This is a genomic window from Pseudorhodobacter sp. MZDSW-24AT (genome assembly GCF_002794355.1).
GTDB lineage: Bacteria > Pseudomonadota > Alphaproteobacteria > Rhodobacterales > Rhodobacteraceae > Pseudotabrizicola.
Genome location: NZ_PGOI01000003.1, coordinates 171,885 through 226,782, shown reverse-complemented (window position 1 = coordinate 226,782; position 54,898 = coordinate 171,885). Strand labels below are relative to the sequence as shown.

Here is a 54,898-nt window from a genome sequence, read left to right as displayed (position 1 = left end):
AGAGCCGCTGGTGCGCAAGGGCATCATGACCTTCTTCCGTGCCATGCAACGCCACCTGAACTCGGGCGCGCTGAAAGAACTCACGCTGACGACCAACGGCAGTCAATTGGGCAAGTATGCTTCTGAGCTGGCCGAATGCGGCGTGCGGCGCATCAACGTCTCGCTGGATACGCTCGATCCACAGAAGTTTGCCGATATCACCCGATGGGGCCGCTTGCCGCAGGTGCTCGAAGGCATCGCGGCGGCAAAGGCGGCAGGTCTGCGTGTCAAGATCAACGCCGTTGCGCTCAGGGGTTTCAACGAAGCCGAGCAATTCAGTCTGACAGAGTGGTGCGCCCGGCACGACCACGATCTGACTTGGATCGAGGTGATGCCGATGGGCGATCTCGGCAATGAGGATCGGCTGGATCAGTATTGGAGCCTGAAAGATCTGCGCGCGCGGTATGCCGAACGATTTACCCTCACCGATCTGGCAGAACGATCAGGAGGTCCCGCGCGCTATGTGCGCATCGAGGAAACCGGGCAAAAGATCGGCTTCATCACGCCTCTGACCCATAACTTTTGCGAAAGCTGCAATCGGGTCCGCCTGACCTGCACGGGTGAACTTTATATGTGCCTTGGTCAGGAAGACATGGCAGACCTGCGCGCGCCTTTGCGGGCAGAGGCTTCGGATACTGCGCTTGAACAAGCAATCCGCAACGCCATTGCCCGAAAACCGAAAGGGCATGATTTCGATTACAGCCGCAGCGGTGTTGTTGGCCAGATGACACGCCACATGAGCCACACAGGCGGCTGAAGCGGCAAGGCGTGACCGCTGGTCGCACGGGGTTTTCCGGCACCATCTGCGTCCCACATAAGGGACAACAGAAAGGTGTATGATGGACACGTTTTTACTCTCCCGTATCCAGTTTGCCGCGAATATCAGTTTTCACATCCTGTTCCCGACGATCACCATCGCGCTTGGATGGGTTCTTTTGTTTTTCCGCTACCGCTTTGCGCGCACGGGCCTGCAAAAGTGGATGGATGCCTACATGTTCTGGGTCAAGGTCTTCGCCCTGAGCTTTGCGCTTGGCGTGGTGTCCGGGATCACCATGTCGTTCCAGTTTGGCACCAATTGGCCCGGATTCATGGAGTCGGTCGGCAATGTGGCCGGCCCGCTCTTGGCATATGAGGTGATGACTGCGTTCTTCCTCGAAGCAGTCTTCCTTGGCATCATGCTCTTCGGTGCACGGCGGGTGCCGCCATGGCTGCATATTCTGGCCACGTTCCTTGTCGCCTTTGGCACCACGATGAGCGCCTTCTGGATCTTGGTGCTGAACTCATGGATGCACACACCGCAAGGCTATGAGCTGCGAGACGGCATCGTTCATGCAACCGATTGGTTTGCGATTATCTTCAACCCGTCTCTGCCCTATCGACTGGGTCACATGCTGCTGGCTTCGGGTCTGACGGTGGCTTTCCTGATCGCCGGTATCGCCGCCTTTCGTCGCCTCAGCGGGGATCGGACCGAGTCGGTGAGCACCCAGCTGCGCTTTGGCTTGATCTTGGGCGCGGTCCTGATCCCGATGCAGATTGTCATGGGCGATTTGCATGGCCTGAACACGCTGGAGCACCAGCCGGCGAAAGTCGCCGCGATGGAAGGAAACTGGGAAACCGGTCCGAATGTGCCCCTCTTGCTCTTTGCAATCCCCGATGAGGCCGCGCGCACCAACCATGCCGAAATTGCGATCCCCAATGGAGCCAGCCTGATCCTCAAACATTCTGCCGATGGCGTGGTGCCGGGCCTGAATGATTTCGTGGCCGAAGACGGCACTGCTCTCCACCCACCTGTGGCACCCGTTTTCTGGGGCTTCCGCGTGATGGTTGGGACCGGGATGGCGATGCTGGCCCTGTCTTGGCTGGGCGTTCTGTTGATCTGGCGCCGTGGGGCAGATGCCCTGCCCCGTCCCTATCTGATGGCGACAGTGGGCATGGCCTTCTCGGGCTGGGTGGCGACCTTGGCCGGTTGGTATGTCACAGAGATCGGGCGCCAGCCTTGGCTGGTGACGGGTGTCTTGACGACCGAAGCCGCCGTTGGCGACGTGGCGGCCCCCATGGTGATGGCAACCCTGATGGCCTATCTTGCCATCTATCTGGCGCTGATGATCGCCTATATCGGGGTCATATTCCATCTGGCCCGGCGCGCGGCCGAGGGCAAGCGCCCCACCCGCGAAGAACCGCGCGACGCGCCCATCACTGTTCCGGCGGAGTAAAGTCATGACACTTGATGCCACAACCCTGCCGGTGATCTTTGCTGCCCTCATGGGCCTGTCGATCCTGCTCTACGTGATCTTGGATGGCTTTGATCTGGGCGTCGGCTTGCTCTTCCCCTTTGCGGCCCCGGCGGAGCGCGATCGGATGATCGCCTCCATCGGACCGTTCTGGGATGCCAATGAAACTTGGCTGGTGCTCGCCATCGGGATCCTTCTGGTGGCGTTCCCGACAGCGCATGGCACGATCCTGACCGCGCTGTATCTGCCCGTGGCCATCATGTTGATTGGCTTGATCCTGCGCGGGGTCGCTTTTGAGTTTCGCGCCAAAGCGCCGCTGGCGCACAAGCTCGCTTGGGATCGCGCATTCTTTGCGGGCAGTCTGATGACGTCGGCCTCGCAAGGCTTCATGCTGGGGATGTATGTGATGGGCTTGGAATGGACGCTGTTCCACGTCGCCTTCGCCCTGCTCACCGCGGGCGCGCTGACCGTGGCTTACAGTTTCATCGGAGCCGCTTGGACCATTCTGAAAACCGATGAAGCCTTGCAGCTCAAGGCTGTGGCTTGGGCCCGCGGCGGGATCTGGGGCATGGCGCTTGGCCTTGGCGCTGTGTCGCTGGCCACGCCTTTCGTCAGCTCAAGGATTTTCGAGCGCTGGTTCAGCTTTCCCGAAGTGGTCCTGCTGGCCCCCTTGCCGCTGATGTCTGTCGCGCTGATCGTGCTTCTTTGGCTCTCGTTACGGCATCTGCCCACGCGGGGCGACCACTTCGCATGGTTCCCTTTTGCCGCAGCCACCACGCTGATGGTGCTTGGTTTCTTTGGGATGGGCTACAGCTTCTACCCCTACATCGTGCCCGAGCAGATCACGATTTATGAAGCGGCCTCAAGCCCGGAAAGCCTGAAGATCATCCTGGTGGGCGCCGTCTTCGTGCTGCCCATGATCATCGGCTACACGGTCCTGTCCTATACAGTGTTCCGCGGCAAGGCGACGGGGCTGAGTTACGACTAAGCTGGAACAAAGACTTGCCGACCGCGATCAGAAACTCGACTCGGTCTGGTCAACAAGAAGAAAGGGGAGCGGATTCCGCTCCCCTTTCTTTGCCCCTAAAGGATCGTTTGACCTATCAGCGCACATCCTGCTGAAAGATCAGGCGGCTGGCATCCGCGCTTCCACCATTCCGGCATACCAGCTAGAGCCGAAAGGAATGGCGTTGTCATCAAAGTTGTAAGCCGGGTGATGCACCATGGCCGTGTCACCGTTTCCAAGAAAAATGTAAGCCCCCGGCCGACTGTTGAGCATGAAGCTGAAGTCCTCGGCGCCCATCAACGGCGCGGTGTTCTCATCGACTTGACCAGAGACTGCTTTGGCGACATCTACAGCATGGCGTGTGTTGACTTCGGCATTTACCGTGACGGGATATCCCCGCTGATAATCCACCTTTGCCTGCGCCCCCAAGGCTGTCGCCGTGCCCGTCACGATCTCAGTAATCCGGCGTTCGACATAATCCTGAACGCCCGGGTCCATGGTGCGCACGGTGCCTTTCAGCTTCACCACCTGCGGGATCACGTTATGCGCGGTCGAGTCGGTTTGCACCGTGCACACGCTGACCACCACCTGCTTCATCGGATCTACATTGCGCGAGGCGATGGTTTGCAGGGCGACAATGATATGGGCGGCAACAACCGTGGTGTCGATGCAATCATGCGGCTTGGCGGCATGACCGCCCTTGCCTGTGACGGTGAGTTCAAACTGGTCGGCAGCGGCCATGATTGCACCTGTCCGAATGGCAAAGGTGCCAACCGGAATGCCGGGCATGTTGTGCATGCCATAGACCTCTTGCACCCCAAAGCGCTCCATCATGCCATCTTCCACCATTTCGCGCCCCCCCCCACCGCCCTCTTCGGCGGGTTGGAAGATGACCACAGCTTTGCCGTCAAAGTTTCGCGTCTCTGCCAAGTATTTGGCAGCGCCCAGCAGCATGGCGGTATGACCGTCATGGCCGCAAGCATGCATCACTCCGGGTGTGGTCGAGGCGTAGTCAACGCCCGTCTGCTCAGTGATCGGCAGGGCGTCCATATCGGCGCGCAGGCCAATGACACGCCCAGCCGTGTCGGTCTTGCCATGGATCACGCCAACGACCCCGGTGCGACCAATCCCCGTCACCACCTCGTCACATCCGAAGCTGCGCAAAAGGTCGGCCACTTTCGCAGCTGTGCGGTGCACCTCGAACAGAAGTTCCGGATGGGTGTGAAAATCGCGACGCCATTGCGTGATTTCTGGAAGCATCTCGGCGAAACGGTTTTTGACGGGCATCTGGACCTCCTTACGATCAATCGGCCCGATGGTGGTCTGGAACGCACATCACATCAAGGGGGGCGCGGCGTCATCTTGACCCTTTGATCAAAGATACAGCATCAGGCGAGCGCGGGGCCCACGCGGGCTTTGGTCCCGTCTTGGAAACGGGACAATCGAAAGCGCGACAGATCGTGTCCCGTCGGACGCCCCATCACCAGATCCGCCAGCACCCGCCCCATGCCCGGACCGATGCCGAAACCGTGCCCGCTCATTCCGGTGGCAATGGTCACACCGGCGATCGGTGCGTGATCGACCACGGGAACCACGTCGGGCATCGTGTCGATCATTCCCGCCCAAGCCGTCTTGATCTGGGGGCGGCCAAGCGCCGGGAACGCCTCTGCAAAACGGTCCTGCGCGCGCGACAGACTGGCGCGGTTGGGCTTCGGATCCAGAAGGCGCGTGGCCTCAAACGGACTGGGACCATCGCCCCAATTGCGGGGGGTGCCCCATGCATCGGGATAACCGACGGGTGCCATGGGTCGGAAATGTGTGGATCGGAAATCCTGTTTCAGAATTCCTAGATACCGGGAGAAGCTTTTGAACGCATCTGGCCCGATGAAGAAATCATGTTCTGACCCGGGCGCCAACGTGTAGCCGCCATCCATCCGCCGCCTGAACGCAAAATGGCTGTCGGTGGCACCACCTGCAAAAACCTCTGGCAGAGGCACGGTTTGCGCCACAGAGGCCAGAACAGAAAGCTGGGGGATCACGATGCCATGCGCGGCCAGAAAAAGGCGCGACCATGCCCCGCCCGCAACCACCACCCGCGAAGCCCGTATGCGCCCCTGCTCGGTAAAGACGCCCACCAAAGCGCCTGCCTGCACATCAAGCGCCCGGATCGCACACTGCTCCGCGATCGTGGCCCCAGCCTCAGCCGCCAGACCCGCGAGCAAAGGCACGGCGGCCCAAGGTTCGGCACGGGCATCAGACGGCGTGTACATGGCGCCTTTCCATGGTCCCGAGGTGCCCAAAAGGCTTTGGATTTCGCATCTTGCCATCAGGCGCGTATCCACACCCTGCGCCGCCGCATGCGGCAGGAAGGCTTCATACTGCTCTAACGCCGCGTCGCTGTTGGCCAGGTAGATCACACCGGTCTGACGAAAACCAAGGGCATCCCCGAAGTGGTCAGCAAAACCCCGCCAAAGCCGCAACGATTCGACCACGATCGGCAATTCGTCCTTGTCGCGGCCCTGCCGACGGATCCAGCCCCAGTTGCGACTGCTTTGTTCGCCCGCAATGCGGCCCTTTTCGCAAAGAACCACCTTCTGGCCAGCCTGCGCGAGGTAAAGTGCCGTCATCACCCCGATGATGCCGCCCCCCAGCACCACCACATCCGCAGCCTCTGGCAACGGACCGGGAAAGCGAATGGGTGAGTCAAGCGTAATGGGGAAGCTCATGACAGATCGGCCAAAAGTTTTTCCATGAACGCCTGTCCCGCCAGAAATTCCGAAAGCTCAAGGTATTCATCCGCTTGATGCGCCTGCGCGATGTCGCCCGGACCACAGACAATGCTGGAAATTCCAACCGCCTGAAAATGACCTGCCTCTGTCCCATAGCTGACCACATGGGTGGCATTGTCTCCGGTCAAGCGGCGCACCAGCCCTTCTGCGGCACCATTTGCTTCTGGAACCAAAGGAGGAACGTCGAAAAACCGCTCCAGCAGCACATCCGCTTCCGGGCGCACCGTTTGGATCGCCGCACGCAGTTTGGCGACTTCCGCCTCGAAAGCCTCGCACCAATCTTCCGGCCGCTCGCCCGGCACCACTCGGAATTCCATCACATAGCGGCAATCGGCTGCGGTGATGTTATGCGCGGTCCCGCCCGAAATCATCCCGGTGTGCAGCGTTGTAAAGGGAGGATCGAACAATGCCGCCACCGCCGACGGCGCCTTGGCGCGGTTTTCGGCATTGCGTTCATTGGCCCACATGATCAGCCGCGCCGCTTCCATGATTGCACTCACGCCCTGCGGCAGCAGCGAAGAATGAACCTCAAAGCCGCGCACATGGACCCGATAGCCTGCGCCGCCCTTGTGCCCATTCACCGCTTTCATGCGGCTTGGTTCGCCAATGATCGCGACTTCGGCCTTGGGAAACGCTGCCTGCAGTGCAGCAATCAGCGGCGGCGCGCCCATACATCCCGTCTCTTCATCATAGGACAGTGCGATCTGTAACGGTCGGCGCAGACCGCGTGAGTGACCTTCCACCAAAGCCCAGATCGCCAAGGCATCAAAGCCCTTCATATCGCAGGTGCCGCGTCCGTAAAGCCGCCCGTCCCGCTCCGTCACCGTCCATGGGTCCGATGCCCAGGTCTGACCATCCACCGGCACAACATCGGTGTGACCCGACAGGATCACCCCGCCTTCCACCATCGGGCCGACATGCGCGAACAGCGCCGCTTTGCGCCCGTCTTCGTTCCAATGCCGACCTGCACGGATTCCGTGGCTTGCCAGATAGCTTTCGACCCAGTCGATCAAAGGCAGATTGCTGTCACGGCTTACAGTGGGAAATGCCACCAGATGATCGAGGATTTGTCGCGGAGAAAGGCGGTTTGCCATCGGGTCGTCCTTGCTGCTTCACAGGCAAACCTGCGCCGCGAAAACAGGCAACGTCAAGCCCGCACCCTCTGACGCAAGGGAAGCGCAAACAAGCCGCTTGCGGGATGCATAAAAATCTCTAACACTTGGTCAAATCACCGGGCCGGCTTTGACCGAGACACCGGAAAAATAAAATAAAAAGAACCACTTGGGGGTTAACATATGGCCGATGGGGCCGCGCCCGTCCTCGATGTTCGAGGGCTGAAGACGGTGTTTCGCACCCGCGGGGGCGAAGTGCATGCCGTGAATTCCGTGAGCTTTCATCTCAACCCGGGCGAACTTTTGGGCGTCGTCGGAGAAAGCGGTTCTGGAAAATCTGTAACGATGATGTCGCTGATTGGGCTGCTGCCCTCGCCACCTGCGGATGTGCGAGCGGGATCCGTGATGCTGGGCAATCGCGACCTGCTGAAAATCAGCGCCGAAGAACTGCGCAACGTGCGCGGAGCCAAGGTTGGTTTCGTCTTTCAAGACCCGATGACCAGCCTTAATCCGGTGTTCACGGTCGGGAACCAGATCATGGAACCCCTCATGCGTCATATGGGCATGACCAAGGCGCAGGCGCAAATCCGTGCCACCGAACTGCTGGCACTGGTGGGTATTCCAGATGCGGCTGCGCGCCTGAAATCATACCCACATCAGTTTTCGGGGGGCATGCGGCAGCGTGTGATGATCGCCATCGCCCTCGCCTGCGACCCGGATGTGCTGATTGCTGACGAGCCCACGACCGCGCTGGATGTGACGATCCAAGCGCAGATCTTGGAGCTGGTCAAAGATCTGCGCAAGAAACTCGGCATGGCGATTGTCTGGATCACCCACGATCTGGGCGTCATCGCTGGCATCGCAGACCGTGTCATGGTGATGTATGGCGGCCAAGTGGTCGAACAGGCGCCGGTGCGGGCGTTGTTTTCCAATCCGCAGCATCCTTATACACGCGCCTTGCTGAAGACCATCCCTTCCCTAACAGGTGATCGCGCGGCGCGGCTGCAGGTGATCGAAGGCCAGCCCCCGATCCTGATCGGCGCCCCCACGGCCTGCCCATTCCGCGCCCGCTGTCCACAGGCTTTCGCCCGCTGCGAGAGTGAGAACCCGGACCGCCGTTCCCTAGATGGCCGCCCCGTCGGTCAAGGGCATGATGTGGCTTGCCATTGGTCCCCCAGAGGTGCCCATGCTTGATGTGACGAAGGCGCCAGCGCCGCTGGTTCAGGTCCGCGGCCTCAAGATGTATTTCCCGATCTATTCAGGGCTTTTGCGCCGCCACACCGGAGATGTGAAAGCCGTCGACGGGGTCAGTTTCGACATCATGCCGGGCGAAACATTGGGGCTTGTCGGCGAGTCTGGCTGTGGCAAATCCACGGTCGGACGCGCGCTGCTCCGGCTTTACGAGATCACGGATGGCAAGGTCGTTATCAACGGCACCGACATCGCCAGTCTTGCGCCAGAGGCGTTACGTCGTGCGCGCCCGCAGATGCAGATGGTGTTTCAAGACCCGCAGGCCAGCCTGAACCCGCGGATGACGCTCGCCGACATCATCGGCGAACCGCTGGACGAGCACACCGACTGGGACAGCAATCGCAAACTTGCGCGCATTTACGAGCTGATGGATGCTGTCGGGCTGAACCGCCGATTTGCCAATCGTTTCCCGCATGAATTTTCCGGCGGCCAGCGGCAGCGCATCGGCATCGCCCGCGCGCTCGCGCTCAATCCACGCTTCATCGTTTGCGATGAGCCGATCGCCGCCTTGGATGTCTCGATCCAAGCACAGGTGGTGAACCTGCTGGAAGATCTGCAAGACAAGTTTGGCCTGACGTATCTGTTCATCAGCCATGACCTCTCGATGGTGCGCCACATCGCCGACCGCGTGGCGGTGATGTATCTGGGGCGGATCGCCGAATTGTCGCCGCGCGATGCGCTTTATGCGCGGCCACTGCACCCCTATGCCGAAGCCCTTCTCTCGGCGGTGCCGGAACCCGATCCGACGCTGGCGCAAACGCGTCAGCGCATCATCCTTCAAGGCGATGTGCCATCGCCCGCAAACCCGCCAAAGGGGTGCAACTTTTGCACCCGCTGCCCCAAGGTCTTTGACCTGTGTCGTCAGCTCAAACCCGAACTGGCCGAAGTCGAGCCGGGGCGCTTTGTCGCTTGCCATCTGTTTTCCAACACCACCGCCGTCGGATCAACCGACGCACTTCAAGCCAAAGAGCACAACCAACAAGGAGACAATCGATGAAACTGAAAACCGCCCTTCTGGGCGCAGCAGCCACACTGGCTTTTGCGCCAGCCGCCTTCGCGGAACGCGGGGCCGATGGCAACGTCAAGGTCCTGTATTCACAGGCCGTGTCGATCATGAACGCCTACCTGTCCTCGGGCACCAAGGACGTTGAAGTGGGCAGTCTTGTGCTGGAACCGCTGGCCGGCTTCGATCAGGACGGCAATGTCATCCCGCGGCTTGTAACCGAAATTCCGTCGGTCGAGAATGGTGGCATTTCCGAGGATCTGACCACGATCACGTGGAAGATCACCCCCGGCCTGCTATGGTCAGATGGCACGCCGGTGACCGCTGCGGATGCGGTCTTCTCTTACGAATATTGCACGCATCCCGAAGGGGGCTGTGCGCAGGCCGCGCGCTATGAAGGCATCTCGAAAGTCGAGGCCATCGATGATCTGACCGTCAAGATCACGTGGGAGGCGCCAAAGCCGAACCCGTTTACGGCCTTTGTGGGCGCCACTTCGCCGATCCTCCAAAAGGCGCAATTCGCCAACTGCCTTGGCACCGCAGCGCCAACTTGCACCGATCAGAACTTCAAACCCATCGGCACCGGCCCGTTCATGGTCACCGACTTCAAGGTGAATGACGTGGTGGAACTGGCCGCCAACCCGAATTACCGAGATCCGGCCAAACCGCGCTTTGCCACCATGACCGTCAAGGGCGGCGGTGATGCGGCAGGCGCCGCCCGCGCCGTGATGGAAACCGGTGAGTTCGATTACGCTTGGAACACCCAGATCAACCCCGAACTGCAAGCGCAGATGGAACAGGGCGGCAAAGGCAAATTCGTCTCTGCCTTTGGCACGCTGGTCGAGCGTATTGAGATGAACATGACCGATCCGTCGCCCGACCTGCCGGAAGGCGAACGCTCGACCGCAGCACATCCGCACCCTTTCCTGTCGGATATCCGCGTGCGCAAGGCGCTGTCGATGGCAATCGACCGCAACCTTCTGGTGGAAGTCGGCTATGGCAACGCGGGCCGCGCCACCTGTAACCTCGTGCCTGCCCCGGCCATTTATGCCTCGCCCAACACCGACTGCATCGCGCAGGACATGGAAGGCGCCAAGGCGTTGCTGGAAGAAGCCGGTTGGACCGTGGGCGCCAATGGCATCCGCGAAAAAGACGGCAAACCGCTGAAGATCCTGTACCAGACGTCGGTCAACGCGGTGCGCCAAGATTTCCAAGCGCTGATCAAAGGCTGGTGGAACGAACTGGGCGTCGATGTCGAACTGAAGTCGATTGATGGGGGCGTCTACTTCGGCGGCGATCCCGGTTCGCCCGACACCTTCCAGAAGTTCTATGCGGACGTCGAGATGTATGCCAACAACTTCGATGGCACCGATCCCGAGCCCTATCTCGCGCAATACCTCTGCGACAAGGCGCCCAGCCCGGCCAACGGCTGGCAAGGCGAGAACATCAACCGTTTCTGTGATCCGGCCTATGATGCACTGGTCGCGGAACTTGCCACGACACGTGAGATGGAAAAACGCGGCGAAATCGCCATCCGCCTGAACGAGATGCTGACGAAAGACAGCTATGTTGTGGTGCCTCTCGTGGACCGCGGTCGGTTGTCGGCCCATTCCAATACGTTGGGCGGTGTGGTTCTGAACACTTGGGATTCAGAGCTTTGGAACGCGAGCGACTGGTTCCGCGTCCAGTAACCTGAACTTGGGGCGCGGCGGGCACGAATTTTCTGCGAAAATTCCCCGCTGCGCCCTCTCTCTTTCATGGTGCTTTCCCGCGCGCGGATCTGAATTTTCGCAGAAAATTCGTGCTGTCCAACCGCTGTGCCGAGGCGTTGCATATGCTCACCTTCACGATCCGTCGGTTGCTCCTTGCCATCCCGACGCTTCTGTTCATCAGTCTTGTGATCTTTCTTTTGGTGGATTTCGCACCCGGCTCTCCCATGAGCCAAATTCCTCTGACTGTTCCCCCTGAAGTCCGGCTCCGGATCATCGAGGCAATGGGCGCGAATGAACCCATTCTCGTCCGCTATCTGCTGTGGCTGAAACAGTTTTTCTACGTCGAGCCACTCGTCCTGATCGACAGTCTTTTCGGCACCAGCCATGCCGAGGGCATGCAGCGCATCGTCAGCTGGCAATCGCGCAGCCCCGTGATGGACATCATTCTAGAGCGCATGCCACAGACCCTTACGGTCGTCGGCTCGGCTTATGTGATCGGCGTGATCATCGCGCTTCCAATCGGGATCTACTCCGCCTACCGTCAATATTCTTGGTTCGACCAAGTTGGCACCTTCATCTCGATGATCGGCTTTTCCGTCCCAACCTTTTTTACGGGTGTCGTGCTGATCCTTGTGTTTTCAGTCAATCTGGGCTGGTTTCCATCGATCTATGATACCTCTTTGCGCGTGACCAGCTGGGAGACCTTTCTTTTGCAGGCCAAGCAGATGGCCATGCCCGTTGCCGTTCTGGCTCTTTACAATGCGTCACAGATCAGCCGCTACATGCGCTCGTCCATGCTCGACAATCTAGGACAGGATTATGTGCGCACGGCGCGCGCCAAAGGCATGGCCGAACGCATCGTGGTGCTCAAACACGTCTTGCGCAACTCACTCATTCCCGTGGTCACCGTCATCGCCCTTGGCATCCCCACCATCTTTGGCGGTGCCATCATCACCGAGCAGGTGTTCAAGGTGAACGGGCTGGGTGCTCTTCTGATCAATGCCATTCAGGGATCGGATCTGCCGATGGTTCAGACCCTTACCTTTATCTTTGCCGTGCTGATCGTGCTTTTTAACCTGATCGCCGATGTGCTTTACGGCATGCTCGACCCGAGGATCCGCTATGACTGATACATCCGTCGTCGAAAAACCCCGCAGCCAATGGGCGGATGTCTGGGCGCAGTTCAAAACACACAAAGGCGCAGTGGCAGCGCTGACCGTTTTTGTGTTGCTCATCCTGTTTGTCACGGTCGGTCCGCTCATCTGGACCAAGGATCCAACCTATATCAATCCGAACGCCGCCGAAATGATCCGCACCCGCAACAAGCCTCCGAGCTGGCAATTTCCGCTGGGCACCGATCAGCTGGGCCGGGACATGCTGGCGCGGATGATGAAGGGGGGGCAGGTCTCCATTGCGGTCGGATTGGTCGCCATGGTGATCTCCATCCTTCTTGGCACTTTGATCGGTGTCTTGGCCGGTTACTTCAAACGGCTGGATGGCCCGCTGATGCGATTGACGGACCTGTTCCTTGCCCTGCCCTTGTTGCCCTTGCTTCTCGTCATGGTGATGTTGTTCCGCGATCCTCTGGCACGTGCCTTGGGGCCCGAAGGCGGCACCTTCCTTTTGATCGTCTTTGCGATCGGTGTGACCAGCTGGATGCAGGCGGCACGCATCGTGCGGGGTGATGTTCTGGCATTGAAAGAACGCGAATTCGTTTTGGCGGCGCGGTCTATCGGCACGCCCTCGCGCCGGATGATCCTGCGCCATATCCTGCCCAATGTCGTCAGCCCGATCATGGTTTCGGCCACGTTGGGCATCGCCAGCGCCATCATCACCGAAAGCGCGCTCTCCTTCCTTGGGCTTGGCTTCCCCCCCGACTTTCCGACATGGGGACGCTTGCTCTTTGATGGCGTAGACTACATCCAGCAGTATCCCGAGCGTGTGATCTGGCCCGGCATCGCCATCTCTCTGACCGTGCTCTCCGTCAATTACATCGGCGACGGTCTGCGCGACGCGCTGGACCCCCGCATTCGCGGGCGCTGATCTCCCCGCTGCGCATGGGCTGACCCCTTGTTTGCGCGGGTCAGCCCTCATTATATAGACAGCTGTGAATGTGATAGTCTCTCAGGGGAGCCTTTGCGGGTGGACAGCATGACAGATCAGAGGGGCAACGTGACCACGCCTGATGCGGACGTCGCCGTCCTGACGCCCGCCGCGATGGAAGTGCAGGCCGCATTGGCGGCGAGTTTCCTCAAGGCGCTGAGCCATGAAGGGCGCTTGATGATCCTGTGCCATCTGTCGACAGGAGAAAAAACAGTGACAGAGCTGGAACGGCTGCTGGACAGTCGGCAAGCCGCGGTGAGTCAGCAACTGTCACGGCTCCGGCTGGACGGTCTGGTGTCATGTCGGCGGGAAGGCAAAGCCATTTACTACGCTATTCAAGACCCGAAGGTCAGCCGCACCATTGTTTTGATGCATGATCTGTTCTGCAAACCGGATGCGAACGGAACGCCTCAGCCGCGACCCAGATAGGGCATGTCTCGCGCCATGATCGTCACGAAGGGCATGTTCACATCAATCGGCAGGCTCGCCATATGCAGAACGGTCTCGGCCACATGCGCGACGGGCATCACAGGCTCCGGCCGGATATCTCCGTTGGCTTGAGGCATCCCGGCCGAAAAGCCCGCCGTCATTTCGCTTGCGGCATTGCCGATATCGATTTGACCGCAGGCAATATCAAATCGCCGCCCGTCCACTGCCAAGGTTTTCGTCAAACCGGTGACCGCGTGTTTTGACATCGTATACGGCACAGAGCCGGGACGCGGGCGATCCGCGCTGATCGAGCCGTTGTTGATGATGCGTCCGCCTTGCGGGCTTTGCCGACGCATCATACCAAAGGCCGCGCGCGCGCACAGAAACATGCCCGTTATGTTCACATTCGACAGCGCCAGCCAATCTTCGACAGCAATTTCGTCAATTGGCTTACCCGGCAAGGACATGCCCGCGTTGTTGAACAAAACGTCCAAACGCCCAAACGCCGATTCCAGCTGCGCGAAACCGGCTTCCACTTGCGCCGGATCGGTGACATCCAACGGAAGCACCAAGGCCTCATGCTCGCCAGCGGTCGCCCGCAATGCCTCGCCGCGCCGTCCCACCAGTGCCACGCGCCAGCCTGCCGCCAGAAAGCGGCGGGCTGTGGCTCTTCCGATGCCAGAACCGGCCCCGGTGATCAGAATGCTGCGCTGTGTCATGCCATGCTCCCCCGCTTTACCCCGGAAGCTTAGCGGGCGATTTCGTAAGGGGCCAGAGGCTTCAGTGCAGGCGGAATTCCCCTACGACATTTCGCCACTCATTCGGACCGATCAACCGCTTATGACTGAAGCGCACCGAATGCAGCGGACCTTCGATCATTTCCTGCCAATATTCGATGAACTTGAACATACGAGGATAATCAGGCGCAAGGTCATAGTCTTGCCAGACGAAGGTATTCAAAACATGACGATAATCCGGCATGCGGTAAATCATTTCGGCGGTCGTCAGCCCATAACCCTTGAGCATCAGTTCGGTTTCGGATCTTTCCATCGCGATCTCCTGCGTCATCCCCCCGAATAAATGATGCCGCACCCATATTAAAAATCAATGATTTCATGCTGTTATCACCATGACACCTCGGCTGCCAAATCCGCGGACGGGCTGGCATTGCACCCCATCCCTTGCTTGGTGTAAGGTTGCCGCAACAAGATATAGCCCCCCCGCAAGGAAGGCACCGAGCGCATGAGCGACACACCCGAAGATACTGATACCAAAGGCGAAATGCCCGAAAAGCCGGCGCATTCCGGTCCGCAGATCGACATCGCGGCCGAAATGAAGACCGCCTATCTCGATTACGCGATGAGCGTGATCGTCAGCCGCGCGATCCCCGATCTGCGCGACGGGCTGAAACCCGTGCATCGGCGCATCCTTTTTGCCATGAGTGAATCGGGCAACAGCCACGACAAGCCCTACCGGAAATCGGCGCGCCCGGTGGGCGATACGATGGGGAAATACCACCCCCATGGCGACTCCGCGATCTATGATGCCTTGGTGCGGATGGCGCAGCCGTTCTCGATGTCACTCAAACTGCTTGACGGACAGGGCAACTTTGGCTCGATGGACGGCGATACCGCCGCAGCGATGCGCTATACCGAAGTGCGCATGGACAAGCCTGCCGCCTTCCTGCTCGCCGATATCGACAAGGAAACCGTCGATTTTCAAGACAACTACGATGGCAAGGACAAGGAACCCACAGTCCTTCCGGCCCGCTTTCCCAACATGCTGGTCAATGGTGCGGGCGGGATCGCAGTGGGTATGGCCACCAACATCCCGCCCCACAACCTGGGCGAAGTGATTGATGGCACGCTTGCGCTGATCGAAAATCCCGATCTGTCGTCAGAGGCGTTGATGGAGATCATCCCCGCCCCCGACTTCCCCACCGGCGCCACCATCCTGGGGCGCTCGGGCGCGCGCAAAGCCTATCTCGAAGGGCGCGGCAGCGTGATCATCCGCGCCAAGACCCATATCGAGGAAATCCGCAAAGACCGCTATGCCATCATCATTGATGAGGTGCCCTATCAGGTCAATAAAGCCTCGATGATCGAGAAAATCGCCGAATTGGTGCGCGAAAAGCGGATCGAAGGCATCGCGGCGGTGGCCGACGAATCCGACCGCATCGGTGTCAGGGTGGTGATCGAACTCAAACGCGACGCCACCCCTGATGTGGTGCTGAACCAACTCTTCCGCTTCACGCCGATGCAAACCAGCTTTGGCTGCAACATGCTGGCGTTGAACGGCGGTCGCCCTGAACAACTCACCTTGCGGGATTTCCTCACCCACTTCATCACCTTCCGCGAAGAAGTGGTCGCCCGCCGCACCGCATATGAATTGCGCAAAGCGCGCGAGCGCAGCCATATCCTTTGCGGTCTGGCCGTTGCCGTGTCGAACGTGGACGAAGTGGTGCGCACCATCCGCGCCTCTGCCGATGCGGCCGAAGCCCGTGAGCGGTTGATGACCCGCCGCTGGCCTGCCGCCGATATCGCGCCCTATATCCTGCTGATCGACGATCCATCGCATACGATGAACGACGACGGCACCTATAACCTGTCCGAAGTGCAGGCGCGCGCCATTCTGGAACTCCGCCTGCAACGCCTGACCGCGCTCGGCGTCAAGGAAGTCACGGACGAGCTGGAAGAACTGGCCGGCAAGATCAAGGATTACCTTGAAATTCTGGGCAGCCGTGACCGGATCATGACGATCATATCGGACGAACTGCGCGAGGTGAAACAGCTTTTCGCCGTGCCGCGCCGCACCGAGATTGTCGACTGGGCCGGCGATATGGAAGACGAGGATCTGATCGAACGCGAAGACATGGTCGTGACGATCACCTCGGGCGGCTATATCAAACGCACGCCTCTGGCCGAATTCCGCCAGCAAAATCGCGGCGGCAAGGGTCTGTCGTCGATGGCCACCAAGGAAGACGACGTGGTGACCACACTCTTTGTGGCCAACACACACACGTGGCTCTTGTTCTTCACCACTGATGGTATGGTGTACAAGCTGAAAACGTGGCGTCTGCCGCTCGCGGGCCGCACCGCAAAAGGCAAGGCCATCGTCAACATCCTGCCAATCCAGCCCGGTGTTTCCATCGCGGCCCTGATGCCTGTCGATGTGCCCGAGGCAGAGTGGGAAACCCTGCAAATCGTCTTTGCCACCTCGGACGGCGATGTGCGTCAGAACGATCTGTCGGATTTCACCAACGTCAAACGCAACGGCAAGATCGCGATGAACCTGCCCGAGGGCGTGTCCTTGGTGAACGCGGCCATTGCCGATGAAAATGACGATGTGATGCTGGTCACCGCCCTTGGCCGCGCGATCCGCTTCTCCACCACCGAAATCCGTGTGTTCAAATCGCGCGGCTCCACCGGGGTGCGTGGCATCCGTCTTGCCGCCGGAGACAAGGTTGTGTCGATGGCCATCATCCGCCACTTCGAGGCCAGCCCGGAAGAACGCGAGGCCTATCTCAAGCAGCGTCGCTTAATGGCTGGCGCGCCCGAGGATGATTTGGAAACCGATGACGACGAAGAAGCGGTTCCTGCCGGCCAGTTGTCGCCGGAACGCTATGCCGAGATGTCGGCGCAAGAAGATTTGATCCTGACCATCACCGAAGGCGGCGCTGGCAAATTGTCGTCCAGCCATGGTTACCCGGTCCGTGGGCGCGGTGGCATGGGCGTGATGGCGATGGACAAAGCGATGCGCGGCGGCGCATTGGTGGCCAGCTTCCCGGTCGACCCTTCGGATCAGATCATGTTGGCCACTTCAACCGGCCAGTCGATCCGCGTTCCTGTGGAGCAGATCAGCTTCCGTTCTCGCTCTGCGGGCGGGGTGCGGGTGTTCAACGTTGGCCGCGACGAGGTTGTGGTGTCGGTTGCCCGCGTTGCCGAACAAGGCGATGAATGACCTGTGCGACCGGTTGGCGCAGCTTGCCGCCACCGGTCGAACCGTCACCTATGGGGCACTTGCACGCGATCTGGGCTGGTCGATGGGTGATTTGACCGCTGCGCTCGAACGTTTGATGGAGATCGACGCGCACCAAGGTCACCCATTGCGCGCAGCGGTTTGCGAAGGGCGTTTGTCGGGTGGTCTGCCCGCACGCGGGTTCTTTGAAAAAGCCGCGTCGCTGGGTTATGACGTCACCGCGCCAGAGAGCTTTGCCGTTTCGCATCGACGCGCCCTTTTGCAGGCCGATGCGTCATCCCCCACCGTTGCGCCACGAACACAAACCTGACAGGACTGCCAGCACACCTTTGCGATAGCAGCGCGAACATCGTAATCTCTTCCTACAGCGTAAAAATACGCACGAATAACAAAGAACTGAGGCAAATATGAAGCAGACCCTTTCCTTGGCCCTTGCGGGCCTCATGTGCGCCTCTGCGGCGCAGGCTTTTGAAGTGACCGGCGGGTCGCTGACTTTGGGTTATTCCAGCTTTTTCGGCAGCAGCGACGCAACAGACGTCAGCAAGCTTTCGTTTGGCAACTCGATGGAATTTGCCCTGACCCCAGAGATCGCCATTCAGGGTGATTTTTCCTACACCAAGCTTGATGCCACGGGGATCGACAGCTCGAACTTTGGGCTGCACGGCATCTATCACCTCACCCCCGATACCGCGCTGGGTGCCTACGTCGGGCGTGACCGGGTCGAAGGTCGCAACCTGAATTACTTCGGTGTCGAAGTGGCCCATCAATTCGGTATGATCGGCACCGATGCCTTTGTCAGCATCGCCAAAGACGGCGGCGCTGAAGGCACCGTCATTGGTTTGAAAGGGGACTACGCGTTGAACGACGCGGCCTCAATCGGCGCGCGCTTCGACCACATTAACGTGAGCGGCGCGGATGCCAACAAGTTTGCGGTGACGGGCGAAGTGGCAGCCCTTCCCGGGCTGAACCTGACCGGAGAGATTGGTCGCGCCAAGCTGGAGGGTTTCGGATCAGAGCCCTATCTTGGCTTGGGTGTCAAAGTGAACTTCGGCGAAAAGCGCGGCACCACCTTTGACAACCGCAGCATCATTGATCTCCTGCCCGGCGGCTGAGGACGACGGGGGGGGCGGCCCGAAATGGGCCCTCCCCTCGGGTTAAGACTTTGAAAATTCCCCTCGCGTATCCTGCAGCTCAGGAGGATACGCGGGATGAATCTCTATCACTGCATGATCGAACTGCGGCAGGATTGCCGCGCACTGGCCTTTGCCAAGGCGGTGGATGGCTGGATGTCCTTGCTACAGGCCCGCGGCCTGATCACAGGTTGGCGTCTCATGCGGCGCAAATTCGGGCTTGCAGCGGGTGCACATCCTGACTTTCTGCTCGAGGTGGAAGTCGAGAGTATGGCGACGCTGGAAGCGGCCTTTGCTGCCCTTGCCTCTGCCGATGAAGAGGCGGCGCGTCGTTACGATCTGATGCATCAGATGATTGCCTCGGTATCTGTCGGGCTCTACCGACCCTACCCTGACAGCACGCAGCGCGAGCGTATCGCGCTTATCTGACGCAAGCACAGTGCAGGGCTTGAACGCGCAGGATACCTTGAAAGCGCTCGGGGGCCGGGGTATCTCGGGCGCATGAGCAAAACACTTCACATCATCGGCGGCGGCATGGCCGGGTCAGAGGCGGCCTGGCAGGCCGCAGAGCAGGGCATTTCCGTGGTGATCCACGAAATGCGCCCCAAGGTCGGCACCTTTGCCCATCGCACCGGGCATCTGGCGGAAATGGTGTGCTCAAACTCCTTCCGGTCGGACGATCATGAGAGCAATGCCGTTGGTCTGTTGCACTGGGAAATGCGCGCCGCCAAGGGCCTGATCATGGCGCAAGCCGCAGCACACCGCTTGCCTGCTGGCGGCGCATTGGCCGTTGACCGAGATCCCTTCGCCGAAAGCGTAACGGCCCGGATCATGGCGCATCCTTTGATCTCCGTATCCTATGAGGAGATCACCGAGCTTCCTTCGGACGGCCACTGGATCATCGCAACCGGGCCGTTGACCTCGGGCCCTTTGGCCGAAAGCATTCGTTCTGCCACCGGCGCCGAAGCCTTAGCATTTTTCGATGCCATCGCCCCCATCGTCTACGCCGATACGGTCGATATGTCAGTGGCTTGGATGCAGTCCCGCTATGACAAAGGCGACACGCTGGAAGAGCAGACAGCCTATATCAATTGCCCAATGACGCGGGAGCAATACGAAGACTTCATCGATGCACTGCTTGCAGCCGACAAGACCGAGTTCAAAGAAGGCGAAACTGCTGGCTATTTCGACGGCTGTCTTCCGATCGAGGTGATGGCCGAGCGCGGGCGCGAAACCTTGCGTTTCGGTCCCATGAAGCCCGTGGGACTGACCAACCCGCATCAGCCCGATGTGAAGGCCTATGCCGTGGTGCAGCTGCGGCGCGATAACAAGCTGGGCACGCTCTACAACATGGTCGGGTTTCAGACCAAAATGAAATACGGCGCACAAACCGAGGTTTTCAAACGCATTCCGGGTCTGACCGATGCAAGCTTCGCGCGGCTTGGCGGCATTCATCGCAATACCTTCATCAATTCTCCCACATTGCTGGACGATCAGATGCGGCTGAAATCGCATCCGCATATTCGCTTCGCCGGGCAGATCACGGGCGTCGAAGGCTATGTGGAAAGTGCGGCCATGGGGTTGCTGGCAGGACGGATGGCCGCAGCTGAGATCCGGGGCGAAACCTTGCCACCGCCCCCCCCCGAGACGGCGACAGGCGCTCTCATCACCCATATCACCGGCGGGGCAGAGGCCAAAACCTTTCAGCCCATGAACGTAAACTTCGGCCTTTTTCCCCCGATCGATGCGCGCGGCGGACGCCGCGGCCGCAAGGATCGTTACAAGGCGTATACTGACCGCGCCAAAGCGGCCTTCACGGCATGGCTGGGCTGACGCCGAGGCAAGCGGGGGGCTTCGTCACCCGCTTCGCGCCGTCTCCGACCGGGCCTTTGCATTTGGGTCATGCCTATTCTGCTCTGCTTGCCCACGATATGGCCCGCGCGGCCGGGGGGCGGTTCCTCTTGCGGATGGAGGACACAGACAGCGAGCGCAGCAAGGAAACTTATGAAGCCCAGATCCTCGACGATCTGGAATGGCTTGGGATCGTTTGGGATGGACCGCTGCACCGGCAATCCTGCCATATTGCGGCATATAACCAGCGTCTGACGCCACTCGAGGCGCGCGGTCTGCTTTATCCTTGTGGATGCAGCCGCGGCGATATTCGCGCCGCTTTGGCCGCGCCGCAGGAAGGCGTGCCGCACCTCACCTACCCCGGCACCTGCCGTGGCCGAGACATGGCCTCGCGTCAGCCAAGCGATGCGCTCCGCCTTAACCTTGCCGCGGCGCTCGATCAGATTGCACCGCCCTGCTTTTCTGAAACAGGCCCGGCTCACCGGGGTGAGCATATTGTTGATCGAGAACAGTCCCTCTCACAGATCGGCGATGTCGTCCTGTCGCGCAAAGGCGAAAACATCGTTGCCTATTTCTTGGCTTCGGCCCTTGATGACGCCGATCACGGCATCACCCATGTCATCCGCGGGGAAGATTTGTTTGAATTCACTCCGGTTCAGGTGCTTCTGCAAAAGTTGCTCGGCCTGCCCACGCCGATCTACCACCACCACCGCCTGATCCGCGATGAACACGGCAAACGCCTTGCCAAACGCGATGACGCGCGTGCGTTGTCAAAATTCCGCACCGAAGGTGCCACGCCGCAGAATATTCGCGAGATGGTCGGCCTCTGACCTCTTTTGAAGCGCTGGACGGCCCAGATCGGCGTGGGGAAGCCCCGCCCGCCCAGACTTTAAAGTTCAGAGCCCGGCTGCGCAGATGTGCGCAAAAGCCCCATCACATAACCAGCCACCGATCGAAAACAGACCAGCGTAAAGCCACCATCTTCGCTCCAGAAGGCCGCGGCCACCTGCGCAGCGCGGCTTCGGCGCAGCTCGTTCGGCTCCAGACGGTCGAAATCCACCGGCGACAGCTTGCGCAGCACTTGATCGGCCTTACTCCCCTCGATCCGGAACACCGCGCGCGCGTCAGACACATCCACCGCCAGATGATGCTGGCCTTGCAAGGCCTGCGCGATAGCCGCGAGCCCAGAGGCCACCTCAGCATAGGGAAGGATCAGCAGAAACTCATCCGGGCTCATCCAACCCACGGCCCGGTCGCCCTGACGAAGAAGGCGGCGTTGCTCTGGCAACGCGCACCCCGTGGCCGCCTGAACCGCCTCTGCGAGGCCGGGCGTGCCAGACTTCGCGCGCAAGGTAATCATCCCCAAAGGCCCGATTTCACGCACCGAAGCGAAGCCTTCAAATGTTGCACCGCCAAGGGCGCTGACTGGATCAGACATTGGGCTTCTCCCCGTCCTTGTCATAAAACACCGTGTCCACCACCCGGGCTTGGGTCGTGCCACCGTCCATCTTGGTGAAGGTCACCACTTCCCCCATGCGCTGCGGCCCATGGCGCAGCAACCCCAAGGCGATGCCGCGGCCCAGAGTCGGAGAGTGATAGGTCGAGGTGACGCGCCCCTGTACCCTGCGCTGACCATTGGCGTTCATTCCGGTGTCCGGAATATAGGCCCCATCTTCAATCACGGACCCGTCCAAGGTTTCAAAGCCCACAAGCTTCCAACGGTCTGGGTCGGCCAGATAAGCGCGCTCCTGACCACGTTTGCCAAGATAATCGGTCTTCTTCTTGGATATCGCCCAATCGAGGCCAAGATCCTGCGGGATGATCGTGCCGTCCGTCTCGTCCCCGATCATGATAAAGCCCTTCTCGGCCCGCATGATGTGCAGCGCCTCGGTGCCATAGGGCATCGCGCCGAACTCAGCCCCGGCCGCGTGCAAGGCCGCCCAGAAAGCCGCGCCTTGGCTGGCGGGGACAGCAATCTCATAGGACAATTCACCCGAAAAACTGATGCGATAGACGCGGCAGGCAAAGCCCCCCAAACTGCCATCGCGCCATTCCATGAACTTCAGCCCCTCGCGCGACACATCCATGCCCCCCAGACGCTCAAGCACCTTGCGGGCGTTCGGACCAACCACGGCAACTTGCGCATACTGTTCGGTCACATTGGCGGTAAAAACCTGCCAATCCCACCATTCGCATTGCAGCCAATCTTCCATCCAAGCGTGGATACGGTCTGCCCCGCCCGAGGTGGTGTGGCACAGCCACGTGTCCTCATCAATCCGGGCGACCACGCCGTCATCTGACAGAAACCCTTGCTCGTTACACATCAGACCATAGCGGCATTTGCCGACCGGCAGGGTGCTCATGACGCCCGTGTAAAGCATGTCAAGAAAGCGCCCCGCATCGGGTCCCTTCACGATGATCTTACCCAGCGTCGAGGCATCCAGCAGGCCAAGGGCACTGCGGGTGTTCTTCACCTCGCGTTCCACGGCCTGATGCACCGTTTCACCGGGGCGCTGGAAGCAATAGGGGCGGCGCCAGTATCCGACCGGCTCGAAGTAAGCGCCATTCTGTTCGTGCCAGTCATGCATGGGCGTCTTGCGCAGAGGCTGGAAAATCTCGCCGCGCGCTTCACCAGCCAAGGCCCCAAGGGGAACTGGCGTGTAGGGCGGGCGGAAGGTCGTGGTGCCCACGTTGGGAATCGCGGTGTTCAGGCTGTCCGCAAGAACCGCCAGCCCGTTGATATTGCTTAGCTTGCCTTGGTCCGTCGCCATGCCCAAGGTTGTGTAACGCTTGGTATGCTCGACACTCTCGTAACCCTCGCGCGCCGCGAGTTGCACGTCAGAGACTTTCACATCGTTCTGAAAATCCAGCCACATCTTACTGCGCAGTGCAATCGGCGCGCCCTGCGGCATCACCCAGACCGGCTCGATCAAGGCCTCCGCCGGAAGATCATGAACCGGAGGCTCGTTGGCATCATAAGTGAACCCCAGAGAGTCCAACGCTGCTTTTGCCTGCCCGTCGGCATCGGCTGCTGCGTCACGCAACGCGCCATTGGCCGCACCCGCCGCCACCACCATGGCACTGCCATCGTGCGTCAAAGGTGGCCGGGACGGGTCCGGGCGGAACATCGCCTCGTCCTCATCCCAAAGAAGCTTCCCGCCACAATGGCTCCACAGATGAACGACAGGCGACCAGCCGCCCGACATGGCCACAGCGTCACAGGGTATGGTCGAGCTGGCAGCCCCCTCGCCCGCCTGCAGGCAAACCTCAATTGCCTCCACCCGTTTGCCGCCCTTGACCTTGGCAATCGCGCGCCCGGTTTCCACCCGAATGCCCATGGCCCGGGTCCGCTCGGGCAAAGGACCATTCGCATGGCTGCGGGCATCTATCACGGCGACCACGTCAAGCCCTGCCTCTTTCAAAGCAATCGCAGTGCGATAGGCATCGTCGTTATTGGTCACCACCACCGTCCGGTCACCGGGCGAGACTGCCCAGTTCACGACATAGTCACGCACAGCCCCCGCCAGCATCACGCCGGGAACATCATTGCCCGCAAAAGACAACGGGCGTTCAATGGCCCCCGTGGCGGCGATGATCTTGCCAGCACGCACCCGCCACAGCCGATGCTTCGGTCGCCCGTCACCCGGTGTGTGGTCCGCAAGCTTTTCATCCAAAAGCACATAGCCATGATCGTAAGAGCCCGCTGCCATGCAACGGAGCCGCAACGTCACGTTTTCCATCGCCTCAAGCTCTGACAGGGCGTCCTCCACCCAATCGGCAGCGGCCTTTCCATCGATAACGTCGCCATCAACGGGGGCGCGGCCGCCCCAATGGGCGCTTTGCTCCACCAGCAGGACTCGCGCTCCGGCACGGCCAGCCACACGGGCCGCCTGAAGCCCCGCCACCCCTCCGCCCACGATCAGCAGGTCGCAAAACGCATAAGCCTGCTCATAGCGATCTGCGTCACGGTCTTTCGGGGCCGAACCAAGCCCTGCAGACTGCCGGATGATCGGCTCGAAGAGATGTTTCCATGCCGCGCGCGGATGAATGAAGGTCTTGTAGTAGAACCCCCCCGGCAAGAAACGGGCCGCATAATTGTTGACGACGCCAATGTCGAACTCCAGCGACGGCCAGTGGTTCTGACTGCGTGCTTCCAACCCATCAAAAAGCTCGGTCGTGGTGCTGCGCTGGTTCGGCTCCAGCCGCGCGCCCTGCCCCAGGTTCACCAGCGCATTCGGCTCTTCCGCCCCACTGGCAACAATGCCGCGTGGACGGTGATACTTGAACGACCGCCCGACCAGCATCTGACCGTTGGCCAACAGGGCGGACGCCAGCGTATCCCCTGCGCAGCCCCGCAGGCGCTTACCGTTAAAGGAAAACTCGAGCGGAGAGGAGCGGTCGATCAGCCGGCCTCCGGATTTCAGACGCGTGCTCATGAAAAGCCCTTCCATTCTGGACGCTTGGCCTTGATCTTTGCGACGATATCCGCGGGCGGCTCTGAACTCTGCGCCGGGTAGGTGCCGAACACTTCAAGTGTTGCGGTGCAGCGCGCCGCCAGAAACCATTTCCCGCAGCCATAGGCATGACGCCAGCGCTCGAAATGAACGCCCTTGGGGTTTTTCCGCGCAAACATATAGGCTTCGAAATCCGCGTCGGAAGACCCGGGACCAAAGCGCTTCAAATGGGCTTCACCGCCGGGAGAGAGCTCGGTTTCTTCTGCTTTTACGCCGCAATACGGGCATTCAAGGATCAGCATGGCGCACCTTTAAACGAGAAAAGGGCGGGTGCCCGAAAGCACCCGCCCCTCGGTGTGAGAGAAGGTTGAGAAAAGCCCTTAGTTGCCAGTCGGCGCAGCCGGAGCGGCTTCAGGCGCAGGGGCAACAGGGTCAGCAGCGGCCGGAGCATCTGCAGCCGGAGCCGTTGCGTCAGGCGTGGTGGCAACCGGTGCATCAGCTGCGGGAGCGGTCGCATCAGGCGTGGTGGCGACAGGAGCGTCAGCCGCAGGCGCCGTGGCTGGCGACTGGATGGTGACGTTGTTGTCAACCGCTGCGGGCGTGCCAGGTGCGACGTCGTCATTGCTGTAGACAAGCGCACCGATGCCGACGGCGACGACGGCGCCGCCCAGCAGCCACGCAAACCAGTTTGTGGATTGGTGGGTTTCGCGGACATGGGTCGTATGCGTCGCTGCGCCATGCGGCGGGTTTGCCGGGTTGGTATAGCCCGGAGTGGTGGTCGTGGTGGTCGAATTATATGCGTCGGCCATTTCTGGTCCTCCTTGCAATAGCTGATTGCAAAGTGAACGCTGACGTCCCGCAACTGGTTCCCGGGGTCGATCAATGGGCAACTCCGGCGGCCACGGATTCATCGATGAAGCGGCCTTCCCGGAAGCGCCACATGTCAAACTCGGCGGCCAGCGGCCCCGGCTCTCCACGCGCCATCAAGTCGGCCATCGCCCAGCCCGAACCGGGTATCGCCTTGAACCCGCCCGTGCCCCAGCCGCAATTGATGAAGCAATTTCCAAGCGGCGTTTTCGAGATGATGGGGCTCCGGTCACCCGTCATATCGACAATTCCCCCCCACTGCCGCAGCATCTTTAGTCTTGAAATCATGGGGAAAGTTTCCACCAAGGCGCGCAGCGTCTCTTCGATGTGGTGGAACGAGCCGCGTTGGGTGTAGTTGTTGAACCCATCCGTGCCGCCCCCGATCACCATCTCACCCTTGTCGGATTGGCTCATATATCCATGCACGGTGTTGGCCATCACCACCACATCCATGCAAGGCTTGATGGGCTCGCTCACCAGCGCCTGCAATGCCATCGATTCGACGGGCAGGCGGAATCCCGCCATCTCGGCCACTTGTCCGGAATGGCCTGCCACCACGATGCCCAGTTTCCGCGTGCCGATGAATCCTTTGGTGGTCTCTACACCTGTGACCTTCCCATTCTCTGACCGGACACCCGTCACCTCACATTGCTGGATGATGTCCATGCCCATCTCGGAACAGGCCCGCGCATAGCCCCATGCCACAGCATCATGCCGCGCCGTGCCGCCCCGCGCCTGATACAAGGCTCCGAGAATCGGATACCGCGGTCCGTCGATGTTGATGATGGGCACCAATGCCTTGACGCGTTCCGGCGTGATCCATTCCGTGGCCACGCCCTGCAAATTGTTCGCATGCACCGTGCGCAGATATCCGCGCACCTCGTGATGGGTCTGCGCCAGCATCAACAGCCCGCGAGGGCTGAACATGATGTTGTAATTCAGATCTTGGCTCAGGGTCTCATAAAGGCTGCGCGCCTTTTCATAGATCGCGGCCGAAGGATCCTGAAGGTAGTTGGACCGGATGATCGTGGTGTTTCGCCCGGTATTGCCCCCGCCAAGCCAGCCCTTTTCGATGATCGCCACATTTCGGATGCCGTGGTTTTTTCCAAGGTAATAGGCTGTTGCCAGCCCATGACCCCCTGCCCCGATGATGACCGCATCATAAGACGCCTTGGGTGTTGGAGATTTCCACGCCCGTTCCCAGCCTTGATGGTGGTTGAACGCCTCACGCGCGAGGGCAAAAACGGAATAGCGCTTCATCGGAGCTGTCCTTCGGCAACGGCACACCTGATCGGGCCTTTAGTGAACCCTTAGCGCGCCCGCGCCTCAGCCCCAAGCGGCACAACAGGGAAAATTGCGACATCCCTGCCCTTTGAAGGGAGTCCCGGCAATCCGCCCGGCCTCACATTGGCGTGACGCGCGCGAACCGTAGCCCCGCCTGCGGCCAATTCCCGCCTTTTGTCCGCCTGCCGAAGGCCTTACATGAGGAGAAAGGCATGTGGGGGCGCGACAATGGCGGTATGGGGATTCTGGGCAGCTGCGGCCCTTCTGGTCGTGGGCATCGCCGCCACTTTGCTGCGCGCCATGGCACGCGCCCGCCAAGACAGCCGTGCCCCGGTCGACTTCGACCTTGCGGTCTACCGCGACCAGTTGAATGAGATCGAACGCGACATCGCCCGTGGCACCCTTCCCGCCGAAGAAGGCTCCCGGTTGCGGACAGAAATTCAGCGCCGCCTGCTCGATGCAGACCGCGCGTCCCGCGCGACGGCCCCGGTTTCGGTAGCAGGCGGCGGGCGCGGGATGGCCGCGCTGATCGCAGTGGTGCTGCTGGCAGGCGTCGGTGGCTACTGGCATCTCGGCGCCCCCGGCTATCCTGACTTGCCCTTGGCCCAGCGTCTGGCCATGTCCGAAGAGCTGCGCGCCAATCGCCCCTCACAGGCCGAAGCCGAAGCACAGGTGCCTCCTGCAACCGCGCGCGAGACTGTTGACCCGTCCTTTCTTGAGCTGATGGTTCAACTGCGCCAAGCGGTTCAAGACCGCCCGAATGATCTTCGCGGCCTAGAGCTTTTGGCGCGCAACGAGGCCGCGATGGGCAATTTGCAAGCAGCCTCTGTGGCGCAAGCCGCCATTCTTTCTCTCAAGGGTCAGGATGCCACCAGCGAAGACCACGCCGCACATGCCGAGTTGTTGATCATGGCCGCGGGCGGGTATGTCTCGCCTGAAGCTGAACAGGCGTTGGTCCGCGCTCTGGAGGCTGACCCGCGCAATGGCACCGCGCGTTACTATACCGGCACGATGTTCGCGCAGATCGGGCGCTTTGACCGCACCTTCATTCTTTGGAACCGCCTCCTGCAAGAGGGCCCGCCCGATGCGCCTTGGATTGCCCCGATCCGCGAACAGATCAGCGAAGTGGCCGCCCGTGCAGGCGTGAACTACACCCTTCCTTCCGCCCCGGGTCAACGCGGCCCAACCGGTGCCGATGTCGAGGCTGCCAGCGAAATGACGCCCGAGGAACGGCAGGCCATGGTGGAAGGCATGGTCGACCAGCTGGGCGCGCGCCTTGCCGCGGAAGGTGGCCCTGCAGAAGACTGGGCACGGCTTATCACCGCCTTGGCCCGGATTGGCCGGATGGATCAAGCCCGCGCCATCTATGCCGAAGCGCAGGAACGCTTTGCCGGGCGCACGGTCGAGCTTTCAGGTCTGCGCCAAGCAGCGGTCGAGGCAGGAGTGGCGGAATGATCCTGACCGATGTGACAGAATTCTTGGCCACTTTGCCCCCGCAAGGCGGCATTGCCGGGCTCGACCTCGGCGACAAGACCATTGGCGTCGCGCTGTCAGACCTGCGGCGGTCGGTGGCGACCCCCGTGGAAGTCATCCGCCGCGAGAAGTTCACACTGGATGCGCAACGCCTGCTGGCGCTGCTGGCGTCTCGCAACGCGGTCGGCATCATCCTCGGTCTGCCGCTCAACATGGACGGCTCCGAAGGGCCGCGCGTGCAATCCACGCGGGCTTTTGCCCGCAACCTCGAAAAGCTGACCGCCCTGCCGATCACCTTCTGGGACGAACGTCTTTCCACCGTCGCCGCCGAACGCGCACTGCTAGAGGCGGATACGTCGCGAAAGGGTCGCAAAGAGGTGATCGATAAGGTTGCCGCCAGCTATATTCTGCAAGGGGCGTTGGACCGCATGACATATATGGCAGCAAGGCAAGGCGATCTGTGACAGACGAGATCTGGAAACGCGATGAGGTCGAGTCGCCGTGCGTCAAGCTCTGCGTCGTCCATCCCGAAGCCCGGCTTTGCGTCGGTTGCCTGCGCAGCATTGACGAAATCACGCTCTGGTCACGCATGAGCCCCGAAGCACGCCGAAGCGTCATGGAAGACTTGCCCCGGCGCGCCCCTCTGATTGCAAAACGCCGCGGCGGCCGATCTGCCCGGGTTCAAGGATAGCATCGGCAGCACGCGGCGGTCTCGCGCCGGCTCAAGCCAGCGCGCGCCGCATCGCCTCGCCTCACGGCAACACGATCCAGTCTTCGACACACGACAACTGCGGTCGAAAATAAGCGATGATCCGGTCGCCCTGCGCAGCTCCCTCCCAAGGGGCCACGCCGTGCAGGGTCATCCGGTGAAGCAAGGTCGCTTCGCCAAGCCTCGCCGGCAGTTCGACGCGACGGCAGGTCTTGAAAACCTGCGACCGCGCAGATTGATACGCGACCGTGATGTCTACCTCTGCCCAACTCTGCGGCGGATATGGCGCGAGCGCTTCGCGCAAGGCGGCCGCCATGATCCGGTGACTGCCTTCCCACACCACCAAGGGTGCCGCTGGGATGTCCGTGAGCGGCAGCCCAAGAACCCAAGCGTGCGGCTCACGGATCATGCGGCGGCGGTCAGGCCCTACAGGCAACACACCATCCAGATGCGCCGCATCCCGTTGCTGACGAAAGGCGAAAGCCGCTGCGGTTTCTTCGGCAGAAGGTTGCGGATAGCCCGGGCGGATCACCGAGAGCTGCCCCCGGTGCAAAGGAAGCGGCGTCAGTGGCAAAGCGCACCAGGGAAACGCCACAGCTGCGACCTCGCCATCCTCAAGATTGGGCAGGGCATCGACTCCTACAAACCAAGTGCCACCACACCGCCAAGGCGTACCGCTCGCCACGATCGCGCGCTGTGCCACTGGCAGGGCCGCTGCTGCCCAAGCCTGAATGGCAGGATGCGGCCCGATCTTCTCCCATCCCCGGCTTGCGACCACTTTGCCCTCTCAATACCCCAGAACTTTTCGCAGCATGTTCAGCGCGACAAGCGTGATGAAGATTGCGAAAATACGCTTCAAGGGCTTGGGGTCCATCGCGTGGGCCAGCTTCACCCCCCACGGGGTAGAGATCATGGTCATCGCAAAGATCAGCGCAAAGGCCGGCATGTTGACGGCGCCCAAGGTGTAGGGCGGCGCACCCTCGACCGGAAGCAAAAGAAAGACCACAACCGAAGGCACGGCAATGGTCATCCCAAAACCTGATGCTGTCGCGACCGCGCGGTGGATCGGCGTGTTGTAAAGACTCATCAGCGGCACTCCGAAACTGCCGCCGCCAATCCCCATCAACACCGACAGAAAACCAACCATTCCACCAAACCCGGCGCGTTTTGCGCCTTTCGGCATCTCGGCCCCCAAGCGCCAGTCCGCCCGGCCAAAGGCCATGTAAAGTCCCACCGCAATGCCAAGGATACCAAAGATCGCCTGCAAGGTCGTCGACTTCAGCGCCGAAGCCGTGAAGACGCCGATAACCGCTCCGACGCCGATGTAGGGCGCCCATGTGCGCAAAATCTCCCAGTCCACCGCGCCACGCTTGTGATGCGCCATGACAGACCGCAGAGAGGTGACAACAATCGTGGCCAAAGACGTGGCAAGGCACACCTGCATCAGCTGCGGCCCGGCAAAGCCCAGGTATCCGAAGGCGTAGAAAAAGGCAGGAACAAGCACGATGCCGCCCCCAACGCCCAGAAGCCCGGCAATGACGCCCGCAAAGATGCCGATCACCGACAAGAGGCCGATCATCGGAAGAAGAAGGCTAAGATCTGGCATGCTCGCTCCTTTTGCACTCCGCACGTGATAGCGTGCCACAGAGGCGGCGGCCAGAGCAGGGTTACGCAGAGCAAGGGATCGGTGTAGGCACGTCGCATCCTTTCCCGCTGCGAGTCGCGCCTCATGTCATCTTCATTGCTTCGTCCCGCGCTCGTGTTGGGGCTTTTGTCTTGCGTCGGTCCTTTCGCCATCGACATGTATTTGCCGGCGATGCCGGATATTGGTGCAGGGCTCGGCACCAGCGTGGCCGCGATGCAAGGGACGATCACGGCCTATTTTCTCGCCTTTGGCGTTGCGCAATTGTTCTATGGTCCTTGGGCGGATCAGGCCGGGCGCAAACCGCCGCTTTATGCGGGGCTGGTGATCTTCTTGCTCGGCACCCTGATCTGCGCCTTGGCGCCCAGCATCGGCTGGCTGACGGCAGGTCGCTTTGTCCAAGGCTTGGGCGGGGCGGCCGTCATGGTGGTGCCGCGCGCCATTATCCGAGACATGGCAACAGGCCATCAGGCGACGCGCCTGATGGCCGCGATCATGCTGGTGATCTCGGTCTCGCCGATGCTGGCGCCTTTGGCAGGCGCTGGTGTCATGGCAATTGCTGATTGGCGTTGGATCTTTGGCGTGCTTGCCATCGCGGCAGGCCTTTCCTTGCTGATGATCCGCTTTGTGCTGATCGAAACCCTGCCCGAGACGCAGCGCCAGCGGTTTGATCTGGCCGACAGCCTGCGCGGTGCCAAGCGATTGCTGACGGATCGCAGTTTCATGGCCCTGACCTTTCTGGGCGGCTTTGCGATGGCCAGCTTTTTCGTGTTCATCGCGTCGGGGCCTTTCGTCTACACGCAGGCCTTTGGTCTGACACCGACCGGCTTCTCGCTGGCCTTTGCGGTGAATGCGATCGGTTTCTTCGCAGCCTCGCAGCTTGCCGCCGGCTTTGGTCAACGCTTTGGTGCCACACGCGTGGTCCGCATCGCCGTGCTTGGCTTCTTCGCCACCACGCTGTGCCTTGCGCTGATCGGCGTCATGGGCGCTGCCAGCTTGCCGGTCGTGATGACCGGACTGTTCATCGCCAATGCTTTTCTAGGCCTTGTGATCCCCACAGTCATGGTTCTGGCGTTGGAAGACCATGGCGATATCGCGGGGCTCGCCTCGTCACTTGGTGGAACACTACAGATGCTGGCCGGTGGTCTGATGATCGCGCTCACCGCCCCGTTCTTTGACGGGACCGCGCTGCCCATGCTGGCCGCCATCGCCGTTTGCGGCATCATCGCCTTGGCTCTGTCACGCTTTGTGCGCGGTCAGGCCGCCTCGACCTGAACCTGCGCCAAGGCCTGATCAAGCAGATCAAGCCCTGCCCCCTCGCGGGTGGCGCCTTCCGACAACACCCGCCGCCACCCACGCGCACCGGGCCGCCCCGCGAACAGCCCCAGCATATGCCGGGTGATCTGGTGCAGGCGTCCCCCTTGCTCGAGATGTGCCGCGATATAAGGCTTCATCGCGCGCACCACCGCATGCGCATCCGGCGCATGGTCATCGCCCCACAGCGCATCCGCGCCAATCAGCGTCCCTGCCGGGTCGTGGTAGGCCGCGCGCCCGATCATCACCCCATCTATCCCCCGCTCAAGCATCTCTTTCGCCTGCGGCAGAGTGGCCACACCGCCATTGATGCAAATGGTCAGATCGGGGAAAGCCTGCTTCATCCGAAACACCAGCGGGTAATCCAAAGGCGGGATCTCGCGGTTTTCCTTGGGCGACAGGCCCTGCAACCACGCCTTGCGGGCGTGGATGATAAAATGGCGCACGCCTGCGCGAGACACTTGGTCAATGAAATCAGGCAGCACCTCCTCGGGAACTTGGTCATCCACCCCTATACGGCACTTTACGGTTACCGGGACCGGCGATTCCGCCTGCATCGCGGCCACGCAGTCGGCCACCAGCGCCGGACGCTCCATCAGCACCGCGCCGAAACACCCGGATTGCACCCGGTCCGACGGGCAGCCAACATTCAGATTGATCTCGTCATAGCCCCAATCGCGCGCGATCCGCACCGCTTCTGCCAGTTCCGATGGCACCGAACCGCCCAGTTGCAGCGCCACAGGGTGCTCCACCACACTGTAATCCAGCAAACGCGGCCGAGCCCCGTGCAGGATGGCCGCCGCCGTGACCATCTCGGTATAAAGCATGGCGCGCCGCGTCATCAGACGATGAAAAACGCGACAGTGACGGTCCGTCCACTCCATCATTGGTGCCACCGAAAGCCGGTGCGCGTCCAATCTTTGGGCATTTGGCGAAGGATCAATCATTTGCACAGAGTCTCGCGAAAAAACAGAAAAGGTAACGGCTGTGGCACCCCACGGCGCGCCTCGTCTCACAGGGTGGCAAAGGCCTACCGGATAGCGCGCTTGATCTAGTGAAAATGTCAGCTCTGCCACGAATGTCCGCGACCTATACTGGCATCGCACTCAAACGTCCATCGGGCTCGCCGCGCCCGCGGGCTCTGGTGTGGCAAGTGTTTGCGCACTAGGATGCCACGAATTGTGAGACGACCCTTTTTTGGAGCCAGAATTTGATGAAAACCGCATTTGTGACAGGCGCTGCCGGCTTTATCGGCTTTCACTTGTCTCGCCTTCTGCTGGAAGAAGGCTGGACGGTGCATGGCTATGACGGCATGACGGATTACTACGACGTCGCCCTGAAAGAGCGCCGCATCGCCCTCCTGTCGAATTACCCGCAGTTTCACATGACCCGTGCCCTGCTCGAAGATGCGACAACGCTTTCCGAGCGTGTCAGAACCGCGCGCGCCGATATCATCGTGCATCTCGCCGCGCAGGCGGGCGTGCGCTACTCGATCGACAATCCCCGCGCCTATGTCGACGCCAATATCGTCGGCACCTTCAATGTGATGCAGGCAGCACTCGAAACCCGCCCGGCCCATCTTCTGATGGCCTCGACCAGTTCTGTCTATGGTGCCAACGCCGAGATGCCCTATGCCGAAACGCATAAGGCCGATACGCAGATGTCTTTCTATGCCGCAACCAAGAAGGCCAACGAAGCGATGGCCCATTCTTGGGCGCATATCCATGGACTTCCGATCACCATGTTCCGCTTCTTCACCGTTTACGGACCATGGGGCCGCCCCGATATGGCGCTGTTCAAATTCACCAAGGCCATCCTGAACGGCACCCCGATTGACGTGTACAATCACGGCAACATGTGGCGCGACTTCACCTTTGTTGATGATCTGGTGCGCGGCATCCGGCATCTGTTCGACGCCATTCCCGGCTCAGGCCCGGCGGTCGCAAACGACAGTCTCTCGCCCGTCGCGCCTTGGCGGGTGGTCAACATCGGCAATTCCGACAAGGTCCGGCTGGAAGATTTCATCGACGCGATCGAGGCGGCAACCGGGCGCAAGGCGATCCGCAATTACATGGACATGCAGCCCGGCGATGTTCCCGCCACTTGGGCGGATGCCAAGCTGCTGACCGCTTTGACAGGCGCGCGTCCCGGCACTGATTTTGTGGCGGGCGTGCAGTCCTTTGTGGATTGGTATGTCAACGACTACACCGCCCTGCCAGCCTGAACCCAAAGGCCTCAGGGCTTTGGCCCTTTTAGTTTTCCTTGAGATAGGCGCGCGAGACAAAACCTTTCAATCCGCGCGCCTGTTTCAAGGACACGCGGCACCAGCGGGTGCTGCCTGTTTGTTCGCAGCTGTGGACCCAGAACACCGTTCCATTCGGAAAGCCCGCGATCACCTTGTAACCGGTGCCAGGTCCCGCACGCATTTTCAGCATGTCGTCCGCCGCGACTGCCGTAACCTCATAATACCCCGCCCGCTCGGCATAGGCCGGGGCCGAGCCGCCAAACCCGGTCAAAGCTGCGGACAATGCGGCAAAGACCACTCTGCGCATCTGTTTCTCCTGTTGTTCTGCCTCGCTGCAGCTTTACCCGCCAAATCCCTTGCGCGGCAACCCGCCGAAAAACCCGCTCGGCTGGTCTTTGCCAGCGCGCGGCGCCTGTGCAGGGCGGCCCGTCTCCCGCGCCCCGCCGCGCAAGCGGAAGGGCAAACAGCGGACCTCCTATCCGCCAAAAGGCTTAGGTGCCCTGCCCTCCAACCGCTTGCGGCAAGGCGAACCAACCGCCGGCAGGCGGCAAGCAGCCCACCCGCAGGCGACACCCATAGGCACGCTCAAGCGCCTCATCGGTCAGCACTTGGGTCACGGACCCTTGGCCGGTCAGACGCCCCTGATCCATCAGCCAAACCCGATCCGCGACCATGGCCGTCAGGTTCAGGTCATGCAGAACGCTCACCACGCCGCCGCCCCGCTCGGCAAAACCGCGCATCAGCCCGATCACATCCAGCTGATGCGCGATGTCAAGGCTGGCCACCGGCTCGTCCAGAAACAACCAGCGCGGCACGCCGTCGACCACCGGCTCCCAGACCTGGACCAGCACCCGGGCCAGTTGCACCCGCGCCTGTTGGCCTCCGGAAAGCTCCTGATACAGACGGGCAGCAAATCCCAGCATATCCACCGCCGCCAAGGCACGCGCCACAAGATCGCCACGGTCGGCATGGACGGCGGCAGTCAGACCCAACCGCACGACCTCGGCGACGGTAAAGGGAAAGGCCAAGGCGGAAGCCTGCGGCAACACCCCGCGCAGCGCTGCCAGTTCCCATGCTTGCAATTCCGAACAATCGCGACCGTTCAGCCGGACCCGCCCCCGAAAGCCGACATCGCCCGTCAAGGCGCGCAGCAGTGTTGTCTTGCCCGAGCCATTGGGGCCCACGATGACCGTCACCTCACCCGCGTGCGCTTCGGCGGTAATCCCGTGCAAGACGGCGGCCTTGCCAAGAACCACGCGTATATCTTCCGCGACCAGCATCACAGATCCACCACTCCACGTCGGCGCAGCAAAATCCACAAGAACACCGGGGCCCCCAAGGTTGCGGTCACAATGCCAATCGGCAACTCCGCGGGCGCGATGATGCTGCGCGCGATCAGATCCGCCAGCAGCAACAAGATCGCCCCCGCCAAACCGGCGTTGATCAGCAAGAAGCGATGGTCCGGCCCGGTCGCCAGTCGGAGCAGATGCGGCACGACAATTCCGATAAAGCCGATCCCTCCCGCCACCGCCACAGCCGCACCGGTGGCGGCCGCCACGGTCAGGATGGCAACCGTTTTCACACGCTGAACCGGCAGACCGATGTGATGTGCCGCCGCTTCTCCCAAGGCCAAACCGTTGAGCCCCCGGGCCAGAAAGGGTGCGGCCACCAGCGCCAAGATCATCACCGGACCTGCCGCCATCAGCTTGGGCCAGCTGGCGCCACCCAGACTGCCCAAGCCCCAGAAGGTCAGATCGCGCAATTGGCGGTCATCGGCGATGTAGACCAGCACCCCCGTGACGGCACCCGCCAAAGCGCCCAGCGCAATGCCCGCCAGCAGCATCGTCGCCACAGAGGTTCGCCCAGAGCGCGTTGCCACACGGTAGAGCAGCAACGTCGACAGCCATCCCCCCAGAAACGCAGCCACCGGCACCAGATGATAGCCCAGCGCCGCGCCAAGCCAAAGCGGCGCCATCCCCCCCAAAACGATGGCAAGAACAGCGCCCAGCCCGGCCCCTGCTCCCACGCCCACCAGCCCCGGATCGGCCAGCGGGTTGCGGAACAGACCCTGCATCACCGCCCCCGCCATCGCCAAGGAAGCACCCACCAGAATGCCCGTCAGCATGCGCGGAAGCCGGATTTCCCACAGGATCAGCCGGTCGCGCGCAGGCATCGCATCACCCAAGGTCAAAGACCACAAAGAAACGCCGGATGCGCCATGCGACAGGCTCATGAGCATGGTCACCGCCAAGGCAACGGCGAGAGCGCAACAGGTCAGGCGCGCCTGATGATCCCTCCCCCCTTCCAAGCGGGGACAATCCAGCGCGACCATCAACCTTTCTCCTCGACTGCCGCACGCAAAGCCGCGTTCAACTCAAGCGCCGCTGCCCCGGTGCGCGGACCAAAGCCCAAAAGATACAGTCCATCCATGCGGATCACCAGCCCTGCTTGGCCCGCAGGCGTCAGCGCCAGCGCCGGTTGCGCGACCAATTCACTGGCTTCGACCTCCAGATCTCCGCCGCGATCCATCGCCAGAATCACATCCGGTGCCGCCGCGATGGCCGCCTCATCCGTCAAGGGTTTGTAGCCCGACAGGCCCTCCACCGCATTGACCCCGCCCGCCAGACCGATCATCGCGGCGGCAGAGGTATCGTCGCCCGCCGCAAGAATACGCCCCCCTTGAAGCGAGAGGACAAACAGCACGCGTGGACGCGCAGGCATCGATGCGGCCGCTGCCGCGGCAGCGTCGAAATCGGCGCTCGTTTTCTCGGCCAGCGCCGCTCCCGCTTCGGGCACCCCCAAGGCCTCGGCCGTGGCAGCGATCTTGGCCAGCACATCTGCCGGGGTAAGGGCTTGAGGCAGCGTCACCATCGGCACCCCGGCATGGGTCAGGATTTCAATGGTCTCCGGCGGGCCTGCATCATGTTCCGCCAGAATAAGGTCTGGGTCCATCGCGATCAGGTTCTCGGGCGAGAGTTGCCGCACATATCCCACATCAGGCAAGGCGAGCACCGCCTCGGGATAGCTCGACGTGGTGTCGCGTGCGATCAGCCGGTCGCCTTGCCCCAAGGCATAGACAATCTCTGCCGCCGATCCGCCTGCCGCCACCACACGCTGAGGCCCCTCCTCCGCGCGCGCACTGGTCGCCACTGAGGCCACCAACAAAATAGCGGTCAAGCTCGCGTGAAAGCGTCCGACCGTCAAAAGCGAGCGTCCGGTCATGCCATCACCTCGGCCAGCAGGGTTTCGGTCAGCCGGTCCCAGCCGCGCGTGTCGGTATCGGCCTCGGCGCGTTTGCCAAACATCTGCAGGATCAGCCGCCCTTCGGCATCAAAGGCCTCGATCGAAATGGCTGGCCCACGCTTCGTGGGTTTGACCACACGCCAGACCTCGGCGATGTGATCGACTCGCAGATGCAGATTGAAGCGCGGGTCCAGCACATTCTGCCATGGCCCCATCGGTGCGATGCGCTGAACCGGGCCGGAATGAATCTGGATGCAGCCGTCATTCCCGACAAAGATCATGATCTTCAACGCCTCGGCAGCAGACTGCTCCAGCGCGCGTGAGACCGCATCCACGGGCAAACGCTGCGCATACTCCGGCCCCACAGCACGGTTTGCGCCCAGACGGTTCATCTTCAACTTGCGCACCATCGCCAGAAACTGATGTGTGTCGGACATCTGCGCCCATTCGCTGCGCAGCGCCCAGATCTTGTCCTCAACGATGCGGGGGCCATCCACTTCGGCGCGGGGAGCAATCTGGAAGGCGGCATCTACCGGCAGCGCAAGGTCTGCCACTGCGCAGTCAAAGGCAGCCACATCGGAGTCTGGCCCCAGATGCACCTTGTGCACCGCATCTCCTGCGGCATCGAAGACCTGAAGGCTGCGCTTCACGCCCTGATCGGTTTCACGCGCCACAGCAAAGCCATGCACCCAATGGCGCGGGAAGATGCGCAGGTCGATCTCTTCGCCCAGAACCATCGCGGCATGGGGCCCGGCATGAAAGCCAAGATAGCTTCCGCGCCGTTCATGCACTGCACTCTCGTTGCGGGTCAGCGCCATCACATCCCCCATCTTGCCGACATGCGGGATCAGCCTTGCCGGATCCGCGATGATCCGGGTCACTGCGGCCCCCACTTCGGCGGCAAGCAGATGCGCCTCAGATATGCCAATCACGGCAGCCAGATCACGCTCGCGGTGTTTGGGGTGGGTGGCACGCGCCTCGGCAATGCGGGCGGAAAGGTCGGGTGAAAGCAGCATGACGGCATCCTTTGACATGGGAGAGACGCATGTCTGGCGAGGGCTTGGCCCCACAGCTGGATGGCGCGTGGCAATACTTGACGAATTTGCTCAGGCAATCTAGAAGCCGTCGTCAACGGGGTCAAGAGCCGATCCCGCCGGGTGCCAGCGTTCCGCCAGCCGACCATTATCGTCGCGACCGAGGGGACAGCATGTATCCAATTTTCCAAAGGCCTACGGCCATTCCGGGCCTTGCCCGCCTTCTGACAACCGCCGCCGTCATTGCGATTGCCGCACCTGTTTCCGCGCAGGAAAGCAACGGCACGTTTCTGGGCCGTCTGATTCTCGGGGCGGGGCAACAGAAGGTGGCCATCGACACCCCGCAGGCGGTGACCGCCGTCGAGCAGGAAGACATCGACCGCGAACAGCCCGCGACCATCAGCCAGATGTTCCGAAACGTGCCCGGTGTGCAGACCGCGGGTTCGGACCGGCCCTTGGGAACAGCCTTCAACATTCGTGGCATCGGCACCACCGAGCAGACCGCCAGCGAGGCGCGCATCATCGTCAACGTCGACGGTGTGCCCAAATTCTATGAACAATATCGTCTTGGGTCCTTCTTCACAGAACCCGAGCTTTACAAGCGGGTCGAGGTGCTGCGCGGTCCCGGTTCGGCGGTGCTTTATGGCTCTGGCGCCATCGGCGGTACCGTGAACTTTGAAACCAAGGACGCAGGCGATTTCATTCCCGAAGGCAAGACCGGGGCTGCGCGGCTGAAACTCGGCTATGACAGCAATGGCGATGGCATGATGGGCTCCGCCATCCTCGCCCTGCGCACCGCGCCGGGAGCCGAGTTCCTTGCTGCCTTGGGCTATCGCTCATCGAATGATTACAAGGATGGCGCAGGAAACACCCTGCGCGGCACGGGCGGCTCTGCACCTTCGACTTTGGTAAAGGGGACCTATCGTCTCGGCGAGACGCAAACGTTGCGGCTGTCGGCACAGCGGTTTGAAAGCGATGACGACAATGCCACCCTGTCGCAAACCGGCGGCGGCAATGTCATCGCGGACACTTTTGGCATCGTCCAGCGCGACACGACCGACACGACGGTCAGCGCAGAGTGGCAGGCCACAACCGATGTGGCTTGGTTGAACCCAAAGGTTCAATTGGCGTGGTCTGACACCAGCGTCACCCAGCGCAACGCCCGCACCCTTGCCGGAACGCCGCAAACCTGCCTTCCCACAGCGTCCAACCTGAACGTGTTCTGCGACGTCGACTATGCCTATCGCACCGCGCTGCTCAAGGTCGAGAATACCGCAACACTGCAGGGCGCAGGCTGGGAAAACTTCCTGACCTTCGGATTTCAAGCCACCAACCAGCGCCGCGTGGCCGACAGCGCGGGTCCCTTGGGCTTTCACCCCGAAGGCACCGACCGCAAGATCGGCGTCTATGCGCAGTCAGAACTCATGCTGGGCGATCGTCTGACCTTGATCGGGGGCGCGCGCATTGATTTTGGCAACCGCGAACAAGGGACAGACGTGCCTGCGGCGACCGAAGTCAAGGATGAGGCCGTCGCCCTGACCTTTGCAGCACTCTACAAACTCACAGATGATCTGTCGGTTTTCGGTTCGCTTGCGCGCACGGAGCGACTGCCTACGCTGGATGAATTGTATTCTTGGTCTGCCACCAAAGATCCGGCGCTGGCACTGGAAAAGGAAACCGCCACCAACGTGGAACTGGGCCTCGCTTGGTCGCGCGGCGGAATCTTTGCGGCGGATGACAGCCTGCAAATCAAAGCGACGGTGTTTCACAACCGCATTGACGATCTGATCACCACCACCGCGACAACAGATACCGTCTTCCACCGCAATCTGGCGCGGGCGCGCTTCCAAGGGGCTGAAATCGAAGCGGGATATGAGGCCGAACGTGTCTTCGGTCGCCTTGCCTATTCGCGCGTGTCGGGCAAGGACCGTGATTTTGGCTACACCATCGCCACCACGCCCGCCGACTCGCTCGCGCTGACCTTGGGCGGCCGCCTGCCCGATCAAAACATCGAATACGGGTGGCGCGGCACCTTCGTCGACGGCATCACCACCGCCACCCGCAGCACAGCCACTGGCGTGATCACCCCCACAGAATACGCCGGCTACGCGACGCATGATCTGTTTCTCTCGTTCAAACCCCAATCGGGCGCGCTCAATGGGTTTGATGTCCAATTCGCCGTCGAAAACGTCTTCGACCGCGATTACCGCAACAACCTCTCGGCGGATCGGGGCCGCGGCCGCACCGTCAAGGTCAGCTTGGCAAAGGCAATAACATGGTAAGGCACGGAATGTGCGCGGTGGTGGCTTTCGCCATCACCGCAGGCGCAGCGCAAGCACAAGATCTTCAGATCGCGCTGAACACGGTAGAGGCGCAGCCCGAGGCCTGTCGCCTCACCTTTGTCGCAGACAACGGCACTGGCATCGACATCTCGCGATTGGTGGTTGAAGCCGTGATGTTCACCACAGCTGGCCAAGTGGCGCAGTTCACCTTGTTCGACTTTGCGGCCCTCCCGATCGGGCGGCAGCGCGTGCGGCAGTTTGATGTGGCGGGCCTCGCTTGTCCCGATCTGGGTCAGGTTCTGCTGAACGGTGTGGCCACCTGTGACGGCGCCGATCCCGCCGTCTGTGCCGCCGCACTGAAACCCGCAAGCTCCGTTGACGGCATTGAGGTGGCAGGATGATCCATCTGATCGAAGCACGAGACGCCCTGCGCGGGCTGATCGAATTGGGCGGCGCCGTGGTCGCGCTGATCTTGGCGCTTTCCGTTCTGGCCGGAGCGGTGGTGCTGTGGAAGCTCTGGCAGTTCCGCGCCGCAGGGGTCGGCCGCCATGCGGGGCTGGAAGCGGCCATCGCCGCCCATGACGCGGGCCAGACCCCCCGCGCAAGGGGCATCGCCGAGTCCGCACAAAGCCATCTCGCCCCCCTTCTGGCCGAGGCGTTGCGCGCGAACACAACCGAGACGCGCGACCGCCTCTACACGCTGGCGGAAACGCGGCTTTCACGGCTCGAGCAAGGGTTTCGCCTTCTAGATACCGTGGCGCAGACAGCGCCGCTTCTGGGCCTGTTCGGCACTGTTCTTGGCATGATCGATGCTTTCCGCGCGATGCAGGGCGCCGGCACCTCGGTCGATCCGTCCGTCTTGGCGGGCGGCATCTGGGTGGCGCTGATGACCACGGCGGCCGGTCTTGCCGTGGCGATGCCTGTGTCTGCCCTGTTGGCATGGCTTGAATCGCGCATGGCCGCCGAAAGGCGTATGGCGGGAACCGTGATCGAGGCGGCCCTTTGCCCCGGCATGTCTCCCCCCGCAGCGGCGCGCGCCGAAAAGGATCATGTGCATGCCCCGGCTTAACACGCCCCGGCGGCGCAGGGCGCTGTCGATGACCTCGCTGATCGACGTGATCTTCCTCCTGCTGCTGTTTTTCATGCTTTCGTCCACCTTCACCCGCTTTGGCGATCTGCCGCTCACCACGGCGACGGGCGGAGCCGCGGTCGCGTCCGAAGCGCCACTCTTCCTGCGACTGACCGAAGAAACGCTGATGCTTGATACCGAAGCCGTCGATCTGGCAAGCCTCCCCACCGTGCTTGCCGCCCGCGCGCCTGCGCGTGTGGTGCTTGCGCCGAGCACCGAAGTGTCATCGCAACGGCTTGTCGATGTGCTGGCGCTGCTGCTCGATCTGCCAGATATCACCCTGCGCGTGATCGGGGGCTGAAGGGATGCGCCTTGCCCCGCCCCCCCGCCGAAAGGCAGAGCCAACGATCACGCTGATCAACGTGGTCTTCCTGATGCTCATCTTTTTCTTGGTGGCAGGTCAGGTCGCTGCCCCCGTCGACCGCGATATCCGGTTGATCGACGCACAGTCCGTCGCCACACGCGCGCCCGATGATGCTTTGGCCGTGCGGGCTGACGGCAGCACTTTGTGGCGCAATGAAGCGACGTCTCCCGAAACCTTTGCGCGCGCACGGCTTGCCGAGGGCGCCGACGTGCTGCGGCTGGTTCCGGCACGCGATCTGCCCGCGCGCGATTTGCTGCGCATTGCCACTGCCTTGCGCCAAGCTGGCGCCGCTGAAGTGCGCCTTGTGACGGAACGGACGACCCCATGAAACTCCGCCTCCCCTTTGTCGTCTTCCTTGGCATCTCTGGCGCGCTGCACGCCGCAGGCGCCATCGCCATTGCCCCCCGCTCTGACAGCATGGCCATCGAAGGCGGCGGCAGTGCGAGCCTCGGCCTGTTGGGCGAGTCTTTTGAAGATATGGCCCAAGGGGCGCGGCCTGTTGCGCCCGCACCAACCGCTGCGGTAGCGCCTGCGGTCCCCGTCGCGGCCGCTCCGCCCATTGCCGCGCTGTCGGCAAGCCCAGCGCCTCGTCCGGACCTGCCCGCGTCTGACAGCGCCGATCTGAGCCTGTCGTCATCGCCGCACCCCAGCCCTCCCGTCGCCCCCCCAGTCGCCGATGCTGTGGTCGCGCCTGTCCCAACTCCCGCGCTCGCCGCCGCCCAAGATGCACAGGTTCACGCGCCGGAAACCTCCATGCGCCCGCGTCAACGCGCGGAAAAGCCAGTGGAGCAACCGCAAAGGGCCGATGCGCGCCCGGCAGCCCCCGCCGGGAACGCCGACCGCAACGCGCGCAAGGGCAGCCAAAGCGGGCAGGAAACCGCCTCAGCGACGGCGGCATCCCAAGGCAGCGGCGCGCAAAGCGCCGAAGCGGGCACTGCGGCACGGTCAAGCTATCCGGGGTTGGTACTGCGCAAGATCGAACGGACCCGCAAACCCAGCGTCTCCGCACGCGGCTCGGTGGTCGTGGCCTTCCATGTCGCGCCATCCGGCGCTTTGGCCTCGGCACAAGTCACACGGTCTTCTGGCGATCCCTCCTTGGAACGCGCGGCACTCGATCACATCCGCAGGGCTGCGCCGTTCCCGCCCCCGCCCTCTGGCGCGGACACCCGCTTCAGCTTCGAGTTTGTGGGCAGACGTTGACACGAAACCCAAATGAAAAACTCGGAATTGACATTTCCGAGTAAAACAATCAGTTATCAAAATCATCCTCTCGCCCCGCAACCCACGACAGGCCTCTCGCAGATGCAAGACATCCCCGCTCCGACCGCCTTGCCACTGAACGCGACGCAGGCGCCCGTCCATCAGGCGCTGTCACTGACCAAAGGGGGCACAGTCGCGCATATCACGCTTGAGGGGCAGTTGTATGTGCTGCGCATCACCAAGGGCGGCAAGCTGATCCTTACCAAGTAACCCCAGCGAAACGGGCAACGTCGCCCAGCAAGGACCCCATGAGCAAACTCCCCTCTCCCTGTATCAGCGTCTGCAAATTTAAGCGCGAAGGCCATTGTATCGGCTGCTCGATGACGAAAGATCAGAAAGACCTGTTCAAAAAGATCAAAAAGGAAAAGCACCAGCGCGCCTTTATCGACATGCTGGTGCATCAACAAAATGACATGGGGCGCTACCGTCATTGGGCCCCCGCCTATGAGAAGCGCTGCGAAAAGCGCGATGTGAAAAGCCCGCTCTAGGCGGGCCTTTGCTCAGCGCAGATGCGCGCGCAGCATCCAAGCGAATTTCTCATGCGTCTGTCCGCGAGAAATCGCCAGATCTTGGGTCAGCAGGTCACCGTTTTCCTCGGCCACTGCGGCAATCCCCGCCATGGTCGCGGCGAGTGTTTCTTGTGCGGTCAATAGCGCAGCAATCATCTCTTCGGCCTTGGCGTGGCCATCATGCTCCGCCACCTTCGAGCGTTTGAGCATGGCAGAAAGCTGGCCCTCGGCGTGGCCATCCAGCGCCTTGATCCGCTCGGCCAGATCGTCCTGCGCGACGAAGTGATCTTCGTAGATCGTCTGGAACAGAGCGTGCAGCGTGCCAAAGCCCATCCCGGTTACATTCCAATGGAAATTCTGCGCCAACATGGTGGCGACGGCCGTTTCGGCAACGCCTTGGTTAAGCGCTTCGCACACGGCTTCGCGTGCGGATGGGCTGATTTGGGCTGAAGCTTGCGCCATGCCTGACCTCCTGAAAATGGATACGGAATTCTGGGGCGGATCTGGCTGGCACGTCGGCTGGCTGCCCGCCAACACAAGGTAGGGGCACAGCGCAGGCGGGGCAAGCCCCTTTTTAGAATAATTCTAAAACTGACAAAATCACTCGGTCACAAGCGGTCTGACCGGCGCGCAACCTGAGCCGCCAGCCAGCCGATCTGGCGCCAGACATGGCGCGGCAATCGCGAGGCCAGCAAGAAGTGAACACTGCTCTGATCGCCGCGCCGCGCAGCCGCGAGCAGACTTGAAATCCATGCCTCATCAAAAGACAGTTCCAGCGCGTTAGGCTGGTGCAGCACGGGCGCCCGGCCCAAGGCCACCGCCAGACCGCGCAGAAAGGCCTCGGCAAAGGCCTGCGAGGCCACTTCGGCACGGGTTGAAAGCATCGCGCAGGCCCGAAACAGATCCAGCCGAGCCCCTGCCTGACACCGCGGCGCCAACCGTCGCAGTGCCGCGATGGCCACCGGAACATCGACGGTCCGAGAGTCTGGGAAAGAGGTCTTTGCGATGGCGAACATAGGCGCGCTCCAATAACCTGAGTTTTATAGTAAGTAATTAAAGGGCCGTCCAGAACAGATCCACGCCGCGCAGCAACTTGTCGCTGGACCGCCGCTGTTCAGTCGGTCACTCTGCCGGCCATCCCGCCACGTTGGTTATGCCATGCCCCTCACGCGCCAAGACCTCCTCTCTGCTTTCGGCTTGGCCCTGCCAGTGCCCCCACTCACCTCACACGCGGGGGCCACCGTCGTCGACACCCCAAACTGCCGGGCAGAGGAACTGGCGGTCAGCTTGGGCGAAACCCGGTTTCGTGGTTTCTGGTGTCGGCCTGTCGGCCAACAGCGGCCCACCCCCGCCGTTCTGATCATTCATGCCCATGGCAACCGCTATGACATCGGCGCGGCGGAAATGATCCACGGCCGCCCCGCCCTCTTCGCCGCCACCGGCCCTGCCTTGGCCGCGCGCGGCATCGCCTCACTCTGCCTCGACATGCCTTGCTTTGGCAGCCGCGCGGACGTCAGCGAAAGCGCCGCGACCAAGGCACTTCTGTGGGAAGGTCGCTCGCTCGCGGGGCAGATGCTGGCCGAAAATCTGGCGGCGGTGGATTGGCTGTCCCGGCATCCCGACGTGCAGCCCGATCGGCTTGGGGTTTTCGGCCTGTCGATGGGGGCGACATTGGCCTATTGGCTTGGAGCGATTGAACCCCGTCTGCGCGCCGTGGCGCATGAATGCTGCTTTGCAGATTACCGACACCTGATCGCCATGGGCCAGCATGATCTGCATGGCATCTACCTGACCGTGCCCGGACTGCTTGCCCGCGCGTCAAATGGGGAAATCGCAGGGCTGATCGCCCCGCGCGCGCAGTTCATCGGTCTGGGTGACCTCGATCCCCTCACCCCGCCCAAGGCCGCGGATCCTGCGTTGGAACAGGTGCAGGGCGCTTACGCCGCAAAGGGCGGGCGCCTGATGCTTCACCGGGAACCGACCTCGGGCCATGTCGAAACCCAAGCCATGCACCACGCAATGCTCGATTTCATGGCGCAGGCTTTGGCCTAGGCCAGCCGCTGGCCATCGGCGCCAAAGACATGCGCCATCTGCGGATCATAGCCCAGCTCGATCACCGTGCCGCGTGCCAGATCCGGCTGCCCGGCAAGCACCGCCAACAGTGTGCCGCCCGCGCCCATATCGCCATGCACCACGCTTTCCGGCCCCAAGGCCTCGATCAGCCGCACCTCGGCCCGGACCGGGCCACCGGCCATCGGGCGCAGATGTTGCGGGCGGATGCCAAGCGTGACCGAGCCCTCCGGCACTGTCACGCCCGAAGGCAAGGGCAAGCGCGCGCCGCTGTCCAACTGCACAGCCCCATCCTTCGCCTGCCCAGCCCACAGGTTCATCCCCGGCGCGCCGATAAAGCCCGCTACGAACAGATTGGCCGGACGGTTGAACAGGTTCAGCGGTGTATCCACCTGCTCCACCTTGCCCGCCCGCAACACCACGATGCGGTCTGCCATCGTCATCGCTTCGACCTGATCATGTGTCACATGGATCATCGTGGCGCCCAGCCGATCATGCAAAGCCGAAAGCTCGGCCCGCATCGACACGCGCAGCTCGGCATCCAGGTTCGACAGCGGCTCATCCAGCAAAAAGGCCGTCGGGCGCCGCACGATGGCGCGGCCAATGGCCACCCGCTGCCGCTGCCCGCCCGAAAGCTGGCCCGGCCTGCGGTCCAGCAGCGGCTCGATCTCCAACATCCGCGCGGCCTCACTGATGCGGGCGTCGATCTCGGGCTTGGGCATATTGGTGTTTTGCAGGCCAAAGGCCATGTTCGCGCGCACCGTCATATGCGGGTAAAGCGCATAGGACTGAAATACCATGGCAAGCCCGCGATCGGCGGCCGAGCGTGGGGTCACATCCACCCCGTCAATCTCGATCCGCCCCGAACTGGGCTTGTCCAAGCCTGCGATCATCCGCAAAAGCGTGGACTTCCCACAGCCTGAAGGGCCGACGAACACCACAAGCTCGCCTTCGTTGATGGTCAGATCGATGCCCTTGAGCACATCGACGGCGCCAAAGCTCTTGCGGATGTCGTGCAACTGTATGCGACCCATGACGGACCCCTTATTTCAACCCGGTCCCGGCGATGCCCGCCGTGATGAACCGTTGCAGGAAGATAAAGACCAGAACGACCGGGATCATGGTGATGACGGTCATCGCCAGCAGATAGTGCCACTGCACGTTCAGCTCTCCGGCATAAGCATTCAGGCCAACTTGCAGCGTGTAAACCTCTTGCCGGCTCAGCACGATCAAGGGCCACAGGAAATCGTTCCAGCGCCAGACCACCGAGAAGATCGCCAGAACAGCCAAGGCAGGTGCGGTCAGCGGCAGCACGATCCGCCAATAGATCTGCCATTCGCTGGCATGGTCCATCCGCGCCGCCTCCAGCAGCTCATCGGGGATCGTCAGCATGTATTGCCGCAGCAAGAACACCCCTGTGGGCGTGGCCACCGTGGGCAGGATCACCCCCCACAGCGAGTTGATCAGCCCCACCCCCGACACGATGGAATACAGTGGCACAAGGATCACCGACAGCGGGATCATCAGCGTGGCGATGATCAGCACCACCACAAAGCCCCGCCCCCGGAATTCGTATTTCGACAGCGCAAAGGCCGCCATCGAATTGGTGAGCAAGGTGATCAAGGTGGCCACCCCGGTCACAAAGATCGAATTCTTGGTGTAGTTCAGAAAGTCAAAGCGCAGGAACGGGTCGAGGTAGTTGCCCCAAGAAAACCCAACCTCACGAACGGGGGTGCGGTTGGCAATGTTCACGCGCTGCACTTCGCCCGGGTTTTCCGGGTCCACCATCTGGGCCACGGTGCCCACGCGGCGCACCTCGGCCAAAGTGCGGGTCCCCGCCTCATCCGTCACCGAAAACAGAGGCAAGGGGCGGTCAAAACCCTCAACCACCACCGTCTGCGCCTCATAGGGCAAAAGGGTCGGCGGAAATTCCGCAAGCTGGGCAGGCGATTTGAAGGACGACAGCACCAACCACAAGGCCGGGCCGAACATGATGAACACCGCAGATCCCAGCCACAGGAAGGTGAAAACATCCGTCCAGTCCCAGGCGTCGCCGCCTTTGCGCCGGGTCAGAAAGGCCAGTGCACGGCTCATTTCAGGCGTCCTTTCCGCTCGTTGCGTTTGCCAAGCGCCAGTTGCAACAGGGTCAGCACAATCAGCACGCCCCCCATCAGGATCGACGCCGCCGCCGCAAGGCCCGGGTTTTTAAGCAAGGAGGCAAAGCCCACTTCATAGATATACTGCGTCAGGAACAGCGTGGCCGTGCCCGGACCACCGCCGGTCAGCACATAGGCCTCGTCAAACACCTGCACCGCACGGATCAGCGCCAGCACGATGACGACCAGCATGTTGGGCATCAGAAGCGGCAAGGTGATCCGCCAGAACACGCGCGCAGGCTTGGTGCCGTCCATCTCGGCGGCCTCGTAAAGATCACGCGGGATCGCCTGCAATCCGGCCAGCAGGATCAGCGCAAAGAACCCCAGATGCGCCCAGATGGTGACTCCGATGGCGGCAGAGAACGCATAATTGCGCTCCAAAAGCCAGTTCACCGGGTCCATCCCCATGCCCACAAGTGCGGCATTCAGCACCCCATTGCGGTCAAGGATCCAGCGCCAGATCAGCCCCACCACCACCGGCGACAACAGCACCGGGAAGAAAAACACAGCCCGCCAGAAGCTGAGCGCACGCAGCGCCCGGTTCAGGATCAGCGCGGTGATGGTCGCGGCCACAATCAGCAGCGTCACCTGCAGCACCACAAAGGTGCCGGTGTTGCGCAAGGCAATCCAGAACTGATCTTCCTGACAGGTCATCAGATTGGTGTAATCGGTGCAGCGCAGCAAACGTTCATACTGCGCTGCCCCCACATAGGTGCGTTCGGGCAGGAAAAGGGCCGCGCCGGTCGTCATCGAATAGGCGATGTTGATGACCAGCGGCAGCAGGACGAACAGCGTGAAGATCGCCATGTTTGGCAGCAGGAAAAACGCCACCATGCCGCCCTGCCCCGTCAGCCGCTGCCACAGGCGCAACGGCACCTCCAGCACACGGGCGAGCGCGACCAGGGGGGCCGTCACCACGGCCCCCAACATTCCCTTGACCCCGGTCATGGCTTACTGCGCCGCCGCGACCTGTTCGGCGATGTCCTGGTCGATGCGCGCATAGGCATCTTCCAGCGTCAATTCGCCTGCCATCACTTGGCTGATGCGGTTCACCAGCGCGCCGTAAACGGGCGAGGCCCATTTCCACGCGGGCAAGGCATCCGCTGCCGGCAAGGTCTCGGCCGCCGCCGCGACATAAGCATCCAGCGCAGCCTTGACGTTGTCATCCTCGGTCTGCCAGTTCAGATTGCCCGCGGCAGCGACCCCGGCATGAGCGGGCAGGAACAGCGTGCGTTCCGAGAACTCTTTCACGATGTCCTCACGCGCGAAATACTCCATGACCTTGGCCACTTCCTCGGCGTTCTGCGTGTATTTCACCGCAACCAAGGCCGCGCCCCCCGCCAGCCCCGAGCATCCGGCCGTGCCGCAGGGCGAACCAGTGGCGACCCAGTCGAAACCGTCGCCAATCTTGGTGGACAGGTTGGCAATTTGCCAGCTTCCCGAATAATAGAACGGGATCGCCGCGTTGATGAAGTCATCTGCCGCCGCGCGGTAGGTAGACCCCGAGGCCGCAACCCAAGTGTCGCGCAGCATCTGCCCGCCTTCAACCCAGTTCACAAGCTTTTCGGCAAAGGCCTTGGTGCCTTCATCCACGGGTGCAGGCAGGCCATCGGCCCCAATGTAATTCGCGCCATAAGACACATTCGGCCCCGAGATCCGGTGGCCCGAGCGGTCGATGGCAAAGGCCGCCGCCGTGCCTTGCGATTTCGCCACCTGATCCGCCGCGTTCACCCAATCGTCCCAGGTCGCGCCTTCGCCCGGCAGCGCCACGCCCGCCTGCTCGAACAGGGTCGAGTTGGCAAAGCCACCCGTCAGCGTCAACTGCGTCATGAAGCCGGTGATCGCATCGCTGCCATCTTCGCGCATCCAGTCCGCATGGGCGCCAAAGTTGGTGCGCCAATACTCAGCATCCGACAGATGCGGGGTGAGGTCCAGCCAATGCGGCGCCAGCGTCTTGATGTTGGTGACGCGCGCGATATCGGGGCCCGATCCTGCCTCCAGCTGGATCTGCAACTGCTCTTGGACGACCTTATAGGCGACCTCGTCCAGAATCAGATTGATGCCCGGATTGTCGGCGTTGAAGCGCGCGACAAGGTCTTTCATCACCTCGCCCTCGACCCCATCCGAATACCACATCAGCCGCACGTCCCCGGCAAGGGCCGTCGTGGCCATCAGGCTGGCCCCAAGAGCCAGCACGATCATTGTTTTCTTCATGTGTTTTCCTCCTCCATTGTGCCCCGGCCTCCCGCCGGGGCGTCTTCAGCGGTGCAGGGTTCTGTGCCCTGCGACCGTCCATTCCTTCGGGTTGACTGTGCGCCCCTCTGCCTCAATCCGGCCATCGGCATGGAACATGACCGGGCCGTAGTCTGGATCTTCCACCGTGACCGTAGCACGGGCATCGGCCAAGGCGTCAGGGGTAAGTTTCGCATATTGCGTTACGTAAGCGTCCAGCCCCTGCGCAGCGCGGCCCATCCGCACGATCCACCAGCCTTGTCGCCCTGCCAGTCGCAACTCGCAGCCCGCCGTCGGCCCTTCGGCCACCATCTCCAGCGGACCCGACGCACGGATCAACAGGCCTCCTTCTCCTGCAGTCGCCGCTGCAAGATCACCTTTCAACAGACTGTAATCAAACGCAAGTCCCGGAAACCAGCAATGGGTGAAATCGGGCTGCTCGGGTTGACCGTCAAACCAGACCAAGGCCAGACCACGGTATTGCTGCACGCGCGGCACCGAAGCCGATCCGCCCCAATAGGACGGGCGTCCGTAGCCCGAATGGATGACCTCGCCCGGATGATTGATCCAGATTTGCGCATCGGGATCGGTGCCCATGCGCGCATGCAGCAAGGTCTCCTGATAGCCCCAGTCGAACCAGCGATAGGCCGCCGCCGACCCCATCGCCCAATCGCGGGTCTTGGCATGATACAGCGCGGCAAAGCACCCTTCGCCTTGCGCAAACGCCCATTCCTGCTCCCCGGACTGCAGGCTCGCCCGTTCGGACAGCGCGGCATCCAGTTCAAGCCCGTGGTCCCGCAGCGCCAAGGCAAGGCCCGGCAGGCAGTGGAACCGTGCGCCAAAACTGCCCATGCCCCACAGCATCCGGGTGATGGCCGAAAGCTCCAGCGTGCGCCCGGCGCGCAAAGTGTGCTCATAGCTGCGCCCCTGCGCCGCCGTGATCACCCCATGATGCGCCGAATTGGCGACCACCTCGACCAGCCGCACGACGGCGCGGCCTGCGCGGTCGCGGATGTCGGCATCGGGGGAAAGCGCGTAAAGCGCAGTCAAACCCTTCAGATCAATCGGGAAATAGGGGGCCGAGTTGAACTCGGCCATCTCCCATGCCTCGAAATGGTCAAGCCAGGCCCGCACCCTGTCGCGCCCCACTGCCGATTGTTCGGCGCCTGTGCGCCCCGACCGGCGGAAGGTGGCTTCGGGCAACAAATGCCCCGCCAGATAGGCCGAGGTGTGAAACAGCAGCGCGTGGTTTTCGCTGAAATACCACTGCACGTCGTTGCCCGGCTCGTCCATCCAGTAACGATAGCCCAGAATGGCCGCGTCAATCCGGTCGCGCACCCGGTCAGACAGCAAATGCCCAAACCGGGTGCGCCCCCAAAGCAGCGGCACCAGCGCGAAATCGGCGCAATCCCAGCAATCCTCGATCGCGGGGAGGGTCGCGTCGATCATCGCTTCGGTTTCAGGGCCAGACAGCCCCTGCGCCAGCCGTGCCAGTGCCGCCACCGTGTCAGGCTCGGCCCGCGTGGCCACCCATGTCAGCGCCTCGTCAATCCGCGACTCCAAGGTCGCAGGCGCCGTGCCTTGTGCGGCCAGATCACATACCTCCACCCCGAAAGTGCGGGTGGCGGCAAAGCCATCGGCCGTCAGCGTGGGAATGAAATGTCGAAAATCGCCCGGCAAGTTCTCTGCGCGGTCTATGACCAAACGCGCCGCCCCCGCGTCCAGCTTGCGGTGCAACGCCGCCGGATGATGCGACATGAAATCGCCCTCGACCCGGATCGCCACCTCCACAGCCATCGGCATCGGTTGCGGCAGCACCAAAGACACCTCACCGCCGGTATAGGCAGGTTGGTCAAAGTGCATGGTGGCCAGCGCCGTCTCCATCGCACGGGCACGCTCCGTGGTGCAGGCGGTGGGAATACCCGCCTCGGCCTCTGGCCCCTCCACCCAATCCAGCTGGATGTAATAGCGCGCATCCCGCTCAGCCAGATCGTCAAAGAACACCTGCACCGCGTTATCGCCCGCGTGCAGTGCGACCTGAAATTCGGCCGAGGTTTCGGCATTGCGCTTATAGGGCGCCATCCAGCCCACTTCCGTGCCGTTCACAAACAGCACTGCGCCACCACAGGTGCGCAGTCGCAGCCGCGCCGTGCCTGCCGCTTTGGTCCGGATCACCGTCTCCGCCCAAGTCGCAATATGGGTCGGCCGGAACCAGAATCCCGACAAATCCAACCGGGGCGAGCCGAAAGGCAACCAGTTCCGCGCCCCTTCAAAGCGCCCAGTCACGTCGGGCCGCTGATCCCGGCGATCCGCCGCAAACTGGGTGCGGCAGGGATATTCATGCGGGATGAAGTTCTTGTCCTTGGTCAGAAAAAAGAACGGGTCCATCTCCCCCTTCATGGGCATGTCGGGCAAATCGAAGCGCGCCTCAAGCGTGGAGCCCAGACGCCAATAGCCAAGGGCCGCGCCAGAAGTCAGGGGATGGGACAGAAAGCCTTGCATGTCAGATGCTTACCTAAGCGAAGAGATGGGAACGGGGGTAAAGTCGGTATAGGCCTGATTTTCGCCGGTCATGCCCCAGACAAAGGCATAGGGCCCGGTGCCCGCCCCCATGTGAATGGACCATGCCGGGGACAGCACCATATCGCCATTGGCAATCACCATATGCCGCGTGGCGTCCGGGCGGCCCATGAAATGCATCACGCGATCCTCGGCGCCCATGTCGAAATAACAATAGGCCTCCATGCGGCGTTCATGCAGATGCGGCGGCATCGTGTTCCAGATGCTTCCCGGGGCCGGATCGGTGATGCCCATAAGCAAAAGGCATGAAGGCGAGACCTCGGGGTGGATATACATCGCAAGACTGCGCACATTCGCCTTGGCCGGGTCCCCCAAAGTGATGTGCTTGGCCTGATCGCGGCGGATCAGCCGGGTGGGGTGATCTGCGCCCGCAGGCACCGAATTCAGGTAAAACCACGCCGGATGCGCGGCGTCCACGCTGCGCATCTCCACCCGCTGCGCCCCGCGACCGATATACAGGATATCGCGGTTCTCCATCGCATAGTCGGTGCCATCCACCACCACCACGCCCGGCCCGCCCAGATTGGCCAAGCCGCCCTCGCGGTCGGAAAAGAAAAACGCCGTGCCCAGTTCAGCCCCATCGCCAAAGCTCAGCGGCGCATCGGTCGGCACCGCGCCGCCCAAGATCATCCGGTCCACATGGGTATAGGTCAGCCGCAAGGCACCGGGCGTAAAGGCCCCTTCCACCATGTAATCGGCGCGCAAGCGATCGGTGGTGGCGGTCATCACATCGGCGGGATTGCCGCCATAGCGCACATCCATCATGCCGCCGCTCCTTTTGCGTCCAACTGGCCTTCTGCCTCCACCAGACACAGGATCGCCAAGGCCTGCCCGTATCCTGTCGGCTGCAGCGGAATATCGCGGTAAAACTGCAAGTCCGGCCCCATGCGCGTGCCATAAGACACGTTCTGCACGGTGCCCGCAGCGTCGATGTTGGCCAAGACTGCCGCCACGCCCCGCCATCCGGCCTCGGCCCAATCGGCGCCGCCGATGCCCTGCCCGGCCGCCTTCAGCAGCCCATAGGCAAAACCCGCCGTCGCGCTGATCTCTTCATAGCTGGTGGGATCGTCCAGCAAAGTGCGCCACGCACCCGATGGGGTCTGCAACGGCAACAAAGCCTCCACCTGCGCACGCAGCACCTCGGTCAGGTAAAGCCGCACGGAGCCCGGCAGGCCCGGAATCTCGAACAAATCCAGAATGCAGGCCGTGACCCACGCATTGCCGCGCGCCCAGCGGGCACGGGCAAAATTATGCCTCCCCTCAAAGGTCCAGCCATGGAACCACAGCCCCGTCTGGGGATCTGACAGATAGCGGGCATGCACCAGAAACTGCCGGATCGCCTCATCCACCAGCTCCTGCCGCCCCGAAGCCTGCCCATAGCGCGCCAGAAACAGGCCCGCCATGAACAGCGTGTCAT

The 54,898-nt window shown here is 61.9% G+C and carries 56 protein-coding genes (2 of these 56 only partly in view); 29 read left to right on the top strand and 27 right to left on the bottom strand.

Annotation, left to right across the window (positions count from 1 at the left end; translation table 11 throughout):
• The 3 genes from moaA to CUR21_RS04440 form a co-directional block, all read left to right on the top strand.
• Positions 1-796, top strand: partial view of a GTP 3',8-cyclase MoaA gene (gene moaA / locus CUR21_RS04450; RefSeq protein ID WP_100195810.1) — the 3' portion only. 215 nt of this gene lie to the left of the window's left edge; 796 of the gene's 1,011 nt are visible here — the last part of the coding sequence; its start codon lies beyond the left edge, outside the window; it ends in the stop codon at positions 794-796.
• Between the two features lie 82 nt (positions 797-878).
• Positions 879-2,252: a cytochrome ubiquinol oxidase subunit I gene (locus tag CUR21_RS04445; RefSeq protein ID WP_100195809.1), complete on the top strand. Its 1,374-nt coding sequence runs from the start codon at positions 879-881 to the stop codon at positions 2,250-2,252.
• A gap of 4 nt (positions 2,253-2,256) precedes the next feature.
• Positions 2,257-3,258, top strand: coding sequence for a cytochrome d ubiquinol oxidase subunit II (locus CUR21_RS04440; protein WP_100195808.1), 1,002 nt, complete (start codon positions 2,257-2,259; stop codon positions 3,256-3,258).
• Between the two features lie 138 nt (positions 3,259-3,396).
• Here the strand turns inward: CUR21_RS04440 and CUR21_RS04435 are convergent, their stop codons facing one another.
• From CUR21_RS04435 to argE, 3 genes are all read right to left on the bottom strand, one after another.
• Positions 3,397-4,563: a M20 aminoacylase family protein gene (locus CUR21_RS04435; RefSeq protein ID WP_100195807.1), complete on the bottom strand. Its 1,167-nt coding sequence runs from the start codon at positions 4,561-4,563 to the stop codon at positions 3,397-3,399.
• Positions 4,564-4,664: 101 nt separating this feature from the next.
• Positions 4,665-6,002, bottom strand: coding sequence for an FAD-binding oxidoreductase (locus CUR21_RS04430; protein WP_100195806.1), 1,338 nt, complete (start codon positions 6,000-6,002; stop codon positions 4,665-4,667).
• Entirely contained in the window at positions 5,999-7,159 is a 1,161-nt protein-coding gene (gene argE / locus CUR21_RS04425; RefSeq protein WP_100195805.1) for an acetylornithine deacetylase, read from the bottom strand. The genes CUR21_RS04430 and argE overlap by 4 nt, the downstream gene beginning before the upstream one ends.
• A 201-nt stretch (positions 7,160-7,360) precedes the next feature.
• Between argE and CUR21_RS04420 the strand changes: the two genes are divergently transcribed.
• From CUR21_RS04420 to CUR21_RS04395, 6 genes are all read left to right on the top strand, one after another.
• Complete coding sequence (locus tag CUR21_RS04420) at positions 7,361-8,371, top strand: ABC transporter ATP-binding protein (RefSeq protein WP_100195804.1); 1,011 nt, start codon at positions 7,361-7,363, stop codon at positions 8,369-8,371.
• A complete protein-coding gene (locus CUR21_RS04415) occupies positions 8,364-9,425 on the top strand; it encodes an ABC transporter ATP-binding protein (RefSeq protein ID WP_100195803.1) in 1,062 nt (353 codons plus the stop codon). The genes CUR21_RS04420 and CUR21_RS04415 overlap by 8 nt, the downstream gene beginning before the upstream one ends.
• Positions 9,422-11,122 carry a peptide ABC transporter substrate-binding protein gene (locus tag CUR21_RS04410; protein WP_100195802.1) on the top strand — a complete coding sequence of 567 codons (1,701 nt, stop codon included), beginning with the start codon at positions 9,422-9,424 and terminating at the stop codon, positions 11,120-11,122. Before CUR21_RS04415 ends, CUR21_RS04410 begins: the two co-directional genes overlap by 4 nt.
• Before the next feature lie 143 nt (positions 11,123-11,265).
• Positions 11,266-12,273, top strand: a complete 1,008-nt coding sequence (locus CUR21_RS04405; RefSeq protein WP_100195902.1) for an ABC transporter permease — start codon at positions 11,266-11,268, stop codon at positions 12,271-12,273.
• The gene (locus CUR21_RS04400) at positions 12,266-13,186 is read left to right on the top strand and encodes an ABC transporter permease (RefSeq protein ID WP_198431615.1); all 921 of its coding nucleotides are present in this window, start codon (positions 12,266-12,268) and stop codon (positions 13,184-13,186) included. The genes CUR21_RS04405 and CUR21_RS04400 overlap by 8 nt, the downstream gene beginning before the upstream one ends.
• Before the next feature lie 174 nt (positions 13,187-13,360).
• Complete coding sequence (locus CUR21_RS04395) at positions 13,361-13,675, top strand: helix-turn-helix transcriptional regulator (RefSeq protein WP_232622687.1); 315 nt, start codon at positions 13,361-13,363, stop codon at positions 13,673-13,675.
• Here CUR21_RS04395 and CUR21_RS04390 read toward each other — a convergent pair.
• Positions 13,657-14,394, bottom strand: coding sequence for an SDR family oxidoreductase (locus CUR21_RS04390; protein ID WP_100195799.1), 738 nt, complete (start codon positions 14,392-14,394; stop codon positions 13,657-13,659). The genes CUR21_RS04395 and CUR21_RS04390 overlap by 19 nt on opposite strands.
• 61 nt (positions 14,395-14,455) lie before the next feature.
• Positions 14,456-14,725 carry an usg protein gene (locus tag CUR21_RS04385; RefSeq protein ID WP_100195901.1) on the bottom strand — a complete coding sequence of 90 codons (270 nt, stop codon included), beginning with the start codon at positions 14,723-14,725 and terminating at the stop codon, positions 14,456-14,458.
• Positions 14,726-14,917: 192 nt separating this feature from the next.
• Between CUR21_RS04385 and gyrA the strand changes: the two genes are divergently transcribed.
• The 6 genes from gyrA to gluQRS all read left to right on the top strand — a co-directional run bounded on the left by gyrA (position 14,918) and on the right by gluQRS (position 21,464).
• Entirely contained in the window at positions 14,918-17,635 is a 2,718-nt protein-coding gene (gene gyrA, locus CUR21_RS04380; RefSeq protein ID WP_100195798.1) for a DNA gyrase subunit A, read from the top strand.
• On the top strand, positions 17,628-17,963 hold the full coding sequence (locus CUR21_RS04375) for a hypothetical protein (RefSeq protein ID WP_100195797.1): 336 nt from the start codon (positions 17,628-17,630) through the stop codon (positions 17,961-17,963). Before gyrA ends, CUR21_RS04375 begins: the two co-directional genes overlap by 8 nt.
• A gap of 97 nt (positions 17,964-18,060) precedes the next feature.
• Positions 18,061-18,765: a hypothetical protein gene (locus tag CUR21_RS04370; RefSeq protein WP_100195796.1), complete on the top strand. Its 705-nt coding sequence runs from the start codon at positions 18,061-18,063 to the stop codon at positions 18,763-18,765.
• A 96-nt stretch (positions 18,766-18,861) separates the two neighbouring features.
• Positions 18,862-19,212 carry a DUF6614 family protein gene (locus tag CUR21_RS04365; RefSeq protein ID WP_100195795.1) on the top strand — a complete coding sequence of 117 codons (351 nt, stop codon included), beginning with the start codon at positions 18,862-18,864 and terminating at the stop codon, positions 19,210-19,212.
• Positions 19,213-19,284: 72 nt separating this feature from the next.
• Positions 19,285-20,616: a methylenetetrahydrofolate--tRNA-(uracil(54)-C(5))-methyltransferase (FADH(2)-oxidizing) TrmFO gene (trmFO, locus tag CUR21_RS04360; RefSeq protein ID WP_100195794.1), complete on the top strand. Its 1,332-nt coding sequence runs from the start codon at positions 19,285-19,287 to the stop codon at positions 20,614-20,616.
• Positions 20,604-21,464 (top strand): tRNA glutamyl-Q(34) synthetase GluQRS, encoded by an 861-nt coding sequence (gene gluQRS / locus CUR21_RS04355; protein ID WP_100195793.1) that lies wholly within the window; start codon positions 20,604-20,606, stop codon positions 21,462-21,464. Before trmFO ends, gluQRS begins: the two co-directional genes overlap by 13 nt.
• Before the next feature lie 59 nt (positions 21,465-21,523).
• Here the strand turns inward: gluQRS and CUR21_RS04350 are convergent, their stop codons facing one another.
• The 5 genes from CUR21_RS04350 to CUR21_RS04330 form a co-directional block, all read right to left on the bottom strand.
• Positions 21,524-22,072, bottom strand: coding sequence for a sarcosine oxidase subunit gamma (locus tag CUR21_RS04350; RefSeq protein WP_100195792.1), 549 nt, complete (start codon positions 22,070-22,072; stop codon positions 21,524-21,526).
• Positions 22,065-25,070, bottom strand: coding sequence for a sarcosine oxidase subunit alpha family protein (locus CUR21_RS04345; RefSeq protein ID WP_100195900.1), 3,006 nt, complete (start codon positions 25,068-25,070; stop codon positions 22,065-22,067). Before CUR21_RS04345 ends, CUR21_RS04350 begins: the two co-directional genes overlap by 8 nt.
• Positions 25,067-25,390: a sarcosine oxidase subunit delta gene (locus CUR21_RS04340; RefSeq protein WP_100195791.1), complete on the bottom strand. Its 324-nt coding sequence runs from the start codon at positions 25,388-25,390 to the stop codon at positions 25,067-25,069. The genes CUR21_RS04345 and CUR21_RS04340 overlap by 4 nt, the downstream gene beginning before the upstream one ends.
• Before the next feature lie 78 nt (positions 25,391-25,468).
• Positions 25,469-25,897: a hypothetical protein gene (locus CUR21_RS04335; RefSeq protein WP_100195790.1), complete on the bottom strand. Its 429-nt coding sequence runs from the start codon at positions 25,895-25,897 to the stop codon at positions 25,469-25,471.
• Between the two features lie 70 nt (positions 25,898-25,967).
• Positions 25,968-27,215 (bottom strand): sarcosine oxidase subunit beta family protein, encoded by a 1,248-nt coding sequence (locus tag CUR21_RS04330; RefSeq protein WP_100195789.1) that lies wholly within the window; start codon positions 27,213-27,215, stop codon positions 25,968-25,970.
• A gap of 252 nt (positions 27,216-27,467) precedes the next feature.
• Between CUR21_RS04330 and ccmI the strand changes: the two genes are divergently transcribed.
• Genes ccmI through CUR21_RS04315 form a run of 3 tightly spaced genes read left to right on the top strand, consistent with a single transcriptional unit; the run spans position 27,468 to position 29,403 of the window.
• Positions 27,468-28,694, top strand: coding sequence for a c-type cytochrome biogenesis protein CcmI (gene ccmI, locus CUR21_RS04325; RefSeq protein WP_100195788.1), 1,227 nt, complete (start codon positions 27,468-27,470; stop codon positions 28,692-28,694).
• Complete coding sequence (gene ruvX / locus CUR21_RS04320; RefSeq protein WP_100195787.1) at positions 28,691-29,176, top strand: Holliday junction resolvase RuvX; 486 nt, start codon at positions 28,691-28,693, stop codon at positions 29,174-29,176. Before ccmI ends, ruvX begins: the two co-directional genes overlap by 4 nt.
• Positions 29,173-29,403, top strand: coding sequence for a DUF1289 domain-containing protein (locus tag CUR21_RS04315; protein WP_100195786.1), 231 nt, complete (start codon positions 29,173-29,175; stop codon positions 29,401-29,403). Before ruvX ends, CUR21_RS04315 begins: the two co-directional genes overlap by 4 nt.
• 61 nt (positions 29,404-29,464) lie before the next feature.
• Here the strand turns inward: CUR21_RS04315 and CUR21_RS04310 are convergent, their stop codons facing one another.
• Positions 29,465-30,199, bottom strand: coding sequence for a hypothetical protein (locus CUR21_RS04310; protein ID WP_100195785.1), 735 nt, complete (start codon positions 30,197-30,199; stop codon positions 29,465-29,467).
• 9 nt (positions 30,200-30,208) lie between these two features.
• On the bottom strand, positions 30,209-31,027 hold the full coding sequence (locus tag CUR21_RS04305; RefSeq protein WP_100195784.1) for a sulfite exporter TauE/SafE family protein: 819 nt from the start codon (positions 31,025-31,027) through the stop codon (positions 30,209-30,211).
• 123 nt (positions 31,028-31,150) lie between these two features.
• On the opposite strand from CUR21_RS04305, the gene CUR21_RS04300 reads away from it, so the two are divergent.
• Complete coding sequence (locus CUR21_RS04300; protein WP_100195783.1) at positions 31,151-32,338, top strand: multidrug effflux MFS transporter; 1,188 nt, start codon at positions 31,151-31,153, stop codon at positions 32,336-32,338.
• On the opposite strand, the gene dusA is transcribed toward CUR21_RS04300, so the two are convergent.
• Positions 32,320-33,324, bottom strand: coding sequence for a tRNA dihydrouridine(20/20a) synthase DusA (dusA, locus tag CUR21_RS04295; protein WP_100195782.1), 1,005 nt, complete (start codon positions 33,322-33,324; stop codon positions 32,320-32,322). The genes CUR21_RS04300 and dusA overlap by 19 nt on opposite strands.
• A 266-nt stretch (positions 33,325-33,590) precedes the next feature.
• Here dusA and CUR21_RS04290 point away from each other — a divergent pair, with 266 nt between their 5' ends.
• On the top strand, positions 33,591-34,601 hold the full coding sequence (locus CUR21_RS04290; RefSeq protein WP_100195781.1) for an SDR family NAD(P)-dependent oxidoreductase: 1,011 nt from the start codon (positions 33,591-33,593) through the stop codon (positions 34,599-34,601).
• 28 nt (positions 34,602-34,629) lie between these two features.
• Here the strand turns inward: CUR21_RS04290 and CUR21_RS04285 are convergent, their stop codons facing one another.
• The 5 genes from CUR21_RS04285 to CUR21_RS04265 form a co-directional block, all read right to left on the bottom strand.
• A complete protein-coding gene (locus tag CUR21_RS04285) occupies positions 34,630-34,929 on the bottom strand; it encodes an SH3 domain-containing protein (protein ID WP_100195780.1) in 300 nt (99 codons plus the stop codon).
• Between the two features lie 184 nt (positions 34,930-35,113).
• A complete protein-coding gene (locus CUR21_RS04280) occupies positions 35,114-35,902 on the bottom strand; it encodes a heme ABC transporter ATP-binding protein (protein ID WP_100195779.1) in 789 nt (262 codons plus the stop codon).
• The gene (locus CUR21_RS04275; RefSeq protein ID WP_100195778.1) at positions 35,902-36,954 is read right to left on the bottom strand and encodes an iron ABC transporter permease; all 1,053 of its coding nucleotides are present in this window, start codon (positions 36,952-36,954) and stop codon (positions 35,902-35,904) included. The genes CUR21_RS04280 and CUR21_RS04275 overlap by 1 nt, the downstream gene beginning before the upstream one ends.
• On the bottom strand, positions 36,954-37,844 hold the full coding sequence (locus tag CUR21_RS04270) for a hemin ABC transporter substrate-binding protein (RefSeq protein ID WP_100195777.1): 891 nt from the start codon (positions 37,842-37,844) through the stop codon (positions 36,954-36,956). The genes CUR21_RS04275 and CUR21_RS04270 overlap by 1 nt, the downstream gene beginning before the upstream one ends.
• Positions 37,841-38,881: a hemin-degrading factor gene (locus tag CUR21_RS04265; protein ID WP_100195776.1), complete on the bottom strand. Its 1,041-nt coding sequence runs from the start codon at positions 38,879-38,881 to the stop codon at positions 37,841-37,843. The genes CUR21_RS04270 and CUR21_RS04265 overlap by 4 nt, the downstream gene beginning before the upstream one ends.
• Before the next feature lie 191 nt (positions 38,882-39,072).
• On the opposite strand from CUR21_RS04265, the gene CUR21_RS04260 reads away from it, so the two are divergent.
• The 8 genes from CUR21_RS04260 to CUR21_RS04225 all read left to right on the top strand — a co-directional run bounded on the left by CUR21_RS04260 (position 39,073) and on the right by CUR21_RS04225 (position 44,422).
• A complete protein-coding gene (locus CUR21_RS04260; RefSeq protein ID WP_100195775.1) occupies positions 39,073-41,181 on the top strand; it encodes a TonB-dependent receptor domain-containing protein in 2,109 nt (702 codons plus the stop codon).
• Positions 41,175-41,582, top strand: a complete 408-nt coding sequence (locus CUR21_RS04255) for a hypothetical protein (protein ID WP_100195774.1) — start codon at positions 41,175-41,177, stop codon at positions 41,580-41,582. The genes CUR21_RS04260 and CUR21_RS04255 overlap by 7 nt, the downstream gene beginning before the upstream one ends.
• Positions 41,579-42,250, top strand: a complete 672-nt coding sequence (locus tag CUR21_RS04250; protein WP_100195773.1) for a MotA/TolQ/ExbB proton channel family protein — start codon at positions 41,579-41,581, stop codon at positions 42,248-42,250. Before CUR21_RS04255 ends, CUR21_RS04250 begins: the two co-directional genes overlap by 4 nt.
• Positions 42,237-42,611: a biopolymer transporter ExbD gene (locus CUR21_RS04245; protein ID WP_100195772.1), complete on the top strand. Its 375-nt coding sequence runs from the start codon at positions 42,237-42,239 to the stop codon at positions 42,609-42,611. Before CUR21_RS04250 ends, CUR21_RS04245 begins: the two co-directional genes overlap by 14 nt.
• Before the next feature lie 4 nt (positions 42,612-42,615).
• Positions 42,616-43,002 carry a biopolymer transporter ExbD gene (locus CUR21_RS04240; protein WP_100195771.1) on the top strand — a complete coding sequence of 129 codons (387 nt, stop codon included), beginning with the start codon at positions 42,616-42,618 and terminating at the stop codon, positions 43,000-43,002.
• On the top strand, positions 42,999-43,874 hold the full coding sequence (locus CUR21_RS04235) for a TonB family protein (RefSeq protein WP_100195770.1): 876 nt from the start codon (positions 42,999-43,001) through the stop codon (positions 43,872-43,874). The genes CUR21_RS04240 and CUR21_RS04235 overlap by 4 nt, the downstream gene beginning before the upstream one ends.
• Before the next feature lie 102 nt (positions 43,875-43,976).
• Positions 43,977-44,144 carry a hemin uptake protein HemP gene (hemP, locus tag CUR21_RS04230; protein WP_100195769.1) on the top strand — a complete coding sequence of 56 codons (168 nt, stop codon included), beginning with the start codon at positions 43,977-43,979 and terminating at the stop codon, positions 44,142-44,144.
• Positions 44,145-44,182: 38 nt separating this feature from the next.
• Entirely contained in the window at positions 44,183-44,422 is a 240-nt protein-coding gene (locus CUR21_RS04225; protein WP_100195768.1) for a DUF1289 domain-containing protein, read from the top strand.
• A gap of 12 nt (positions 44,423-44,434) precedes the next feature.
• On the opposite strand, the gene CUR21_RS04220 is transcribed toward CUR21_RS04225, so the two are convergent.
• Both CUR21_RS04220 and CUR21_RS04215 read right to left on the bottom strand, forming a co-directional pair.
• Positions 44,435-44,905 (bottom strand): Dps family protein, encoded by a 471-nt coding sequence (locus CUR21_RS04220; RefSeq protein ID WP_100195767.1) that lies wholly within the window; start codon positions 44,903-44,905, stop codon positions 44,435-44,437.
• A gap of 146 nt (positions 44,906-45,051) precedes the next feature.
• The gene (locus CUR21_RS04215) at positions 45,052-45,459 is read right to left on the bottom strand and encodes a hypothetical protein (protein ID WP_100195766.1); all 408 of its coding nucleotides are present in this window, start codon (positions 45,457-45,459) and stop codon (positions 45,052-45,054) included.
• A 142-nt stretch (positions 45,460-45,601) separates the two neighbouring features.
• Here CUR21_RS04215 and CUR21_RS04210 point away from each other — a divergent pair, with 142 nt between their 5' ends.
• Positions 45,602-46,495, top strand: a complete 894-nt coding sequence (locus CUR21_RS04210) for a S9 family peptidase (protein ID WP_157791930.1) — start codon at positions 45,602-45,604, stop codon at positions 46,493-46,495.
• On the opposite strand, the gene CUR21_RS04205 is transcribed toward CUR21_RS04210, so the two are convergent.
• The 7 genes in view from CUR21_RS04205 to CUR21_RS04175 are tightly spaced (at most 45 nt apart) and all read right to left on the bottom strand, a layout consistent with a single transcriptional unit that may run on beyond the window.
• The gene (locus CUR21_RS04205; protein WP_100195764.1) at positions 46,492-47,547 is read right to left on the bottom strand and encodes an ABC transporter ATP-binding protein; all 1,056 of its coding nucleotides are present in this window, start codon (positions 47,545-47,547) and stop codon (positions 46,492-46,494) included. The two genes, CUR21_RS04210 and CUR21_RS04205, sit on opposite strands and share 4 nt — an antisense overlap.
• A gap of 10 nt (positions 47,548-47,557) precedes the next feature.
• Positions 47,558-48,607, bottom strand: a complete 1,050-nt coding sequence (locus CUR21_RS04200; protein ID WP_100195763.1) for a carbohydrate ABC transporter permease — start codon at positions 48,605-48,607, stop codon at positions 47,558-47,560.
• Entirely contained in the window at positions 48,604-49,617 is a 1,014-nt protein-coding gene (locus CUR21_RS04195) for a carbohydrate ABC transporter permease (RefSeq protein WP_198431614.1), read from the bottom strand. The genes CUR21_RS04200 and CUR21_RS04195 overlap by 4 nt, the downstream gene beginning before the upstream one ends.
• Before the next feature lie 3 nt (positions 49,618-49,620).
• Positions 49,621-50,883 (bottom strand): ABC transporter substrate-binding protein, encoded by a 1,263-nt coding sequence (locus tag CUR21_RS04190; RefSeq protein WP_100195762.1) that lies wholly within the window; start codon positions 50,881-50,883, stop codon positions 49,621-49,623.
• 45 nt (positions 50,884-50,928) lie between these two features.
• A complete protein-coding gene (locus CUR21_RS04185) occupies positions 50,929-53,403 on the bottom strand; it encodes a hypothetical protein (RefSeq protein ID WP_100195761.1) in 2,475 nt (824 codons plus the stop codon).
• A 9-nt stretch (positions 53,404-53,412) separates the two neighbouring features.
• Positions 53,413-54,246, bottom strand: coding sequence for a 5-dehydro-4-deoxy-D-glucuronate isomerase (gene kduI, locus CUR21_RS04180; RefSeq protein WP_100195760.1), 834 nt, complete (start codon positions 54,244-54,246; stop codon positions 53,413-53,415).
• Positions 54,243-54,898 carry the 3' portion of a glycoside hydrolase family 105 protein gene (locus CUR21_RS04175; protein ID WP_100195759.1) on the bottom strand. Its footprint extends 445 nt past the window's final position, so the window shows 656 of its 1,101 coding nt (coding positions 446-1,101); its start codon lies off the right edge, out of view — the gene reads right to left on this strand; the stop codon is at positions 54,243-54,245. The genes kduI and CUR21_RS04175 overlap by 4 nt, the downstream gene beginning before the upstream one ends.

What these genes read in the sequence shown, in the direction of transcription:
- CUR21_RS04445 (WP_100195809.1), top strand. Translation starts at nt 879, where the DNA reads ATGGACACGTTTTTACTCTCCCGTATCCAGTTTGCCGCGAATATCAGT.
- CUR21_RS04440 (WP_100195808.1), top strand. Translation starts at nt 2,257, where the DNA reads ATGACACTTGATGCCACAACCCTGCCGGTGATCTTTGCTGCCCTCATG.
- CUR21_RS04435 (WP_100195807.1), bottom strand. Translation starts at nt 4,563, where the DNA reads ATGCCCGTCAAAAACCGTTTCGCCGAGATGCTTCCAGAAATCACGCAA.
- CUR21_RS04430 (WP_100195806.1), bottom strand. Translation starts at nt 6,002, where the DNA reads ATGAGCTTCCCCATTACGCTTGACTCACCCATTCGCTTTCCCGGTCCG.
- argE (WP_100195805.1), bottom strand. Translation starts at nt 7,159, where the DNA reads ATGGCAAACCGCCTTTCTCCGCGACAAATCCTCGATCATCTGGTGGCA.
- CUR21_RS04420 (WP_100195804.1), top strand. Translation starts at nt 7,361, where the DNA reads ATGGCCGATGGGGCCGCGCCCGTCCTCGATGTTCGAGGGCTGAAGACG.
- CUR21_RS04415 (WP_100195803.1), top strand. Translation starts at nt 8,364, where the DNA reads ATGCTTGATGTGACGAAGGCGCCAGCGCCGCTGGTTCAGGTCCGCGGC.
- CUR21_RS04410 (WP_100195802.1), top strand. Translation starts at nt 9,422, where the DNA reads ATGAAACTGAAAACCGCCCTTCTGGGCGCAGCAGCCACACTGGCTTTT.
- CUR21_RS04405 (WP_100195902.1), top strand. Translation starts at nt 11,266, where the DNA reads ATGCTCACCTTCACGATCCGTCGGTTGCTCCTTGCCATCCCGACGCTT.
- CUR21_RS04400 (WP_198431615.1), top strand. Translation starts at nt 12,266, where the DNA reads ATGACTGATACATCCGTCGTCGAAAAACCCCGCAGCCAATGGGCGGAT.
- CUR21_RS04395 (WP_232622687.1), top strand. Translation starts at nt 13,361, where the DNA reads ATGGAAGTGCAGGCCGCATTGGCGGCGAGTTTCCTCAAGGCGCTGAGC.
- CUR21_RS04390 (WP_100195799.1), bottom strand. Translation starts at nt 14,394, where the DNA reads ATGACACAGCGCAGCATTCTGATCACCGGGGCCGGTTCTGGCATCGGA.
- CUR21_RS04385 (WP_100195901.1), bottom strand. Translation starts at nt 14,725, where the DNA reads ATGGAAAGATCCGAAACCGAACTGATGCTCAAGGGTTATGGGCTGACG.
- gyrA (WP_100195798.1), top strand. Translation starts at nt 14,918, where the DNA reads ATGAGCGACACACCCGAAGATACTGATACCAAAGGCGAAATGCCCGAA.
- CUR21_RS04375 (WP_100195797.1), top strand. Translation starts at nt 17,628, where the DNA reads ATGAATGACCTGTGCGACCGGTTGGCGCAGCTTGCCGCCACCGGTCGA.
- CUR21_RS04370 (WP_100195796.1), top strand. Translation starts at nt 18,061, where the DNA reads ATGAAGCAGACCCTTTCCTTGGCCCTTGCGGGCCTCATGTGCGCCTCT.
- CUR21_RS04365 (WP_100195795.1), top strand. Translation starts at nt 18,862, where the DNA reads ATGAATCTCTATCACTGCATGATCGAACTGCGGCAGGATTGCCGCGCA.
- trmFO (WP_100195794.1), top strand. Translation starts at nt 19,285, where the DNA reads ATGAGCAAAACACTTCACATCATCGGCGGCGGCATGGCCGGGTCAGAG.
- gluQRS (WP_100195793.1), top strand. Translation starts at nt 20,604, where the DNA reads ATGGCTGGGCTGACGCCGAGGCAAGCGGGGGGCTTCGTCACCCGCTTC.
- CUR21_RS04350 (WP_100195792.1), bottom strand. Translation starts at nt 22,072, where the DNA reads ATGTCTGATCCAGTCAGCGCCCTTGGCGGTGCAACATTTGAAGGCTTC.
- CUR21_RS04345 (WP_100195900.1), bottom strand. Translation starts at nt 25,070, where the DNA reads ATGAGCACGCGTCTGAAATCCGGAGGCCGGCTGATCGACCGCTCCTCT.
- CUR21_RS04340 (WP_100195791.1), bottom strand. Translation starts at nt 25,390, where the DNA reads ATGCTGATCCTTGAATGCCCGTATTGCGGCGTAAAAGCAGAAGAAACC.
- CUR21_RS04335 (WP_100195790.1), bottom strand. Translation starts at nt 25,897, where the DNA reads ATGGCCGACGCATATAATTCGACCACCACGACCACCACTCCGGGCTAT.
- CUR21_RS04330 (WP_100195789.1), bottom strand. Translation starts at nt 27,215, where the DNA reads ATGAAGCGCTATTCCGTTTTTGCCCTCGCGCGTGAGGCGTTCAACCAC.
- ccmI (WP_100195788.1), top strand. Translation starts at nt 27,468, where the DNA reads ATGGCGGTATGGGGATTCTGGGCAGCTGCGGCCCTTCTGGTCGTGGGC.
- ruvX (WP_100195787.1), top strand. Translation starts at nt 28,691, where the DNA reads ATGATCCTGACCGATGTGACAGAATTCTTGGCCACTTTGCCCCCGCAA.
- CUR21_RS04305 (WP_100195784.1), bottom strand. Translation starts at nt 31,027, where the DNA reads ATGCCAGATCTTAGCCTTCTTCTTCCGATGATCGGCCTCTTGTCGGTG.
- CUR21_RS04300 (WP_100195783.1), top strand. Translation starts at nt 31,151, where the DNA reads ATGTCATCTTCATTGCTTCGTCCCGCGCTCGTGTTGGGGCTTTTGTCT.
- dusA (WP_100195782.1), bottom strand. Translation starts at nt 33,324, where the DNA reads ATGATTGATCCTTCGCCAAATGCCCAAAGATTGGACGCGCACCGGCTT.
- CUR21_RS04290 (WP_100195781.1), top strand. Translation starts at nt 33,591, where the DNA reads ATGAAAACCGCATTTGTGACAGGCGCTGCCGGCTTTATCGGCTTTCAC.
- CUR21_RS04285 (WP_100195780.1), bottom strand. Translation starts at nt 34,929, where the DNA reads ATGCGCAGAGTGGTCTTTGCCGCATTGTCCGCAGCTTTGACCGGGTTT.
- CUR21_RS04280 (WP_100195779.1), bottom strand. Translation starts at nt 35,902, where the DNA reads ATGCTGGTCGCGGAAGATATACGCGTGGTTCTTGGCAAGGCCGCCGTC.
- CUR21_RS04275 (WP_100195778.1), bottom strand. Translation starts at nt 36,954, where the DNA reads ATGGTCGCGCTGGATTGTCCCCGCTTGGAAGGGGGGAGGGATCATCAG.
- CUR21_RS04270 (WP_100195777.1), bottom strand. Translation starts at nt 37,844, where the DNA reads ATGACCGGACGCTCGCTTTTGACGGTCGGACGCTTTCACGCGAGCTTG.
- CUR21_RS04265 (WP_100195776.1), bottom strand. Translation starts at nt 38,881, where the DNA reads ATGCTGCTTTCACCCGACCTTTCCGCCCGCATTGCCGAGGCGCGTGCC.
- CUR21_RS04260 (WP_100195775.1), top strand. Translation starts at nt 39,073, where the DNA reads ATGTATCCAATTTTCCAAAGGCCTACGGCCATTCCGGGCCTTGCCCGC.
- CUR21_RS04255 (WP_100195774.1), top strand. Translation starts at nt 41,175, where the DNA reads ATGGTAAGGCACGGAATGTGCGCGGTGGTGGCTTTCGCCATCACCGCA.
- CUR21_RS04250 (WP_100195773.1), top strand. Translation starts at nt 41,579, where the DNA reads ATGATCCATCTGATCGAAGCACGAGACGCCCTGCGCGGGCTGATCGAA.
- CUR21_RS04245 (WP_100195772.1), top strand. Translation starts at nt 42,237, where the DNA reads ATGCCCCGGCTTAACACGCCCCGGCGGCGCAGGGCGCTGTCGATGACC.
- CUR21_RS04240 (WP_100195771.1), top strand. Translation starts at nt 42,616, where the DNA reads ATGCGCCTTGCCCCGCCCCCCCGCCGAAAGGCAGAGCCAACGATCACG.
- CUR21_RS04235 (WP_100195770.1), top strand. Translation starts at nt 42,999, where the DNA reads ATGAAACTCCGCCTCCCCTTTGTCGTCTTCCTTGGCATCTCTGGCGCG.
- hemP (WP_100195769.1), top strand. Translation starts at nt 43,977, where the DNA reads ATGCAAGACATCCCCGCTCCGACCGCCTTGCCACTGAACGCGACGCAG.
- CUR21_RS04225 (WP_100195768.1), top strand. Translation starts at nt 44,183, where the DNA reads ATGAGCAAACTCCCCTCTCCCTGTATCAGCGTCTGCAAATTTAAGCGC.
- CUR21_RS04220 (WP_100195767.1), bottom strand. Translation starts at nt 44,905, where the DNA reads ATGGCGCAAGCTTCAGCCCAAATCAGCCCATCCGCACGCGAAGCCGTG.
- CUR21_RS04215 (WP_100195766.1), bottom strand. Translation starts at nt 45,459, where the DNA reads ATGTTCGCCATCGCAAAGACCTCTTTCCCAGACTCTCGGACCGTCGAT.
- CUR21_RS04210 (WP_157791930.1), top strand. Translation starts at nt 45,602, where the DNA reads ATGCCCCTCACGCGCCAAGACCTCCTCTCTGCTTTCGGCTTGGCCCTG.
- CUR21_RS04205 (WP_100195764.1), bottom strand. Translation starts at nt 47,547, where the DNA reads ATGGGTCGCATACAGTTGCACGACATCCGCAAGAGCTTTGGCGCCGTC.
- CUR21_RS04200 (WP_100195763.1), bottom strand. Translation starts at nt 48,607, where the DNA reads ATGAGCCGTGCACTGGCCTTTCTGACCCGGCGCAAAGGCGGCGACGCC.
- CUR21_RS04195 (WP_198431614.1), bottom strand. Translation starts at nt 49,617, where the DNA reads ATGACCGGGGTCAAGGGAATGTTGGGGGCCGTGGTGACGGCCCCCCTG.
- CUR21_RS04190 (WP_100195762.1), bottom strand. Translation starts at nt 50,883, where the DNA reads ATGAAGAAAACAATGATCGTGCTGGCTCTTGGGGCCAGCCTGATGGCC.
- CUR21_RS04185 (WP_100195761.1), bottom strand. Translation starts at nt 53,403, where the DNA reads ATGCAAGGCTTTCTGTCCCATCCCCTGACTTCTGGCGCGGCCCTTGGC.
- kduI (WP_100195760.1), bottom strand. Translation starts at nt 54,246, where the DNA reads ATGATGGATGTGCGCTATGGCGGCAATCCCGCCGATGTGATGACCGCC.